Source organism: Bacillus sp. CFBP9009, assembly GCF_036541465.1.
In the GTDB taxonomy this organism is placed as follows: Bacteria; Bacillota; Bacilli; order Bacillales; family DSM-1321; genus Peribacillus.
In genome coordinates this window covers 1-55,496 of the sequence record NZ_JAZHFU010000020.1, presented here as the reverse complement: position 1 = coordinate 55,496, position 55,496 = coordinate 1, and the positions used below count along the sequence as shown (strand labels likewise).

Genomic DNA, 55,496 nt, shown 5'->3' with positions numbered 1-55,496 from the left:
TTTACATAGAAGTTCTTTGACTTTTCATAATCGGAACAAATTATTGCTACATGATGTATTTTATTTACCTTCATTTGCTTCCTCCCTAAAAGATGTTGGTTAGTTTTAAAATCTAATTTTACCAAATTTATACATTAATAAAAACTTAGATTTCAGTGCTTCCTTCTTGCTTATCACATGATTGTATTCTGTGGCGTATGCTATACGCAGGTCAAACTCTTCCGTTTGATGTTCGTCTTGTATTGGCTTAGATTGGCGCGCTTATTTAATAAACATTTCGCTGGTCAGTTCGAATGCTAGCGGTATGAAAGAAGCCGACTGCCATTTCATTTTACCACGGTCACGTATTGTAATTTTGAATCCTCTCCTTTGATACCATTATATAAGAACTAATGTTCCGTATGTAAACAAAAAATTAAACCATTCTGATAGACCTTCAACCGAACAAGTAATCCTTAGAAATTAATCTAAGGATTTTGGCTATTACAATTAAATTAAAAAGTTGCTTAATATCTTATATTCGTTAATATATTGATAATGAAAAGGCTATTTATCAGAAAATAATTCATTCACTCGTCATCAGATAGCAGTCTCTTACGGTATTTTAAATCATTAGGAATATTCTTATTTATAAAGCATTTATTTTCCAAGCAGTCTAAGTACAATGCCAATTTAACTAACGCATAATGCTTAAAATCACCCTCAGCACCTTTAAACGAAACATACTTTTCTAGAAATGGACGCGCCTCTTCTAATTGAATGTACGCCCATTGTTTATTGTTGTAGCCTGCATCATAACTTAAATAACTAATTTTCTCCAAATTATAACCGTATCTTCTTTGTTCATCACTTCTGCTATGAGGAGAATATAATTCAATATATAAAGATGTTTCAATATTTCTTTCAGAATATAACAAACCGTTATTTTCAAATCCCTCATTACTCATATATTGCATGCTATTATGTTCAAATTCGATTGCATATTTTAATGCGTTTAGATACAAATTCATTTTCATTTTATTTTTGGGGTTTGATAACCTAAGTTCAAATAATTTAATATAGAAGAAACTCGTCATATATAGAGAAGTTTTTGCTGTATTTAGGACCATCAGGATAATTATTCCCATCACTCTCAAGACGCTATCTAACTCGGTGGTTAGTACATATGCAAGCGGGTACTCTAGAGCGGGTTGTGCATCTGGGCGAATGGCGGACAAACGGTTAAAAAGGTTATAAGAGAACAGCATTCCCGATTAGGTCTGCGAACCTAAAAAAAGGTAATGTCTAATGCTGTTACATCTAATTCATGTATTTTTACTTAACTCCTTCTCTTTATAAAGAAAAAGAAAAAAGGGGAAACAAGTCAGCTGGATGACATGTTCTCCCCTTTTTTTGAATAATCACTTATTGTATTCCAGCATTTCATATGGAAGAATGTTGAGATGTAAGAAAAAATCCATGATTGGGCCTATTAACAAGGCATTTAGAAAGGTACCAATACTAATATACTTTGACATACTTGCGACTTTTAAATGGTGTTTTTCTTATTTTTATCAACTCATATTGACACTAAATAAAGATATTTGCTTTGCAATCTTACTTAAGGAATCATCCAGGATAACACCCCATTCTGCAAATATGTCATGATTCCAACAATAATCACCAGTATAATACTATGCTTTATTGTGAAGCGAAACAAATCAGATTCTTTCCCTGCTAGGCCTACTGCGGCGCAAGCTACTGCAATTGATTGAGGTGAAATCATCTTTCCGGTAACTCCGCCTGAAGAGTTCGCTGCCACTGCGAGCACCGGATCCATGCCTATTGAAGTAGCTGTAACTTTTTGCATGTTACCGAATAGTAAGTTGGCTGAAGTATCAGAACCAGTAATGAACACTCCTAGCCAGCCTAGTATAGGAGAGAAGAAAGGGAATAAAAATCCTGTTTTCGCCAATACCATACCCATAGATGTGCTCATTCCTGAAGAGTTTGTTACATAAGCGTATCCTACAACAGAAGCTATTGTGATAATGGGAAATTTAAGTTCGTTTAGTGTTTCACCGAATGTAACTATCCAACCCTTCCAAGAAATTTTTACAATATATTTCGTAATGATTGATGCAATCAGAACCGCTGTACCAGCAGCACCTAGCAATTCCAGCTTGTAAAAGGCAGGTATCGTTTCTCCCGCAGCGTTTATAATCTTATTATTTAATAAAGGAACGTTGGGTATAAACGATAATGCATGCCCTATAGAATTAATCGTTGATAAAACAACATTTGTTCCTTCATAGTGTCCTGTTAGAGCCTGCTTTATGGTTGGAATTCCCCAAAGGGAGATTACTCCCGTTAAAACTAGGAATGGTGACCACGCTTTAAAAATTTGTCCGCCTGTATAAGTTGGCTTGTGGCCAGAAGGTTCATTTACAGCAAGTGTTGCAGCCATTTCTTGTTCGGCTGAAAAACGGAAGATAGTTTTCGGTTTCCAAAATTTAAGGAAAACTGCTAAAGCAAGTAATGAAACAAGAGCCGATAAAATATCCGGAAGTTCTGGTCCAAGGAAGTTAGAGCTTAAGAATTGTGTTACTGCAAAAGTAATACCAGTTACTAAAATTGCAGGCATGACTTCGAAGGCTTTTTTAAAGCCTGCCATAATCACGATTAAATAAAATGGTATGACTACAGATAAAAACGGTAATTGGCGTCCAACCATTTTTGAAATCTCCATCGCAGAAATTCCGGTAGGTCCCTCAAGCGCGATAATGGGTGCTCCTATTGCACCGAATGCAACCGGTGCTGTATTGGCAATTAAACACAAGCCAGCTGCATATAAAGGATTGAATCCAAGACCAACAAGAAGTGCAGCAGAAATGGCAACAGGTGCACCAAAACCAGCGGCTCCTTCAAGAAATGCCCCAAATGAGAACGCTACCAATAGTGCCTGAAGACGGCGGTCTTCCGTAAGTGAAACAACTGAATTACGAATAATATCAAATTGTCCTGTTTTTACGGTTAATTTATAAAGGAAAACTGAACTGATAATGATCCAACCAATAGGCAAAACCCCGTATACTGCCCCGTGTGTAGCAGACATAATCGCCATTTGTGTTGGCATTCCAAATGCAATAACCGCCAATATCAAAGCAATCAATAGCGTCGTGAGCCCTGCCAGATACCCTTTCATTCTCTTCACTGCCAATGCCCAGAAGAAATAAAGTATTGGAATTACTGCCACGATAGCGGATAGAGCTAGGCTATCTCCTACCACTGTAAAGTTTTGTGTATATGTCATATTGTACCCTCCAATTTATAGTCCCTAAAAGTAACCGCTTACATATTTTTCATTAAAATATGCTACCATTTCTTCTGCTCTAATTTACAAGAAAGTGAAAAAAATTGAATTCACTGAAAATATTAAAAATTCCGTGTTGTAAAGTCCGGATGTTTGTGATTTTATCTTGGTTGCGTAATGATAAAATCATTATGGTGCTTGTCCGGTAAAGGGCCTATAAATTGCTTTAAACCTTTAGTTACTAAAGGACATTGCGACTAAGGTGAGATATACAAAAAGAATCACGCTAGCAAATCTACTGTCTTTTCTACATAACATTTCACTTAACACTTCTATCGGCATCATAACACTCTATAAGACAATTCCCCCTTTCTGTTTCGTATTAAGAAACAATGTTTCTGTAAGTTTGCGATAAAACACTATTGTTATGTAACTATATAAGTAGTTGTTCTATAACAAACACTAATCCTATTTCAATTATACAAATTATTGGTAAAATTTCAATATTTTTAGAATGTTTTAAAAATAAAGTTCACAAAAAAAATTTGCCCGATATATCTTTTTTTCAAAAGAATCGGACAAATTTTGATAGTGGTTTTCAAGTAGTTCTACTTTCAAATCCAAGCCTTGTCGAAATTTTCTTTCCAATTTGAATCATTTGTAACTGTAGTAGATCGATCCGCTGATCAGTCATACGCATTGTTGGACCAGATATGCTGACAGCAGCAATGACTTTCCCCGAATGATCGAAAATAGGAACGGCAATACAAGTAATTCCGTATTCATTTTCTTCTAGATCCAATGCATAGCCTTTAATTCTAACCTGAATGAGTTCTTGAAGGAAATCATCTTTATTCGTAATCGTTTTGTCAGTATGCATGGGCATTCCCTTTTGCTCAAGAATGTTAAGCACGACATTAGATGGCAAATAAGCGAGAATTGCTTTGCCGACTGAAGTGCAATGCATGGGTGCTCGTTTTCCAACTTTAGAGTGCATTCGCAGCGTTTCGTTTCCTTCTAGCTTTTCAATATACACCACTTCACCCTGGTCATAAACAACAAGATGGATAACCTCATTTGTGGTATTCTCCAGTTCTTGCAAGTATTGCCTTGCTTCCGATCTCAAATCAATTGACTCCAGCAATTTGGAACTAACCTCTAAAAATTTATATCCCAGCTTATAACGTTCCGTTTCACTATCTTGCTCAATATACCCATACTGCACTAATGTTGATAGTATCCGATAAACTGAGCTTTTATTTATATCTATTTGCTTGGAAATCTCTGTTACACCTAAGCCACCCTTTTTTAAACTCACAATAGTAATTATGTCTAACGCCCTGCTCACAGATTTCACCATATTCTCTCTGTCCAAAATTACTCACCTCTGTGCAACCATAATAGACTCATTATAGCACATAGTTTTCACCAGGCGTTTTAACCGTACCTAATACGCTCTTGCACCTTCTTTAGCAGTAACAAACGTATTTCGAAGATTCCCAATTTCCTTTATTTCACATTCTATAACGTCGCCAGCGCCGACCAACTCTGCTCCAACAGGACTACCTGTTAAAATTACATCTCCCGGTTTAAGTGTCATAACTTTTGTCAGATAGGAAACCATTCTGCGAATTGGAATAATCATCAGTTCAGTTGCACTGTTTTGTTTTTCAACATCGTTCAGTTTTGCTTTGACCTTTACATTAAAAGGATCAAGTACGGTTTCAATAACAGGACCTAATGGAGTGAACGTGTCAAATGATTTACCAATTGTCCAGTGGCCATCCTGGTGGAAAAACTGAGGTGCTGTTACGTCATTTCCAACTGTGTATCCAAAAACATAATCCAGTACGTCGGATTCAGGCACATTTTTTGCCTCTTTCCCAATGACAATCGCTAATTCGGATTCAAACTTTACTTCCTTGATACCCTCTGGAATGATAATTTCTTCTTCAGGTCCAATCACTGATGAAGTTGGCTTAAAGAAGAATACCGGAATTTCCGGGAGCTGTTCCGGAAGATCTTCCACATTTGAAACAAAGTTTGCACCGATTCCAATGATTTGATTTGGTTCTAAGGGTGCAATAGACTTAACTTCACCCTGAGAAAATGTTTGGCCTGTATACTCCCAAGCACCAAAAATATCGCCCTTAATTACCCTTATTATTTCTTCTTCTTTAACACCTGTATGAATGGAAGAATTAGCTATAAACCTAGTAAACTTCATTGTTTTATTGCTCCTCTCAGACTTCTATTTCGGTTTTTTTTCTCGCAACACCAGACTGTATTGCTGCCTCTGCTACAGCATTGGCGACAGATTCTACTACTCGGTTGTCAAAAGCATTTGGTATTACATAATCATGTGTCAGTTCTTGCGGCTGAATTAAGTTTGCAATTGCATAAACCGCTGCCACTTTCATTTCTTCATTAATTTCAGAAGCGAACACCTGAAGTGCCCCTTTAAAAATCCCTGGAAACGCTAGTACATTATTTACTTGGTTAGGTAAATCTGAACGCCCTGTACCAACAACAGCTGCACCGGCTGCCCTTGCTTTATCCGGCATTATTTCGGGTACCGGGTTTGCCATTGCAAAAATAATGCTGTCTTTGTTCATAGACTGTACCATGGCGGTATTAACTGCATCAGCAGCTGAGACGCCAACAAAAACGTCAGTACCTTTTATAACATCCTCCAATGCACCGACCAGCCTGTTTTTATTAGTGATTTGAGCTATTTCTTCCTTCATCGAATTCATTCCATTTTCGCGACCTTTATAGATGGCTCCTTTTGTATCGCACAAAATGATATCCTGAACACCCATGTTGAGCAGCAATTTTGAAATTGCGATTCCTGCAGCACCTGCACCATTTACAACCACCTTAATTTCTTCAATCCGTTTATTTACGACTTTTAATCCGTTAATTAACCCTGCTGCTGTAACAATCGCAGTTCCATGCTGATCATCGTGAAAAACAGGAATGTTCATTTCCTTTTTCAGTCTTTCCTCAATAATGAAACAATTCGGAGCTGAAATGTCTTCTAAATTTATTCCTCCAAAAGTAGGTTCCAAGGCTTTGATAATTGAAATAATTTCTTCTGCGTCGTTTGTATTTAGACAAATAGGAAATGCATCAATATCCGCAAATGCTTTAAATAATGCTGCCTTTCCTTCCATTACTGGCATCGATGCTGCTGCTCCGATATTGCCTAGCCCTAATACAGCCGATCCATCTGAAACAACTCCTACAAGGTTCCCTTTAAGTGTGTAATGATAAATCTTTTCGGGATTTTGGAAGATTTCTTTACAAGGCTCAGCTACTCCCGGTGAATATACTAAACTTAAATCATTTGCGTTTTCTACAGCTACTTTTACATTTACATTTATTTTCCCTTTAGACCTCATATGAAGGTCTAGCGCTTTTTCCCGAAGGTCTTTCATAGCTTCAACTCCCCCAATCTGTTTTCACTATTTAATAATGAAAGTTAGTTGTTGAAACTGCAGTACTTTCAGGAATTCTGTGATCTCTCCATTTCAACAGAAAATAAGTTCTTCAATTAAATTAGCCATATACTCTTTACATTGTAGATCGGGACATCCTAAAAAAATAGAATGTCCCCTAGGTGTTTATTGTTTTATAGCAAACTTTGCTTTTGCTTCAATGCGGCGACGATGCAAGATTGGCTCAGTGTAGCCACTTGGCTGATTATAACCTTCAAAAATCAGGTCACAGGCTGCTTGAAATGCCACCGAATCGTCAAAATTCGCAGACATTGAGCGATATGCAGCGTCTCCAGCATTTTGTTCGTCTACTACTTTAGCCATACGCTGAAGCGTCTCTAGCACTTGTTCCTTTGTTATGATACCGTGGTGTAGCCAGTTCGCCATGTGTTGGCTGGATATACGTAAGGTTGCACGATCTTCCATTAGTCCCACGTCGTTGATATCAGGTACTTTCGAGCAACCAACTCCCTGGTCCACCCAGCGAACAACATAACCTAGCATAGTTTGAGCATTGTTATCAATCTCTTCCTGTATTTCCTCCGGGCTCCAATCAGAATGTTTCGCAACTGGGAATTGTAAAATGTCATCCCTCAAGTCTCTGGATTCACTAATTTTTTCATTTTGGATCTTCGTTACATCAACTTGATGGTAGTGCAGTGCATGCAATGTAGCTGCAGTAGGTGATGGAACCCACGCCGTAGTTGCACCTGTTTTTACATGACCAATCTTTTGTTTTAACATTTCATCCATCAAGTCCGGCATAGCCCACATACCTTTTCCAATCTGGGCACGCCCCTGGAAGCCGCTTACAAGTCCTGTATTAACATTCGATTGTTCATAGGCTTGCAACCAAGTAGATGATTTCATTTCACTTTTTCGAATCATTGCTCCCGCTTCCATAGAGGTATGGATTTCATCACCAGTACGGTCTAAAAATCCGGTATTTATGAATACTACCCGTTCCTTAACTTCGCTTATGCAAGCTTTTAAGTTTAAAGATGTGCGGCGCTCCTCATCCATAACACCAATTTTTAGAGTATTCCGTTTTAGACCGAGCAATTCCTCCACTTGATCAAATAGATGGTTGGCAAAAGCGACCTCTTCTGATCCATGCATTTTAGGTTTAACGATGTAAATGGATCCTTCGGATGAGTTTTGGTAAGGGCCATTTCCTAAAAGAGTATGTTTTCCAAGAAGACTAGTGATGATTGCATCTAAAATTCCCTCTTGGATTTCCTCCCCATTTTGATCTAAGATTGCATTATTCGTCATTAAATGTCCTACATTACGAACAAACAAAAGTGAACGACCTGACAAAGACAATTCTTCTCCCGTCGGGGACAAATAAATGCGATTAGGATTAAGAGTTCTTGTCGTTGATTTATTGCCTTTTATGAAGGTAGCAGATAAATCTCCTTTCATTAATCCTAACCAGTTACGGTAAACCAGAACTTTATCCTCGGCATCTACCGCCGTTACTGAATCTTCACAGTCCATAATCGTCGTTACTGCTGCTTCTAAAAGAATATCTTTAACGCCAGCCTCGTCAGTTTTTCCGATTGGATGACTGAAATTGATTTGAATTTCAAAGTGAAGGCCATTATTTTTCAAAAGTACAGCACTTGGATCTTGTGGTTGTCCTTGATAGCCAGTTAATTTCGATTCGTCCTCAAGTCCTGTCGTTTCTCCATTCCGGAGTGCAACATTCAGCTTTCCAGACTCAATTGTGTATTTCACAGCATCTTTATGAGAAGCTTCCCTTAATGGAGCCGCTTGGTCAAGAAACTCCCTTCCAAACTCAATAACCTTAGCACCACGAACTGGATTGTAGCCACCTTCTCGATGTGCACCATCTTCTTCACTGATTGCATCTGTACCATAAAGTGCGTCATAAAGGCTTCCCCAGCGTGCGTTGGCGGCATTGATTGCATAACGAGCATTATTAACTGGAACAACCAGTTGCGGTCCAGCTTGGATAGCGACTTCGGCATCCACACCTTCAGTGGTGATCTTGAAATCTTCAACCTCTGGTTCAAGATATCCAATTTCTTTTAAAAATGATTTATACTCTTCAAAATCAAAATCATTATTATTTTTTCGATACCAAGCATTTATTTGATTTTGAATCTCTTCACGATGTGCCAATAATTCCTTATTTTTAGGGGTTAAATCATTGATCAAATTTTCTAAACCAGACCAAAACTGGTCACGATCCACTTCACTACCTGGTAGAGCTTCTGAATTAATAAATTCATATAATTCCGTTGCAACTTGAAGATTCCCTGATTTAATATATTTTGTCATTATGAGTTCCTCCTTGAAAATCAACATTTTATTTTAGATAATTCTCTGGAAAAAAGTAATTTGTTCTCTCTAGGATGTAATTTTCTTAATCACTCTGTTTTGTTTGCTATTACAAAACGTTGTTTCTTTATCTGTGTATAAAAATGATAGCACGATACCTGATGTAGATTCAATTATTTTCATAATATTTTTACAATTTATATTTATCTCTAAACTTTAGCAAAAGGACTACACCACGAAATGAATTGGCTTCATCCGTTGTATGGACTGCGCCTTACCAGACAAACATATTTAAGATATAGCAGCTGCTTCTTTTTCTTTTAAATCTCTTTTTATCTCAACACAGCGTCCCGGCATTGGGAATAATTTCCCTGCGTTTAAAAGGTTATGAGGATTGAATACTTCTCGAATATCTGTTTGTGCAATAATCTCTTCATCAGAAAAGACGAAACGCATTTCCTCTATTTTTTCAATCCCCACTCCGTGTTCACCTGTAATTGTCCCCCCAACATCAGCACATGCTTTTAAGCAGGCACTACCAGCTGCCAGGGCCTTTTCGCTTTCCCCTGGGATTCTGGCATCGAAAAGAACAAGTGGATGTAAATTCCCATCACCCGCATGGAAAATATTAGCGATTCGCAAACCAAATTCTTCGCTGATTCGACTGATTTTGTTTAATACCTCGGGCAATTTGCTTCGTGGAATGACACCGTCCTGTACTAAATAGTCCGGTGAAATGGCTCCCATGGCACCAAATCCTGTTTTACGATTGGCCCACCATCTACCTCTTTCGAGTTCATCCTGTGCTACCTTCACTTCAAGTACATTTCTGTACTTACACACTTCCAAAATGTGATTAATTTGCTCTTCAATACCTGCTGAGATTCCATCCACTTCAATGAGTAGGACAGCCTCAATATCACTTGGATGACCTACTGGAAAAGCAGCCGCCTCCACTCCCTCAATCGCTGTTTTATCCATCATTTCAAGGGCTGCCGGTACGATTCCTGCTGAAATTATATCAGACACGGCCTGACTTCCGTCCTCCACTTTATCAAAGTAAGCAAGAACAGTTTGTTTCGCTTCGGGGTTTTTCAATATACGAACAGTGATTTTCGTTACAATGCCTAATGTTCCTTCAGAACCTGTCAACAGACCGAGCAAATCATATCCAGGAGAATCAGGAATTCCATTTTCACCGATTTCTATAATTTCGCCGTTAGGCAGTACTACTTCCAGCCCTAGAATGTGATTCGTGGTTACCCCATATTTAAGACAGTGAGCCCCTCCAGCATTCTCTGCGACATTTCCGCCAATTGTACAACAATATTGGCTAGAAGGATCCGGAGCATAGTAATACCCTTTATCAGAGATAGAGTTCGTGAGTTTAAGGTTGATAAAACCAGGCTGTACAACAGCACGCCTATTTTCGAGATCAAGGCTTAATAGCTTCTTCATCCTGACCAGACTAATAATGACTTCTTCATTTAAAGGTATAGCACCGCCGCTTAATCCGGTTCCAGCGCCACGGGCTAGGAACGGCAGTTTATTTTCGGAACAGTATTTAACTAGTTTGGCTACTTCCTGAGTATCTTTTGGAAACACAACCGCTTTAGGTAAGTGTCTATGAAGCGTAAATCCATCGCTATCATAGGCAAGCAGATCCTCTTTGTGAAATAGAATTGAATTGGCATCGCCAACAATAGCCTCTAAATTCTTTATATGCCGATCATTCGATTTTATTTTTTTCCTTGCCATTTACTGTCCCCCCTTTAGATCATCCTCTTTTTGATAAGCCCAATCCAGAAGCTGAATTGTATGGACGACTTTTTGATTTCTACCATACTTCTGTACCCCCATTGCCATCTGAAGCATACATCCTGGGTTACCCATTGAAATCATCTCAACATCGCCTGGAACATTCTTCATTTTGCTTTCTAGCACGGCACCGGCCATTTCTGGATTAGTGATGTTATATATACCTGCACTTCCACAGCAGCGATCAGCGTTTGGCATATGTACCATTTCAACTCCTGGAATACTAACAAGGAGGTCTCTCGGTTCCTGGCGAATTCCTTGACCATGTGCTAAATGGCATGCGTCATGATATGTGATACGAGTGTTCAATTCAGCTTTTGGTATTTCATAGCCTGTTTCATGAATATATTTAGAGATGTCCTCGACCTTCGCGGAAAATTCTTCAGCTTTATCATGCCATTCAGGCTCTTCACGAAACAATTCAGCATATTCCTGAAGCATACAGCCGCATCCTGCTGCGTTAACGATGACTTTATCAGCATCCTTAAACGCTTCGATATTCTGTTTCGCCAGCTTTCTTCCAGTTTCACGGTCACCGGCATGAACATGTAAGGCTCCACAGCAAGTTTGGTTTTGCGGAATTGTCACATCATTTCCGTTTCGTGTTAAAACATTAATCGTGGACTGATTAATATCACTGAACATAACGTCCATCACGCAACCTGTCATAAACGCCACTTCTGCTTTCTTTTCTCCTATTGCCTTGATCACTTTTTCATTTTTGTATTTTTTGCGTACAGGCTCTTTAATTTCAGGCATAATTGCTTCCATCTCAATTAAATGCTGTGGCATGATATTCATTAACCCTGTTTTGCGAACCACTTTCTGCAATCCGCTCTTTTGATAGAACTTTAATAAACTCCCCACTGTATTCATTCGGTTTTGATGTGGGAACATTCCTTCAAGTACTATTCTACTTACTTTCCCTTTCACTCCTGTCAATGGAATCGCCTGTCGAATTTGTCCGCGAGCCTCTTCAATTAATCCTCCGACATCTACATTCGCCGGACAAGCAGTGGTACATGCACGACAGTCAAGACAAGCAAAAACAGGATCCATGAATTGCTCGTTCACCTCAAGCTTTCCTTCTGCTACTGATTTGATAAGATGAACACGCCCACGGGGAGAATGCTGTTCCTGGCCTGTCAGCTCATATGTTGGGCACGATTCCAAACACATACCACAATGTACGCAATCTGCCCATTTGTTTTCATCAGGCTTATCGCTCCATAGATAGTTGCTTAAGCTATTAGATGTACAAGATGGATCTTGCTTTATATCCACTTCTCTCAGACTCACTATTAAATCCCCCCCACGAATCTTTTATTATTAAGTACTCTATTCGGATCGATCTTTGTTTTAATTCCTTCTAACAAGAAGAAATGTGATGGTTTTTCACCCCATACATCAATTTGCTGACGGAGCGTTAAAGGCAGATGCTTCACAATCACATAACCACCCAATGCTTCGACGGATTTTCTGAGCTTTAATATTACCTGTGTTAGGTCTTCGTCGTCAGTTCCCTTTAGGTTAACCTGGCATATTCCATGACCTAGTCCACCATGTGCTTCTACTGTAAGAGTACTAGAGTGATGTAAAATGTGGCTTTCTTTAATGACCTTCAAAACATCTAGGTTAACAACGCCTATTTTCAATGCCGCTTCTATCTGATTTCCACTAGCAAGTGTTGCCCCATTTGGAGAAACCGAATAAAATTTGTCCCAAAAAGCTTGTGCCTCATTTTGTGAAAGCACTGTCATTTTTGCGTTGGAAGGTTGGATGTTCTTTACAAAATCCTCCTGGTAATGAACAGAGCTCTCCACATCTTCAAATGAAATTGCTAAGGTATAAACGTTTTGACCCGTTAACCTTTCCGATAAAGCTGGATTTAGCAGTTCCAAAGCGATTGGTTCCATCACTGAATCCAACAACTTAACAACTAGTGACCGAACTTCTTCGAGATTTCCATCGGGAAACACTAACAGTCCAAGGCTTTCGTACTTTGGCATTGGTCTAAGCTTCAAAGTCACTTCAGATAAAATACCAAGTGTACCCATCGATCCTATAAAAAGTTTGTTCATATCGTACCCAGCCACATTCTTTACTACATTTCCCCCAGCTCTTATGATACTGCCATCCGGGTAAACCAAGCGAAGTCCTATTACCACATCTCTGGAAGAACCATAACCCAATCTTTTAGGACCGCTTTCATTTGAAGCGATGATTCCACCAATTGTCGCATCTTCAGGCCATACAGGGTCCAGCGAAACCTTCTGATTATGTTGTGCCAAATATTCTTGCAATTCTTTAAATGAAGTACCTGCTTTAACCGTTAATGTCATATCTCCTACAGTATGTTTGACAATTCCTTTATATTTCGATAATGAGAGTAAGATATCAGCTGTTTCAATCAATCCTCCAAAACCTCTCTTGGTTCCGCCTCCTACCACCGTTATTTTTTTCCCTTTTTCGTTTGCATACTTTAAAATACTTGCTATTTCTCCCTCTGTTTTCGGGTAAACCGATACCTGACCACCATTCCCAAGTGGATGGCTTTGGTTTTCCCCCTCAACTATTTGCACTTCAGGTAAAAATGACTTTAAATCTGATAGAAGATCTGCTACGATCAATACCCACGCCTCCTTTTTGTTTCGTAATAACAAACATCGTTTCTATATTGTTGCAAAAAAACATTTTAAACTTCATACCTTTTGTAAAATATTGTTTTGCAAAAGTTCTTCAACATACTGTAAGTGGTTAATCATCGACTGATTAGCTTTTATAGGGTGCCCCATCTTTATTGATTCATAGATTTTATCATGTTGTTCATCAATCGTTTTTACGATGCTCTCATTCTCTTGAATATACCTGTGAAAATCAATCATTGCCTTCTTCATAGTGGTTGAAATGGTTTGCACTAATTGAATCAAGCTTTTGTTTCCTGTCGCATTAGCAATCGCCATATGAAAGTGGTAGTCCGCTTCCCAGCCATTGATGCAAAGGTTTGAAAGGATTTCTTCCATACGTACCAAATCTTGTACCGACCGATTGGAAGCAGCCATTTCCGCAATACCGGTCTCCAATATTTTCCTGACTTGAAATAATTCACTTATGTCTTCACAGCTGGGGATTAACATATGGTTGGTAAACAATTTTGTGGAATCAAATTCGCAAATGTATGTACCTTCCCCTTGTTTTACGTAAACAGTACCTTTTCCTTTAAGTGTAGTGATTGCATCTCGGACAGCGGAACGTCCAACACCGAATAAATCACATAATTCCCTAACGGAAGGTAGCTTTTCACCTGACTGGAATTTTCCAGACTCAATCATCTTCTCTATTTCTTCTTCGACTGTTTCCGACACTTTCTTGGTGAATATTTTCCCCACATTTACACACCACCCTCTACCCTTTCAGACATCACATATCTGACAAGTTATATTCTTACATTTATTAAAACACTTTCCAATATATATTTCAACAAAAAATTTAGAATTTAACAAATAATCAAAAAATTATTTATTATAGATTATTGTAGACATACACCTTTTTTTAAGTTTATTTCTAATTCCAGAGATTTATTTGGAGAAGGTTTTTGAAAAAGAACGCCATGCGATTAATTTGTGGAAATCAGATGTATTTGGAGAGTATATATAGAAGAAACTCGTCATATATAGAGAAGTTTTTGCTGAATTTTGGGATCAATTGAATGGCGCTCTCTTAAAAGATCCATTTCGAAAATGGTTTAAGGATTGAAGATATGAAAAATTGTCCAGATAAAAAAAAGATATTTTTCCTCATATCTGTATGTACAAAACAAAATAGGATTTCTATTATGTCATTTTTTAATATATACTCACTAAGGAATTTGAGCCATGGTAATTTTATCAATGAAAAACTTCTTGAACATCTAATAACCAGTTAATAAAATGAATGTAATGTTAAATTCAAAAAAAATAATAAATTCTGCCATAAATATGGTCCAATATAAAAAGGATTGCCAGTGGCAACCCTTTTTTCTCAATATTAGTATTCTCACCCATATTTGCTTGAAAATAAGGAGGGAATGTTTCAGTCCTTTTGACTTATTTAAACAGAAGCTTCTTTTTTAACATTTAGCAATTTAAAGAATTCTTTCATAAAACCTGGGAGATCTGGCCAAGCATGCCCTGACACGATATTGCCATCAACATGAAGCATTTCTTCCACGTATGTAGCTCCTGCAGCTTCTATTTCGGGTCTACATGCCGTATAAGCTGTCATCTCCCTGCCCTTTATATATTCTCTTATCGTTGTTAATACCAGTTGTCCGTGACAGATAACTCCAAGTGGTTTATTTTCTTTTAAAAAATGGGCAGTTATATCTTGTACTTTTTTATTCATACGAATATATTCAGGAGCACGGCCCCCAGGAATAATAAGTGCGTCATAATCAGTAGGTTCAATCTCATCAACCGAGGCATGAGATTCAATTTTATATCCCCATTTTTCTGTAAACGTTTCCATTTCAGGCAAAAAATCATGAACAACTGTCTGGAGACTTTTTTTCACAGGTGAGGCAATTGTGCAATTAATATTTTCTTCGATACATCTATAATATGGATAAAATACTTCCAATGCCTCTACAGCGTCACCAGTTATAATAAGAACGTTTTTACTCATTTTTCATCACATTCCTTTTCTGAAATTTTTTTAAAATTCATAAGCATCCTTAAAATTATATTTTCGTCAATGTACTTTCATCAGCGGAAGGCAAATTATATCGAGCCTCTAATAAACCGCGACAATAATGAGCATTAAACTCCATATTCATTCGTGACCCTTTAGCACTTCGCAGATAATCAGCAAACCCTTCTTCAGTTATCTCTTTATCTTCAGGAGTGGTTATGGCTAATTGATTTAAGTAATTCGACGTTTTTTTCTTTTCCAGGTATTTTTCCCTAAGTAACTTCCCTTCTACAGATAAAGGCAGTTCATATAGCTCTTGGATAGATAAATTGAGGATTTCTTTCTTTGACATCCCATTTTGAAGTAAATATCTTATAAGTTTCTCTTGCCTTGCATAGAAAGCTTTTATCTGGAAAGTCTTACGTAATTCATCAAGATCTCCATCAGATAAACTACTAAAGGATTCGCTAAAGGATTTACCTGAAGTTGCACCTTGGTTGATTTCATCCGAAGCACAGTGATCTAATAAAGTTACTTTAACTTCATTTACCCAGTCTAATTCAGCCACATACTTCAGTATATCTTCGGCCATGATATATGCGAAGTTAGGTGAACACCAGTAAGTTGGTAATCGAAAAACTACTTCGACATCGTTTTCTTTTATTACCGTGTGATCGATAAATCCTAATTCAGTTAAAGGCTGGTCTAATTCTGGATCATAAACTTTATCAAGCATGCTATAAACCTGTTTTTCTTTGTTCATAAAGTTCGATGCACCTCTCTTTTTCAATGATTGATACAAAACTTTAACACGACTCAACTGGTCTATTGATTGAGATTAAACCATTATATGTGAAGCTAGTTCGCACTTTTGTAACTTCGCTTTTTGAGCCTCGATATCAATATTATAGAGTCTGGCTGCATTACCGCCTAAAATTTTCTTTTTTACATTCAAATCAAAAGTTACGCCTGTTTCCTGTTGGATATCTTCAGGAAGCTCAAAATCAACGAATTTTTCGATAAGCCATTTTGGTTCCCATATTCCATAATCACTCCCGAAAAGGATGCGATCCTCATCCAGCCAGTACAATAACTCACTTATGATTTCTGCAAAATAACGAGGACGTTGATGGATAAGTGATATGGCTACAGCTAATCCCCCGTATACATTTTTCTCTTGTGTTGCAATCCAACAAAAATCTTCCAGTCTAGGCAACCCAACATGCTCTACGATAAAATTCAGTTCTGGAAAAGTACTTGCAGCATCATCAACGTCAGCTACATCAAAAGCGTCGCGATTAAGCGGTGTGACCGTTGGACCTTTATGGATATGAATATTTTTTATTCCCAGATCAAGGCATTTTTGCAGATAACGCTGAGACCACGGATCAGACAGCTTATACCCTTTAGAATCGCCATACCAATCAGCTGTATAAAGTTTTATACCTTGCCAACCGTATTTCAATTTCATCGCTACTAGATTTTCTAACCCGCGCTCACCATGTCGAGGATCAAGCGTCCCATTACATATAAAACGATTTGGATATTTTTTTGAAAGGGCATCATTCACATCAAAATCTCCAAACCCGTTTTTGTAAAACTCCTTAAGATATACCGGTTGAAAAATAGCCATATCAGCATATCCTTTTACAATGACATCCTGTACCAACGTTTCAGAGCCATATTTCTCGAATTTTTCCCTTGGCCAAAAATATTCTTCAGGACTCAAGTTCTTATGATAATCATAGAAACAACTAATAAACTGTTCACCATGTATGTTTAGCTGGTTTTCCTTGCTTCCATCCCAAATTGCCACATGAGAATCAATAACAAAAATTTCTTCCCCGCTTTTCGTTTTATACAACATTATCACCCCTTCAAGTTTTGCCTTTCTCTTTACTTCATTGCAAATACTGTGCCAAAACTTCCTTCTTTACTATCAAAAATTATTAAATGTTTCTTTAATACAAGCAAGAGTACCTCTATTCCGATATTTATCAGGTTCTAAATAATTGGAAATTTGGAATGATAACTATAGATTTAAATAAAAATATTGAAAGTTCTGTATTTTTATTCTAATGATATATGGTGCATAAAGCGACACTGTATCTAAAAGTGACAATCGTAATTAAGCAAAGTGCGACACACCTAACTTATAAGTTTGATTAAGAATAGTAGATTATATTTGAGAGTGGGAAAGCATAGTGGAGACTAACAAGATTGATAATTTAGATAATTGGTATATAATATGTGTAACTATATTACCAACGTGATGGAGAACTTTTTATTATCAATCACTTAAAAATATTGTAAGCGTTTACTGAAAGGTCAGGGTGATTTCAGAAACATGGCACGTACTTACATTAAAAGGAAGGTACCGGTATGAAGAACCCATATATTTCGTTGGATATTTCCTCTTCACCGAAGACCGAAAAAGATAGAATCGAAAGAGCCTGGGAGAATTTTATATCAGGCCAAAATTTAGTATCTGAAGTGAGATCCTTAACTTATCAATCTTGGGAGCGCTCTATTCGTCATGGAGTACACCCCACCAAAGGGAGAGCCCCACTGGTTCTGTCACAAGATGAAATACAAGAATATCAAACAACCCACACGTTCTTTTCTATTTCAGAATCCCTTCTACCAAAACTTAAAGAATCAGCAATAGATTCAGGTCACTTAATTGTGATTTGTAATCATAAAGGAGAATTATTATATCTAGATGGAGATGCCTCTCTCAAAAGGAAAGCCGAAAATATGAATTTTACAGCAGGGACTTCATGGTCAGAGAGCTATGTAGGGACAAATGCTATGGGCACTTCTTTGGCTACAGGAGTCCCCATGCAAGTCTTCGCGGGAGAACATTTTTGCCAACCTGTTCACAATTGGGTATGCTCAGCCTCGCCGATTAAAGATCCTGCAACACAAAAGGTTCTTGGAGCGGTCAACTTAACGGGTATTTGGGACGTGGTACATCCCCTCTCTCTATCCGCTGTTGTTTCTATCACTCAAACAATCGAAGAAAAGCTCCAAAGCCAGCTCAAATTTGAGCACTTTTTGCTACTTGAACATTATATTGAAACAACTCGTAAAACCCCCAGTAAAATAGTGGCTGTGCTCGATCGTGGACATCAAGTCATCAAAGCCTCCACCCAATGGTATGACAAAGGTTGGATTGATTACAATAACCGACTAATAATTTCGTTATCAGATTGCAGTGGCACAGAAGGCATGAAAGACGGCTGGATTTTTGAGTCAGTCCCTTTCTATCATCAAGGATTCCCTATTGGTTTTATGATACATGCGATTTCAAAAGTCAAACCTTTGAATAAAACGAGATTTAGTACAAAGTACTCCTTCATAAATATGATTGGGAAATCTCCAGAATTCCAATCTGTTATCGATGAGGCGCATACAATGGCCAATCTGGATTTACCCGTTTTAATTGAGGGAGAGAGCGGTACTGGCAAAGAGTTATTCGCCCAATCCATACACGCTTATAGCCATCGATCTGAAGCTGCTTTTGTAGCTGTTAATTGCGGGGCAATTCCAAAAGAACTCGCAGCAAGCGAATTATTCGGTTATGAGGAAGGCACTTTTACAGGAAGTATAAAAGGTGGCCGTGCCGGAAAATTCCAACAGGCTGAAGGAGGAACAATTTTTTTAGATGAAGTTGGCGAGATGCCACTAGATATCCAGACCATGTTTTTGCGCGTGCTTGAAGAAGGAGAAATTGTGCGAATGGGTGGAAGAGAACCGATAAAATTAAATGTACGGGTAATTGCGGCAACAAATTGTAATTTAAAAAAAGCCTGCGAGGAAGGCACTTTTCGTAAAGACCTTTACTACAGGCTTAATATCCTTTCCTTGCAAGTCCCCCCACTGCGCGAAAGAACAGGGGATGTCCCCTTACTATTAAATCATTTTTTGACAAAAACCTGTGAAGAAATTAGGAGACCACCACTTAAAATAGGCGACCAAGACTTGTTTGTCTTAGAGCAGTATGAATGGCCTGGGAATGTACGTGAATTAAGGAATTTTGCCTACAAAGTGGCCATAAAGGCAACTGGCAATATAATCACAAACAGTGATTTCCCAAAAGAAATCGGACTATCTAAAAGGATAATAAATTATTCAGCGACAGATCATTCACATCAAAAATTGAATAATAAAGAACAGCCATTAATACTTACTAATCCATCCTCATCCCACGAAGAATCAGTGAATTATCCAACCTCTTTAAAGCAGCAAGAATTGCATATGATTCTTATGGTACTTAATGAGGCAAATGGCAATGTTACAGCGGCTGCTAAAAAACTTGGCATTCATAGAAGCACAGTTTATAGAAAGCTCGGGCGGAATACTAAAAATGAAGGTTTATCTAATAACAATGGATAATGAAAAACCTGGATGTCCTTTCTTGATTTCATTGTGTTTATTGGGAAAATTATAAGTTCTGCCGTTTTTAATTCCTTATTTCACAAAGGATCTGATAATAAAAAAAAAATCAGTATAGTTAACACTATTTCTTAAAGGGAAAAAAGTATATATATTTTCTGAAGTAAATGATGAACTGTAGACCACTTCAAAGAGCACCATGATACTGAACTGCACCCCAATTGTTAGACAACATCGAACAATTGGAGGTGCAGTTTTTTTGACTAAATATACGATAGATTAAAAATCAAATGCAGTTTTAGAGTACTTAGAAGGGGAAAAATCGTATAAATCCGTTGCTCAAGAAAGAAATGTAGGTTTTATCCCCTCTGAAAAGATGGGTCGCTATCTAAAAAATGGGATGGAAGGACTTGTTTCATCCTATACAAATTACACTCTGCCCTTTAAACTAGAGGTACTAAAATATATGAACGAATATGGTACATCGATCAACGAGACCGGTGTACACTATAACCTACATTCCGATTCTACACTTTTGAACTGGGCAAATCAGTTTAAGGAAGGAGGTATAGACGCCCTTAAACCAAAGAAAAAGGGGCGTCTATCCATGAAAAAAGATACTAAGAAAAAATCACCAGCTAATGGTTCTCAAGAAGCACTTATTGCTGAATTAGAATACTTATGTGCGGAGAATGCCTATCTAAAAAAGTTGAATGCCTTAGTTCAAGAAAAGGAAGCCTGAAAAAGCGCGAAAGTAGTCCATGAACTAAGGAAACAATTTGATTTAAGTCTGCTTCTATCCATTTCTAAAATGGCACGGAGTACGTACTATTATTGGGTAAACGCCATCGGGCGTGAGGATAAATACACAGAAATTAAATCCCTTATCAAAGAGATTTTCCATACGCATAAAGGGCATAATGGGTATCGGCTTATTACCCTAGAATTACGTAACCGAGGTGCTCACATCAATCATAAAATAGTTCTCCGATTGATTAATAAACTAGGATTGAAGTCATTGGTTCGAATGAAGAAATACCGTTCGTACAAAGGGAAAATCGGCAAGGTTGCGCCCAACATTCTAGCACGTGATTTCAAGGCGGCAAAGTCCAATGAAAAATGGGTGACAGACGTCACGGAATTCCATCTAGCTGGGGAAAAACTATACTTATCGACTATTCTTGACCTGTTTAATGGAGAAATCATCGCCTATAATATCGAATCTCGGCCTGTTTATCCTCGTTTCCAAAATGCTGGATAAAGCCTTTGATCGCTTGGAATCGAAAGATTCACCCATTCTCCATATTAAAACCTATTGCCTCCCAGCTTTTCACTTTCTGCTGCTGCTTCTTTTAATGCTTCTTCACCACGGCCACAAATTACAACATTGGTTGGTGCCTTCCTTGGCAAACGCGACGGCCTTTGCTTTTCGAATACCTTTACTGCCGCCTGTCACGAGTGCCGTTTTATCTTTTAATCCCAGGTTCACTTTAGATCCAATCCTTTCTATGGGCGTCTATTGTTGATTACATATTAACAATAACTTCTAGTCATAAATAAATAAACTATGGCTGATTTTCTGCTCTAATACTCAATAAAGGAGGGAAACCACTAAGATGGTTTCCCTTTAAAATGTACCGTCTTGTTTAGTATAAGGTATATTCTTATACTTGCTGAGCAAGGACATTTATCATCACGATTCCCATTTTTTGTTGAACAATTCAAGGAAGCAGAGATGGAATGAGATAAGTGAACTCCTTATACAATAGGAAGCCAGCCAGGGATGCCAGTATAGTACTCCCACATTTTACTAGAAATAGCCAGTTCTTTTTGATCTTTTTTAGAAAATGTTGTACGGATTTTGTCTTCTTCACCGGCTTGTACTTTTGTACCCACTGAGGTTCCATTATCAATTCCCTCCCTAAAGCGATTAAAGGTACACCTATTCCAAATGCTTTCATCACTTCATCGGGTGTCCGCAGCATCCCAACACCCATCACAGGAACACGATCGCCGACACGCTCATGGATCATAACAACTCGGGATGTCTGATTGTTATCATCATGGATTGATCCGTTCCAAAAGCCGCCGACAGAAATATGGAGATAATCCAGGTCCTGGTCTGCTAACTTGTCCACTAATTGCAACGTTTCTTCTATGGTGATGCCAGTTTTGACCTATTTTAGCTGAGTAATTTCTGCCAATATTTCATAGGAATGGAGGCGGGCCTTATGATCGTAAACCTGGGCGATTGCCATAATTTCATCGGCTTGACTTTCATCCAGAACCTTTTCCAGCTTTTCTTTTACGATTTGAGGACTGCCGACAATCGAAGTTCCTAATTGATTCTCAAGGGCAGCTATTTCATAGTCGCTCGCTATATCATTAATATTATCCACTGGCGGCTGCAATGGGACTTCCTTCCCGCGCATCAAATTCAAGAACTGCTGCTGCAATGTTGTAGCGAGCCGCTCAGCTTCTTGATCTGTATCGGCCGCAATGATGTTTAGCCCTACCATTGCATGCGGCTTGTCCAGTACTTTAGAAGGCTTAAACGAACGGCGGTACAGCTGGATAGCCGGCAGTGTGTTATGCGGCGAGAAATGGCTCGCAAATGCAAACGGCAGTCCAAGCTCTCCTGCCAGCTGGGCACTGTATCCGCTCGAACCTAACAGCCAAATAGGTATGTTTAATCCCTCACCCGGAATTGCTTTAACATGACTATATCCTTGTGCCAGGGAAGGGTCAAAGTAATTCCGGAGCTCAGCCAGCTGCTCAGGGAAATCTTCTCCTGAACTTCTCAAGTCACGTCTTAATGCACGTGCGGTAAGCTGATCAGTGCCTGGTGCACGGCCCAAGCCAAGATCAATACGTCCTGGATATAATGATTCCAGAGTACCAAATTGCTCAGCAATAACAAGAGGTGCATGATTCGGCAGCATAATGCCGCCTGAACCTACCCGGATTTTTGATGTACCTGCTGCAACATGGGAAATGACTACCGATGTTGCAGAGCTGGCGATAAATGGCATATTATGATGCTCAGCGAGCCAATATCGGTTATACCCCAGCTTTTCAGCGAGCCGGGCCAGCTCCAAAGTATTGCGAAAAGAATCAGCCGGCGTCCTTCCATCTGCAATTGGAGAGAGATCCAGGACCGAGAATGGAATATCCGTAATTTGTTTTGTATCATTTTCAGGCATATGCTCATCTTCTTTCTTTAAAAATTTCGTTTCAAACCTATAAAAGAATTTACAGGTTGTTTTCTTTGTCTTCTTTTACTGCTTCAATCTAAATCACATTAATTTAACTGATTTAATATCTGCAGAAAATACATCCTTTATTAGACTAGACAATGTTTAATTTACTGCAGCCTGAGCCAAAATTTCATAAGAGCGCAGCCGTGCCTTATGATCAAAAATCTCTGTATGAGCCATAATTTCATCAGCGTCAGTCTTTTCTATTAACTCATGGAGCTGCTGCTTCACACCTGCAGGGTCCCCGATGATGGAAGTGAAAAGCTGTTCTTCAACCGCCCTGCGTTCATTATCGTTCCAAAGCTTGACCATATTATCAACAGGTGGCAAAATGGGCGAAGGCTGTCCGCGGGTTAACAAAAGAAATTTTTGATACATCGAAGTGGCAATCCTTTGTGCCTCCTGTTTCTCATCAGCAGCCACCACTTGAACGGCTAACAGTACATAAGGCTCCTCCAAAAATTGAGACGGACGAAAATAATCCCGGTACAGTTTTATGGCCTCCATCATGTTACCTGGAGCAAAATGTCCCGCGAAAGAGAATGGTAACCCAAGCATTCCAGACAATTGTGCACTATAAAACCCTGAACCTAACAGCCCAAATTGGCACATTTTTTTTTCGCCGGGAATGGCGTGAATGCTAAATGAACCATTCTTAGTGGCTGTTCCTGTACCATAAAGATATGCGATAAGCTCCTCAAGCCGGGCATCAAATTCAGGTTCACCAGCAACCCTATGCCGCAATACATTTGCTGAATATTGGTCGGTGCCAGGTGCCCGCCCCAATCCAAGGTCGATTCGGCCAGGGAAGAAGGTTTCTAATGTTCCCAATTGCTCAGCCACGGAAAGAGGAGAATAATGGGAATGCAGCATTGCACCTGATCCAATACGCATTTTTTCCGTGACAGAGGCTACTCGTCCAATTACGATCGGGGATGCTGAACTCGCCATTCCTGCCCAATTATGATGTTCAGCATGCCAAACCGTTTATATCCCCACTGCTCTGTTTTCTTTGCTAGATCAAGCGTGTTTTGAAGGGAAAGTCGGCTGATCCTCCCTCGACAATTGGGGAGGGATCTAGCACTGAAAGTTCTATTTTCTTTGTCATAATTCTTCCTCCTTTTATACAATTAAATTTTTTAAAGCTGGCCTGTACCTCTATGGGTTGGAAAGTAGGGTAAAACAAATTCTCCAAGTTCCTGGATTACTTCCTCTGGAGGGCGCTTGGAAAAATACAGAACAAACGCCAAATGGTTGACACCAATCGCTTGAAATTGATGAAGTAGATCAACTAAACGGTTTCTTCCTACGGAATAGCCTAAGGGTATGGGGACAGGCATTTCATCGGGATTTTCCAATAAATTGATGAACAAGCTTTGAGAGAAGGGTTTAAAATCTCCTGGAGCATGAACTTCAGTTAAAGCACGATAATCCTGGATAAGCTGCGCCTGTTGAATAATGCTTCTTGGGTATTGAAGCCACCCATCCCCATTCCTTGCTATCCAATTGATAGACTGATTGCTAAATCCAGTCACCATGGTCGGAATCGAAGATACAGGCTTTGGGATTAACCTCATATCTGTACCATCGATAAATCCGGCGTGGCTGTGGATTGTCGGCTGATCCTCTTTTAACAGCCGGTCGAGAATTTCGAAATTTTCTTTAAATAACGGACCGCTTTCTTGCTTAGATATCCCTAAAGCTGTAAAGTCTTTTTCCCTGTCCCCTGATGCCACTCCCATAATCAATCGACCTGGAAACAATTGATCGATTGATGCAGCTTCCTTGGCTACCCTGACGGGGTGGCGCAAAGGTAGAACTACACTTCCTGTCACTAACGCAATGTGCTTCGTATAGGCAGCAAGATACGTCAAATAAATCCATAAATCGAACTTTTGGCCGTTATCATCAATATTCAAATCCTGCATCGTAATATCACGTAGCCATAATGAAGCAAAGCCATATTCCTCAATTTTACGGGCAAGCTCCAGCTGATTCTCCATAATCGGATTTTTAGACATCCTGGCAGTCGGGAGGATAAATCCGAGTGTCATTTTGTCTTTCTGGTACATGCTGTTATAGGCACGATGATTTTGAAAACTCACTCTTGGTCCTCCTTAAAAGGTTATATTTTTAAGCCTATATACTTTTCAAACTGTTTAATGGTTTCCTCATTCCGTCGATAATAAGTCCATTGTCCGATTCGTTTCATTTCCACCAGACCGCTTTGCAATAGGATAGATAAATACTGGGAGGTAGTGGACTGTGATAGTCCTACTTTGCTGCGAATATCACTAACACAAACCCCGCCATCAAAGCCTTTTTCTTTGATGACATGGGCCTGCGGGGAAAAGTTATTATCAGGTTCTTTCAACATTTGCAGAATATTTACTCTTATTTGATTTGACAGAGCCTTGAAAATTTCAACTGCCTGTTCGTCATTTATCATATTTGATTCCCGATTCAAAGGTGCCCGCCCCTTTCTGAACTTATTAAAATCTATTTTGCTTGGAATGCGTATAAACTAATCGAACAAAAGGAAATTGATAATTTGCGATATCTCTATATTATTTTCCTTTATACCCAAAATCAAATTTTATGCTTTAGACAGGGCTAGGAAACGGCTTTAAAGGAACTACACAAATTAGCTTAGAGAACAGGTGGCAAAGAGAGAAGGATTATTTTGGTTATTTAACAGGTTTACACCTAATTGTTGAATGGAAAGATTCCCATTTTTTAAAGTTACTAGAAGAAATCGAAAAGTTTGGAGTTAAATTTATCCAGTAGAAGATAATACTATAGAAAAATGGAAACATCCTAATCGAATTATTTTAGGGTTTGGGCATCAAAAAATGAAGAAATAATAGAAGGCGTAAAAAGCATACTTAATGACAAGTTGGAAAACAGGTAATATTCCACATGTCATAAAGTATGATTTTTTATTTTGAAACATTTCATATTGTTGATATACTTTTTGAAATAGATTAATAGTTTTTGGAGGGTGTGGCTATTTTTGAAATTGGGGTACGTTCGTGTTTCAGCTAAGGATCAAAATCCAGAACGACACTTAAGAAATTTCGTGAACTTAGAATTGAAGAACGTTATATCTTCATTGATAAACAAAGTGGAAAAGAATTCAATCGTCCGAGTATCAGGCGATGCTCCTAATCATTCGCGAAGGGGATTTGATCTTGATGCACTAGATCGATTAGGTCGGGATTATGATGGTATTATTTTAGAGTGGAAGTATATTACACGAAAGTTAAACGCAGATATTGTGGTATTAGAGAATGAGACGCTTTTTGATAGCCGGAAATTCCGGGGAATGGGTGATCTTGGGAAGTTAATGGAGGACCAATTTTTAAGTCTACTTTCTTATGTCGCTGAGCAAGAACGTAAAAAAAATAGACAACGGCAGGCTGAAGGAATTGAAGTAGCAAAGAATAAGGGAGTGAAATTCGGGCGACGTAAGTACGAGATCAATGCTGATTTCATTCGGGTGTATGATGAGTGGAAATCTGGATTAATTACTGCGACAGAAGGAATGAAGCGTCTTGATTTAAACCCAAATACCTTTTATCGACGTGTAAAGAAGTATGAAAATCAAAGAAAGGGGCAAATACCTTGCGAGGAAAAGAACTTCTTACAACAGACCAACGATTAGAATGGATGGTAACTCCCAATGGTGAAAGAGAACTTGCTACTTACTACACCTTCTCGCAACATGATTTGGAAATCATTCATTGTCATCGACGGGACTACAACCGATTAGTCTTTGCCGTCCAATTAGCACTACTCCGTTATGCGAGAATAATTCGAAAAGGATATTAAATTTCCCCGATAAAAAAACTGTATGGAATAAATTCTACACAGTTTTTTTGAAATTCCTATTAGATTGTCAGCAACTCCAACAATATTCCCTCTTTAAAATGAATTTTCAAATAATATCCAATGGCATTTTCCTAGTAGGTTTAGGAAATACTTGATCAATTCTACTGAGATCTTCTTCAGTAAACTCAATTGTTGCTGCTTCAGCATTTGCTAAAACATGTTCATCTTGAACCGCTTTTGGAATAGAGATGACGTTATTCGAACGGATGGTCCAAGCAAGAGCGATTTGTAATGGTTGGACATTGTATTTGTCAGCAATATCATGAATAGCTGGATCGTTTAAAAGCTGTCTTATTAAAGAGCCTCCTTGAGCAAGGGGACTGTAGGCCATGATTGGCATGTTATGTTCACGCTGCCATGGTAAGAGATCGAAGTCGATTCCTCTTGAACCTAAATGGTATAGCACTTGGTTCGTTACACAATTTTTCCCATTTGTGGTATTCCATAGCTCTTCCATATTAACCGTGTCAAAATTAGAGACGCCCCATCTTAAAATTTTCCCTTCTTCACGTAGTTTTTCCATTCCTTCAATTGTTTCCTCTAAAGGAACACGTCCTCTCCAGTGGAGGAGATATAAGTCCAAGTGGTCTGTTCCGAGTCGTTTTAAGCTGTTTTCACATGCTTTTGAAATCATATCTAAACCTGCATGATGGGGATACACTTTTGAGACTAAAAAGACTTCATTTCTGCGTCCTTTAATGGCTTCGCCAACTAAGCGTTCAGAATCGCCATTTCCGTACATTTCAGCAGTGTCAATAAGTGTCATGCCTAATTCTACGCCGAGCTGCAAGGCTTTTATTTCTTTGTCTCTCACTTGGGGATTTTCCCCCATGTACCATGTTCCTTGTCCTAAACTAGGTAAAGAAGTGCCGTCAGATAGGGATACCACGTGTTTGGCTAATGCATTTTTAATTTCCGCTCTTTTCTTTTCATCCATTAGGCTCGACCCTTTCTTTTATGTATTTGGGTATCATAGAAGTAGAATGTTAACGTCTCTTCGTATACTACGCATATATTTAGAATTTCCGTAACCAACAAAGCCATTCTTTATTGCATGATATGGCCATTTCTGCTTCCGTCTGTGCAAAAAAAACAAAGAAAGTGAGGATGGTCTGTAAGTGTCTGACACTTTGAGTCAACCTCACCACTTCTATTCTAAATCAATTTATCAATCGACTTTGATATCAATGGATTAGATCAGATGAGCTCCTCCATCGATAAGAACCGATGTGCCAGTTGTAAACCCATTTTTCGCTAGGTAAACATAGGTTTCAGCTATATCTTTAGGTTGAGCAACACGTCCAACAGGTAATTGCTTAGCGATCCCATGGTACATAATTTGTCTTTCATCTTCTGGCATTCCGCCGTAAAGAGGAGTGTCAACGATACCAGGTGATACCACGTTTACTCTGATAGGTGCCAGGTCTACTGAAAGTCCTCGTACTAATCCATCGAGTGCTGAATTAATGGAAGCTAGAGTCGTTGCACCTTGAGGAGGACGCACACCATATACACCAGAAGTTAATGTAATAGAACTTTCATTATTCAAGTATGGAAGAGCAGCACGAACCGAAATATACTGCCCCCAGAACTTACTATCAAAAGCCTCTCTTACTGTTGCAACAGGCAGTTCGCTAAAGTGACCCATTGCGCCTTCACCTGCAGTAACCACTAGGTGATCAAATTTTCCAACCTTCTTGAAAAAGCCAGCAACCTTTTCCTCGCTGCGAAAGTCGATTTCATAGCCCTCTACGTTACCACCAAGCTTCACTTTTGCGTCAGATAATTTTGAAGCGGAACGGCTAGCAATAATGACTTGAGCGGAATCATCGATAAACGCCTTAGCAGCGGCTAAACCAATACCAGATGTACCTCCTAAAACAACCACTCTTTTTCCTTTTAATGACAACGAAATTCCTCCTTTATTCATACGTTTGTTTAACCAACTTGCGGATTCTGATTAAAGAATCCGCAAGTTAGATATATTTAAGTTTATACATCACCATTGTTATTTAGCTAAAAGTTTCAGTGATTCACGATTGAATGCTGGAATATCTTTTGGTTCTCGACTTGTTACAATATTTTTGCTGATGACAACTTCTTCGTCTTTATAATTTGCACCAGCATTTTTCAAATCGTTGCGAATGGATTTATAGCCAGTGATGTCGACACCTTTTAAAAGGTCTGTATCGATTAACACTTGTGGTCCATGACAAATGGCAAAAACAGGTTTTTCGTCTTGGATAAATGCTTTTGCAAATTCCCCAAAACGATTGTCTTCACGCAATAAATCGGGAGAGAATCCACCAGGGATAAGCAACGCATCAAAGTCTGCAGGATGAACTTCATCAATGGATTTATCAATTTTTACGGTTGTGCCTTTTTTACCAGTTACTTCGTTACCTGATTGTTTGTCAATCGTTATAACTTCATGACCAGCTTCTTTAAAGGCTTGTACTGGTTCAGTGTACTCCACATCTTCAAATAGGTTTGTTATAAGCGTAGCGATTTTTTTGCTCATGTTCATTAACCTCCTTAAAATCATAGAACAGAAGTAAAAATATTCATTTCCGTACCATGTTCTGATTATCTTCATTAGAACTTGATTTTATCTCCGTTGTAAGCAGCAATATAGATTTTTTTCATATGCTCCACCGATACTTCTCGTGGATTGGATGGAGTACAAGGATCCTCAAAAGCTCCTGCTGCCATCTGGTTCAGGTGTTTTTCAAATTCTGCTTCTCCCACACCAAATTCCTTTACTGTTAATGGCATTTTTTCATCATCTCACCTGAAAATATGTATTATTCTTGATTCCTTACTATAAAACAGTTCAGCTAAAATCCTTTACAACACAGGAATATTATTTACCTTTTTCCAGAATGTACTCCTTTATTTCCTTTATGAACTGGATCATTGCAAATAAAAAGACCACAAGTCTTGACTTATTAAAAGTCTACTTGTGGTTTTTAATCCCCTCTTTTTAGAATGATTGCTATTTAATAGGTGCACTTTTATTGGCAGGAGTATCCATCACATTCTCCATATAGTTTTTACCCCATTCATACATGGAATCGAGTATTGGCATTAAGCTTTTTCCTTGTTCGGTCAATGAATATTCTACTTTTGGCGGAACAACAGGATAGACTTTTCGTTCAACAATGAGGTCTTCTTCTAGCTCGCGTAATTGGTTAACAAGCATTCGTTGGGTAATGCCCGGCATAAGAGCCTTCAGCTCACCAAATCGCTTCGTTCCCTCTTTTCCTAAATGCCACAAAATCAGCATTTTCCATTTACCGCCAATAACATAAAGCGTTAATTCTTTTTCACAGTTAAACATTTTTTCCTGCATACGTGACATTTGTTTCACCTCCACTTCTATATAGAATAACACATAGTATACTTTTTAACACTATGTAACAATAAAGTGCGTACTTTCACACTTTTAATATACACATTATACTAACACTGTACCATTGTTAACAAGAGCATTGGTTACGGTTGCCAGGAGAAATGAAAGTGAACAATGGGCATTATTACACTGTGCAACAAGCTTAAAAAATTATGAGGAGTGAAACATAGATGGAATTACAATTAGCATTAGATTTAGTCAACATTCCAGAAGCAATCGAATTGGTAAAAGAAGTAGAGGAGCATATTGATATCGTAGAAATCGGAACACCGGTTGTGATCAACGAAGGTCTCCATGCTGTAAAGGCAGTAAAAGAAGCATTCCCTAACTTAAAAGTATTAGCAGACCTGAAAATTATGGATGCTGCTGGATATGAAGTGATGAAAGCTTCCGAAGCAGGTGCTGATATCATCACGATTCTTGGAACGGCTGAAGATATGTCGATTAAAGGTGCTGTAGAAGAAGCGAAAAAACAGGGTAAAAAAATCCTTGTCGATATGATTGCGGTAAAAGACCTTGCTGGACGTGCTAAAGAAGTGGATACTATGGGCGTGGATTATATTTGTGTTCACACGGGCTACGATCTTCAAGCAGTCGGAAAAAATTCTTTTGAAGATCTACAAACCATCAAAAGTGTGGTTAAAAATGCTAAAACGGCCATCGCAGGCGGCATTAAATTAGAAACACTTCCAGAAGTCATAAAAGTAAATCCGGACCTTGTCATTGTAGGCGGCGGGATTACTGGACAAGCTGATAAAAAAGCTGCTGCTGCCAAAATGCAACAAATGATTAAAGAACAAACGGTTACAGCAGGTTAATTCTAAGATGCAGACGACTCAATATGTAGCAGAAATCTTAAAAGAGCTTAATCATTCAGCTGACTTAATCGCAGATGAAGAAGCTGAAAAACTCGTCAACGGGATACTTGAATCGAAAAAGGTTTTTGTCGCCGGTGCAGGCAGATCAGGATTCATGGCCAAATCCTTCGCCATGCGGATGATGCATATGGGAATTGATTCTTATGTAATCGGTGAAACTGTAACTCCCAACTTTGAAAAAGAGGATATCTTAATCATCGGATCCGGATCCGGGGAAACGAAAAGCTTAGTCTCCATGGCTGAAAAAGCAAAAAGCATTGGTGGTAAAATTGCAACTGTCACGATATTCCCTGATTCCACTATTGGACAGTTTGCAGATATCACCATTAAATTGCCTGGATCCCCGAAAGACCAATCAGAGGGCGATTATAAAACCATCCAACCAATGGGCTCACTATTTGAGCAGACCCTTTTACTTTTTTATGATGCCGTCATCTTGAGATTCATGGAGAAAAAGGGATTAGATACCAATAAGATGTATGGCAGACATGCCAATCTTGAATAAAACATAGTCCTAAGAATGTAATAACCAAAAGACCGCAGACATACTAAAGAAACTTTGCGGTCTTTTGGTTAGTCTTTAAAACATTATTTTGTTATTATTAACAATTATTCTAAAATTTTTTAAAAAGGAATGATAGCATGATTTCATTAAAAGGAAAAACTGCTTTAATTACTGGGGCAGGCAGAGGAATCGGGCGTGCTACTGCGATTGCTTTAGCAAAAGAAGGAGTTCATTTAGGATTGATTGGATTAACGATGTCAAATCTTGAAAAGGTAACCGCGGAACTAGAGCAATATGATGTGAACGTTTCAGCAGCAACTGCAGATGTAGCCGATCTTGAAGCAGTTCATCATGCTGTTGAACACATCAAATCAGACCTAGGTTCTATTGATATTTTAATAAACAATGCAGGTATAGCTAAATTTGGCGGTTTTCTTGATTTAACTCCTGAAGAATGGGAAAAGATCATCCGAGTAAACTTGATGGGTGTATATAATGTAACAAGAGCCGTTTTACCTGATATGATTGAAAGAAAATCAGGAGATATTGTGAATATCTCCTCAACTGCGGGCCAAAAAGGAGCACCTGTTACAAGTGCTTATAGCGCTTCTAAATTTGCTGTTTTAGGACTAACGGAATCACTCATGCTAGAGGTAAGAAAGCATAATATCCGTGTAACGGCATTAACACCAAGTACAGTTGCAACTGATTTGGCCATTGAAACCAATCTTATCAGTGGAAATCCTGAAAATGTTATGCAATCAGAGGATTTAGCAGAGCTGCTTGTAGCCGGGTTAAAGCTTCATCCAAGAGTCCTAGTAAAGACTTCAGGATTATGGTCAACTAATCCTTAATTTGAGAAGCGATCGACTCTTCTTGTCTATATTGGATAAGAAGCAGGAACCTAGTTGTAAAGTGTACCCTTTGTAAAGGACATTTTAAAAAAAGGTATTAGGCAGCCTGAAGAAGTTGATCTCTGTATTGTGGAGTGCCCCCTGTCAAATAGACAGAAATAAAAAAGACTAATTAAGCAACCTGAGTTCTATATTGATATGGACTCAGGTTGTTTAATTTTTTCTGGAAGCGATGATGATGGTTATAGAATCGAATATACATACTTACAGCACCTCGAACCTCTTCAGAGGTACCGAAGGAGTTCATATAGAAACACTCCGATTTAAAGTGGCTGAAGAAATTCTCAGTACAAGCGTTATCCCAGCAGTTTCCCTTTCTTGACATACTGGATTGCATTTTATATTTTTTCAAATAGGTTATTGTATTGGTGGGAAGTGTATTGGTACCCCGGGTCGCAATGCAGAAGAATTCCTTTAACATTCTGTTTTTTCTTTGCTTTTTTTATTGTTATCTATTACAAGTTTTGTTTTAAGTCGTTTCTCCGGCTGACTTGATAAGAAATGATTTCATTGTTATAGAGGTCTTTTATGGCGGATAGGAAAAGTTTCTGTCTATTAAAAATCAAATATGTAATGTCAGTTACCCATTTCTCATTAGATCTGGATGCATGAAAATCCCTATTAAGAAGGTTTTTAGAAATGACATATGCTTCTTTATGATTAGTAATATTTTTCAAATCTCCTTCAATTGTGGTAGCAACTTCCAATCTGGCATTTGTAAAGTGTCTAAGTAAACGGATGCCACCGAAAGCTATAATTACGATGGAAATGTTCCTTAACGTATGTTTTCCGCATTTTGTTGGTAGGACCCCTTCTTCAGGTTTTTCAACTTCGGCAAAACCTAAAATATTATTTAAAAATTTTCTTGCAGTGTCCTCACTACCTTTAGGAGCAGCGAGCTGAATATGGTCAACTCTTTAACAAGTTGGTTAATCCAATCTAGAAACGAATGAAATCCTGCTTTCGTATTTTCAAAGAAACACGTTTTACCCAGTTCCAATCCTCTAAAATCCTGTGCTCTCGCGACATGATTGTGCTTGGCTAGGATTTACTCCGACAATTAGGGTTTCAGAAGTCATTTGAGTGGTTTTATGATTTTGGTTATTATTCATTGTAGACCTCCAAATAGATGTGTTTTGTCCTTTTTTAGCTGGCCAGCTTAGGAAACATTCATCTTATCAAGAGGTCTTTTTTCGTTCAAACCTCATTTTCAGTTATTACAGGAATGCTGACCCTTTAGTTGCATAAAGAAAAAGCTGCCTTAAAGACATTACACAATTTTTGATGAAAGATTAAAGGACACCTAATCTTTTCAGTCTTTTTTTTATAAAAAATGACCATACTGAGGATAAAAACATTAGAGGATGTTATAAAATGATTACACAGGAACAAGTGATGCAAGTTTTAAGTGGTGTGCAGGATCCAGAACTTCACAGAAGCCTTGTTGAGTTAAAAATGGTTAGAAACGTAAAAATAGAAGAATCAGATGTTAGTCTTGAGGTTGTATTAACCATTCAGGGCTGTCCCTTAAAAGCGAAGATTAAAGAAGATGTTCAAAATGCTCTTCGAGGCATTGGTGCTGAAAATGTGTATGTAAGCTTTGGGGCCATGAGTCCTGAAGAAAGAGCTTCATTAACTCAAGTATTGAAGAAGAATTCAACAACGGAAAGCGGGATGCCGTCGATGCTGCGCCATGATTCCGAGGTACGCTTTATCGCGATAACCAGCGGCAAAGGCGGCGTTGGGAAATCGACCGTTACCATCAACCTGGCTGCTGCCCTCGCCCGAATGGGGAAAAAGGTAGGAATTTTGGACGCGGATATTTATGGATTCAGCATCCCGTCCATGATGCAGATTAATGAAAAGCCGACTATGATCGGCAAAACTGCAATACCAGTTCTCAGTCATGATGTGAAGGTAATGAGCATGGGTTTTTTTGCAGAGGATAATAACCCGGTTATGTGGCGGGGGCCGATGCTGAATAAATGGATTCAAAACTTCCTTGCCAATACCCATTGGGGCGAACTGGATTATCTGCTTCTCGACCTGCCTCCAGGTACAGGAGATGTGGCAATTGATGTGGCTGCCATGATTCCGCAGGCAAAGGAAGTGATTGTGACTACTCCTCATAATGTAGCGTCGCATGTTGCCTCAAGAGCTGGGGTCATGGCGCGTCATACGAAACATGACATATTAGGCGTAATTGAAAATATGGCCTACTATGAAGAAAGCGATGGCACACGGAATTACCTTTTTGGAAGAGGCGGCGGAGAACGCCTGGCTGAACGGCTTCAAACAGATGTAATCGCACGAGTCCCCTTTGCGAGTCCTGTACAAGCAGCAGGTACTTCTGTATATGACGAAGACTCACTGGTAGGAGAGCTATTCCGATCCCTGGCAGAAGATGTGTTATATAAGGATGCTCAATAAAATGGAAGGCGATATAGATTTTTATATCGCTTTTTTTATGAAGGTTCTGGTTTCTTAGGGTATGGAACGTAAAGTTAAACCCGGTAAGACTAAAGTATAACTCTAAATGAATTTTTTAGTGGCCATACGGCAATTTTAGTGACTAAAACTTCTTTATATCGCAATCTGAGCTGGTTTATGCTGACTGAGTCACAGCTTCAAGTACTCTCGCTCATATGTGGACTGCTATTTTGATTAACTCACAGCTTTATACAGCCAAACTGGCAGCTGCTCTTACCGCCTTGCCATAAAAAAAGGGAATTCCACAATCGGATTCCCTTTTCTCACGTCTTCTTTTAGTTGTCAAAATAGTTGAAAGCTCTGTCGTTCTGACAGTTTTCACAGACATGAAGAATTCTGGTTCTTTCTGATTCAGTTTCTTCTGTTTCCATTTCCTGCTCACTGCCGCATAATTCACAAATCTGCATAATCTTCCTCCTCTTAGTGAGGTGAATTTTGATTTTCCGTTTTTATATCGTAGCCTGAGTCTCTGATGGCCTGTTGAAAATCCTGGAATGAAGCGGCATTTTTGTCATAGCCAATTCTTGCTTCTCCACTTTCTTTATTTACATCAGCCCGGAGGATGCCCCATACACCGTTTAATGACCGAATGATTTCGTCGGAATCTTTTTCCGATAGCGGTCCATGAATCTTAATAACACCTTGTTCTTCCATCACCCTTGTCCTCCTTCTGGATGAAGTTCCTGTGAAGGATGCTGTGTAAATGATTCACCCATACCATGCAGGAATTCAACCATGGTTGTCATCGCCGCTTTGATTTCTGGATCTCTCAAGCTTTTACCTAATTTCCATAAGCTGTGTTTTTCATGGTTTTTGATGCTTTCGCCCATATGGTCAAGGCCTTTTGTAACACCGCCCAGCATAGATTGTAGCTGGTCAGGCTTTAAGGTGCCCATGAAATTGAAAAGGTAAATGGCATTTTTGATGGTGTTATGCATACCAGGCTGGTTAACTTGCTGCATGGCTATAACGCCGACGTCTGTACGATTTTCCAAAATGGCATGAAGCGCATCGAGAATCCCAATTTCCTGTAGATTCTTTAATATGGCGAGTGCAGAAAGAATCCCTTCTTTGTTATCAGCAAGAGCTTTTAATATTTCCCCGATTGACTGAGCTTGTTCTTCCATCGCATTTGGAACCTGTCTATTAATTTGCCTGATTGCTTTCGCCATATGCTTCCCCCCCATTTCCAAATAACTCTTCTATCGCTTGAAAATCGTCACGCTGCCACTTTTCCTCAACCCGAACGCTGATCTGCGGATTCCTGTTACCAAACCGGTGGTTATGCTTAGGCAATGGCGGTTCACCTGTTGCTTCTAAAATCTCCATTTTAACACCGATTTCCTTATATGCAGGAGTATGTGTAACTAGATCATGATAGCTACTTGTCAGGTAATTGACAGCTTCATCGTCCTCAAAGCTGTTCATCGTGAGATAAATTTCCTTGCCTTTAACCCGGTCCGTAACAAGCGTCCTTACTTTAACCTGTCCATATGGTGAACTTAATCTAACTAATGTACCGTCACTGAGATTTCGTTCCTCCGCCAATTCGTGCGATACCTCCAGCCATGTGCCAGGTACCTTATGGATAAGTCCTTCTGTCTGGTACGTCATATTTCCTTCATGGAAGTGCTCAAGCAAACGTCCATTGTTTAAATGGAGATCATATTCTTCTCCTGCCATATATGGAGGAGTCCAGTCAACAGCGAACAGCCTTGCCTTTCCATCCGCAAAGGCAAATTTGTCTTCATATAATAGAGGTGTATCCGTTCCATCTTTGTGAACCGGCCAAACTTGGCTGTTAAAGCCTTCAAGACGGTCATAGCTCACACCTGAAAATAGGACAGCAAGACTGGCTGCTTCATCCATAATTTCACTTGGGTGCGAATAATTCCAGTTGGCACCCATCCGGTTCGCTACTTCCTGAAAGATCTGCCAGTCCGGTTTCGAATCGCCCAGCGGATCAAACACCTTATAGAACCTTTGAATGCGCCTTTCCGTATTTACAAATGTCCCATCTTTTTCAAGTGAAGGTGATGCCGGTAAAACAACATCGGCAAATTGTGCCGTTTTTGAGAAGAAAATATCCTGTACGACAAAGAAGTCTAATTTTTCAAATGCACTCTGAACATGGTTCGAGTTTGCATCCACAAGCCCCATTTCTTCTCCAAATAGATAAAGGGATTTTAATTTTCCTTTGTGGATTGCCTCTACCATGTGGTGGTTGTCCATTCCAGGATCTTTTGGAATTTCAACGCCCCATGCTTTTTCATACTTTTCTCTAACCTCGGCATTTCCGACTGGCTCATAACCAGGAAACCACGATGGCATTGTACCAAAATCACAGGCTCCCTGTACGTTATTGTGGCCTCTTAAGGGATAGGCACCTGTACCTGGACGGCCATAATTTCCCGTAATCAGCAATAAATTTGAAATGGCAGTGCTTGCATCTGTTGCGCCGGAATGCTGGGTAATCCCCATAGCCCAAAGGATACAGACTGAATTAGCTTCATGAATCATTGTAGCTGCTTTGATTAATTCCTCCTGCGAAAGTCCGGTCATCTCTTCTGCGTAGCTTATGGTGAATTTATCCAGTGTTTTAATATATCCTTCTACGCCTGATACACGATTCGCCAGAAATTCTTTATCATGCCAACCTTGATCGATAATGTACTTCGTTATGGCAGAAATCCAGATTAAATCAGAACTTGGCTTAGGATGCAAGAGGAAATCCGCACGTTGTGCTAGCTCATGCTCTCTTATATCAGCTACTAATAATTTTTGTCCAAATAGCTTATGAGCCCGTTTTACACGTGTAGCGAGGACAGGATGAGATTCTGCTGGATTTGCACCAATTACAATAACCAAGTCTGTAGTTTCAATATCCTGGATAGTTCCAGAATCGCCCCCCAATCCCACTGTCCTTAAGAGTCCTGCAGTAGCTGGAGATTGGCAGTATCTAGAGCAGTTGTCGATATTGTTTGTTCCGATAACCGCACGTGCAAATTTTTGCGCCACGAAGTTTTCTTCATTGGAGCACTTGGAAGAAGCGATTACTCCAATGGATTCCGGGCCATACTCTTCCTTTATGTCCGTAAGCTTACTTGAAATCAGATCTAACGCTTCATCCCAGGTCGCTTCTTCAAACTCTCCGTTTTTACGAATCAAAGGCTTTGTTAAGCGCTGGTCACTGTTAACAAAATCCCAGCCCCATTTTCCTTTTACACAGGTTGAAATGCCGTTGACGGGAGCTTCATGGGTAGGCTGAATTTTTAAAATCTGCCTGTCCTTTGTCCATACTTCAAAGCTGCAGCCTACACCGCAGTATGTACAAACCGTCTTAGTCCTCTTAATCCGTGCTTTCCTCATGGCAGCTTCCACTTCTGATATCGCAAAAATTTCTTTATATCCAGGCTCCACTTCTTTAATTAAATCAACCATAGGCTCTAAAATTGGAGCCGGCAGCTTTGTTAAGAATCCTGCTTCTCCGAGCATGGATGTCTCCATTAAAGCATTACATGGACACACGTTCACACAGTGTCCACAGGATACACAAGAAGACTCATCAATTGGAACATCATTATCCCAGATAACCCTTGGTCTTTCTCTTCCCCAGTCAATAGTTAAGGTTTCATTGACCTGTAAATCCTGACAGGCCTCAACACACCGGCCGCACAAAATACACTGATCCGGTTCATACCTATAGAAAGGATGGGAATTATCCGGAGGGTAGGGTTTTTCTCTAAATTCATATTTCTGATGCTCAATCTCTAAGTATTCGGCAGTATTATGGACGGTACAATTGCCGTTATTATTATCACAAACAGTACAATACAGTTCATGATTTTCTAGGATTCGTGACATCGCTTCATACTGGGCATCCTTAACAGGCTTTGACATTGTATCAACCGTCAAACCTGGAACAGCCTTTGTCGAGCAAGCACGGACCAATTCCCCACCCACCTGCACAAAACATGTATCACAGGTTTGGATCGTCCCCAGATCGGGATGATAACAAATGCTTGGAATGTACAATTCGTGACTTTGGGCGACTTGCAATATCGTTTGACCTGGCTGTGCTGTTAATTCCTTTTCGTTTATTCGGATGGAAAAAGAATGGTCAGACATGTGATTCCCTCCTAATCTTGCTGCCGTTAAGCTGAATTATTTTATAAATTAAGCCATACACCAGCAAATGCTGTTTCATCCTAGTATTCCCAAAAAGGATATGAATAAAATAAAATATATTTTTACAGCCCTTAAAAATTATTCTAAAACCTCAGTGTATTAAACCTTTCTTTTTTGGCAAGTTTATAGGAGATGATTTGTTGATAGCGAATCGAGTCTACATATATAAAGAAATTTAACTGAAGGCAGGCGAACCGAAGCTATGGAAAAAGAAATTCTTTTGCAGCTAGTTCAATCAATGATCATGTCCTCATCAAAGAAACCAAAATACATGAGCATCTCTACGGTGAAAGTTGCAGACCTCCTAGAAACCTCCATCTCCCATATCGAAAAAGGATTGCAGGAACTTGTACAAGAAGGACGCCTCCGACAATCAAAACTGGAACAGCCGCCGCATAACACCATTTACATGCTGCCATAATAGGGGACCGGCCCCACTTCACTAATTATTTCCCAGAGTAAAAATATTTTTCGCCCTTTCTAGACGTTTAAAAGAGCCCATCTTGGTGGGGTCTTTCTGATGTATCTTTAACAATTACCGGCTTACCTTGAGCTAGTCCGTTATCTTTCCAGTAGTCTTCCAGAAAAGCACCTTCCTCGCAATACCACGCCAGACGGTAGACGAAGCCGATATTGTTCGCTTTGCTAGCGGTGATTCTCTATCCCTCATAATCCACTTTGACAATTCCGTTGTTAACGCAAAAAAAAGCACCCTCCCCTCAACGTTTGTCTTGCATTAATTTCATAACCTAAAACAATCTACAAATTAAAGTTAATGAGGATTTTGAAAGGGTTAAGAATTAGCAAAGAGTTTGAAGAGTTTGAAGAGTTTGTAAAAAAATTATAATGATACTCTTAATTATTTGATGAAAGATGAATATACATTAATAACCCTTTTGGAAGTAGAAAAAAATATTTATCTGAACCCCAAAAAGCTTTAGACGAGATTCGTAAAAAGGTTTAAGAAATAAGTGGAATGTAAAAAGATTGTCGTATGACAGTTATTTGGAAAATTTTATTCAGAACAATGATTGGATCAATATCTTCAGATACTATTTTTAAAATTTTTCGAGTCCACACGAACCAACTATTCATTAAAGGATTTTTAGTCAAAAAAGTATGAAAGACATTGGAGTGAATTACATAATGAAAAAACAGGTGTACCGGAAATACATATAGTGAATAAGCCATTCTATGGTGCCACTTTTTATAATCTGGTTTTTTTTCTAATACTTAGGGCTGGGAGTGATTAAGTGAACCATCATATAAAAGATTCATTGGACAGACCACTAAGGGATTTAAGGATTTCCGTCATAGATCGGTGTAACTTTCGCTGTCAGTATTGCATGCCTGCTGAAATTTTTCATGATAATTTTCAATTTTTGCCTAAAAGTGAGCTCTTGTCATTTAAGGAAATCGTAAGGCTTTCTAAAATATTTGCAAGCTTGGGAGTTATAAAACTAAGATTGACAGGCGGTGAACCTTTACTGCGGAAAGACCTTACAACTCTTATTTCAAAGCTCGTCAAAATTGAAGGTATAGAAGATATCGGTTTGACTACAAATGGTGTTTTTCTGAAAAAACAAGCCGGGAATTTGAAATCAGCGGGATTAAAGAGGGTGAATATCAGTTTAGATAGCCTGGATGATGAACTTTTTAAGCAGATGAACGGCAGGGGTATCGGGATAAAGCCTGTCATAGAAGGTATAGCTGCTGCCAAAGAAGCAGGCCTTGGAGTTAAAGTGAACATGGTAGTGAAAAAAGAAAACAATGAATCTCAAATTCTGCCGATGGCACGGTTTTGTAAAGAAGAGGGCATTCAATTACGTTATATAGAATTCATGGACGTCGGACATACAAATGGTTGGCAGATGAAGAATGTATTTACAAAAAAAGAGTTACTCGAAATCCTCCAAGCAAAATTCGATCTTGAACCAGTTGAAGAAGATTATTTTGGAGAAGTAGCAAAACGCTTCCGGTATAAGGGAACTACAACCGAAGTGGGTTTTATAACATCCGTCTCTGAGTCTTTTTGTTCCAGTTGCACCCGTGCTCGTCTTTCTGCTAACGGAAGTTTATATACATGCCTGTTCAATGGAAAGGGGCATGACTTAAAGTCATTGCTCCGTTCCGACATGTCAGATGAAGAATTGACAGGCTTCATCATTTCACTTTGGAACCGGAGGGACGACCGCTATTCAGATGCGCGATCAACAGGAACAGTGAAAAAACAGGAAAAAGTCGAAATGTCATTCATAGGCGGGTGACAAACAGTAAGTTCTCCTGAATCATAAAGGGGTGGTAACGTTTCCATCCCTAATTCAACAATTCGAATATGGAGGGCTTATTTGTTTTCTTACAAAAAAGAGCTGCTAATCAGCTCCTGGTATTGAAGTAAAGTATCGGTACTTTAAGTGTACTAATCCAGTTAAGCTGTAGATTAGAATAATTATCACAGCTTACGGAGTGACACGGAATGTCTTTACTGTATCGATTAAATAAAATAACTGGTATGTTGTTTTTCATGGAGATGGGAAACATCTTATTATAAGAATACATAGTCATGAGTTTAAAAGGGAGAACAAGTCATCCAGACAACTGTTCCCCCCTTTTTCGAATAAGACTTATTGTAATCTTAAGCCCAGCATGCATTTGTTGCATATCTTTATCTTTATATTTTTCCAATGTTATAAAACACCCTTAGCTAAAGACCAAATTAGTTTAAATGCTACATGAAACTCGAACCTTTTTATAAGGCCTTTATGTTCTCTTTGATGATTATTGCGATAGCTTTAAAATCATACTTATGGTTGACGACATCTACAACAAAATCCTGTTCTTCTTCTATTCCCATTATCCATTGATAATGATTGATCTTCAGAAACATAATAAGGGAAGTGAGTGCCGTCCTCTTGTTTGCGTTGTGGAACGCATGATTTTTGGAAATGGATTCGAATAATGCTGCGGCCTTTTCATGAATAGATGGGTAAGCATCATACTTGAAAACAGTTTGTCTGGGGCTGTTCACTGCAGAATCAAGGAGACTGGGATCTTTCACTCCGATTTTTTCAGTAGGAGAATAAACCTTTATTTGAATGGCATTGATAGCAATAATTTGATTAGTGGAAAGATAGATAATATCAAACGTCATATTACCTATCCACCAAACCCTTGAATGCTTCGTCATGTTCTTTAATAACGTCTGCTAACATTTCCATAAATTCTGCATCTACACCTTTAGGTAATTTCACATTTTTATTTTTCCTTAAAATGATTTCATCACCCTTATACTCAACCTCTAATTCGTCTCCAAAAGCTATATTTGCAGTTTTCAACATTTGAACTGGAAACGTAATCCCCAAGCTATTTCCGACTTTAGTTAATTTCCTAATGGGCCATTATTCATTCCTCCTTCAAAAGAAAGTTATAATTGTTATTACAATTATAATTTTTAGTCTTTATGGTTTATACTACTTTTATCTTAAATTTGTTATTTTTAGTCTGCGATCATCCAAGTTTTTACTCCTTTCTTATTTTTTCGTCTTATTCTTTAAAAACGTTCGTAAAAGTGGATATAAAACCACGAACGTCCGTAAATCATTTTCCATCTTTAACAAACGTTAAAATAAGAATATTATTAAAAAAAGAACCGTTCGTAAAAGTGTACTTTTACGAACGGGTTAATAATAGCTTTCTTGAACAACTTTTAACGGAATCCGAGTGTATGAATCTCCGGAGACGAATCATTTTATGGATTCGCCAACAATTTTTCTTCATTTGACCCAAGCTTGATCGTGTATTCAGTCGGAATCCATAAGCCTGTATTTTCATTTCTTCCTTGGAGAACATATTTCGGGTTGTTTTTGCCCATCCGTTCTGCAGCTGTTTTCGCAAGCTTGCCGATATCACCTGTTTTGAGGCGGTTGATAATTAAACCGAGTATCAAACTCTTAATTGTCAGCATTTCATAATCTGTGCTGCTGTCTCCCGCTACGAATATCGGACCGTATCCGCCCCGCGTTTTGGAGATGGCGTGTTCGATCACTTCTACCTTACCTTCTCGAGCAGTGATCGGCCAATTGTCTTCATATTCTGCTTGAGTAATTCCGTCCTTCTTTTTTAATCTCATCCCAAAGACATTTTCCTTTGGAAGGTTGTAGCCGTATTTTGGATTTGACGAAAATACCTCCACCACCTCTTCCATCGAAGCCGAAATAACATATACGTCAATCCCATTCTCCATAAAAGTATGCATTAAGTTTGCGATTTCCGAGGCCAGACGCAGTCCTGTTGTATAGGTAACTTGAACAGTACCGGCTTTTCCTGACATGGACACAGGACTTATAAACGTCACCGATGCCATTTCCGCCCCTAAATTATAATCATTTGAAGCCTCTGCAAGGTGCTGAACTTCTTCGGTCGACATGTTGGCAAATAAATAAAGCACCCATGGATATCCGATTTCAACACCGTATGTTTCCCCAATAGCTTCATACAGAAAGTACATTTTCGCTTTAAAATCCTTAAATTGATCAGTTGAAAGAAGCGTTTCTAGCCGCTCTTTTCCATTCATCCCGCCATAGTTGGAATAAAGAAATTCGTAATCGCGCTTCAGATCCTCGGCGATTTCCTTGAGCGTGACCGCATCTCCTTGAAGGTTTTTAAACTCATGCGAAAAAGGCCCATTCGGCACATTCTTTTTGATCACTTCATAAAACTCTTCCGGTTGCATGTTATATGCCAAGTGATCAATTTGATAAAGAAAGAGGGCCTCCTCCGTATCATTCATGATGCTCGTATGATCCCAATCAAAAACAACATAAGGTTTTCGATTTGGATCGTATCCTGTACTTCCAGCACCATGCTTATCAATTAGGTTTTGAACAGACTTATAGGTGTCAGGAGCCCATTTCCCTTTATCCAACACTTGAATACAATGGCCCTCCCTTTTTTGCGGAGTCGAAACTGCTTTTCCGCTTGCAGCCGCTCCTAAGGAAGCATACAAAAACAAGCAAATAACGATCATGCCAAATAAAGCTTTTAATTTGGTTCTATTATTCATAAGTTCCCCCCTGAAAATTGCAAAAGACGCCTGCCCAATAGCTCGTTATTAGCTATTGAAACAGGCGCCATTGCCGATTGATTCTTTTATGCGTAAATATTATCATGAATTTTCAAAATAATCAAATATTTATTAGTGGTTCTTTTCTTAACAATTGTAACTTTATAAAAAAGATTGATCATTTCTATAATCCTTATTGAATCCATGGATTTTATATAATTCTATGGGCTTTTCTTTTTACAAAAGTGTACTTTTACCAACAGGATTAAGTTAAGGTTGAAGCTACTTTTATAATTGAATATTATGGGAGTGATGTAAATAAATCGAGTAGGAAGGAGTGACTAACTTTATCATAGAATTCATCCAAATCTATGTCTATCAACCATCGGTACCCTTATTTAATGCACATGCTAGGCACACTGAAAAAGAACAGCTTCTCATATATAAGTAGAAGAAGTCTGTCCTAAATCAGTGGTAATTCTTTGATTTATTATTTAAATTAGTACGTTAAAAATCAATAAACCAAAGATCTTGTAAGCCTTCTCATTTTTTACAAAAAATCTCTTTACTTAATATTCCTAATATAATCATCCGTTTCATTATAAGAATTTATCTGATTCTTATTTCCTCGATTTTTCATATAGTAGAAGAGATAGCATAAAATAATAAAAGGTACTCCACAATACAGAGCAATTCTTTGGCTCGCATCAAAAGCAAGACCTATACAAGAAGCAAGACACAAAACACAAGCAGCAATGGGTACAAAAGGATAAAGTGGTGTACGGAATTTTAAATTTTTAATATTTCCACCCATTTTCAAAAAATGTTTACGGAACATATATTGTGATAAAACAATCCCTATCCAAACTACTACTACTGCAAATCCTGATATAGCCACAAGTACTACATAAACTGTATCAGGTGCAAATACACTAGATAATAGAGATAAACAAGCTACTGCCATACTTACAGCTAAAGCATTCAATGGTACTCCATTTGACGTTACCTTTCCAAAAAATGAACTTATCATTTTTTCATTTGAAAGTGACCATAACATACGAGTAGATGCATATAGACCAGAGTTTGCTACTGAGAGTAAAGCTGTAATAATAACAAAGTTCATAATATCAGCTGCATAAGGAATTCCGATGTTGTCAAAAACCATCACAAATGGACTTTCAATGACTCCTGCTTCTTTCCAAGAGATTAACCCAGATAACACAAAAATTGCACCAACAAAGAAAAACATTGTTCGCCAAATTACATTTCTAATAGATCTAGGAACGTCTTTTTCTGGATTTTCACTTTCTCCAGCAGCAATGCCAATAAGTTCTGTTCCTGAAAAGGCAAAATTAACGGAAATCATAGCCATAAAAACTGGAAGCAGGCCATTTGGGAAAAGACCTCCATCTACAGTGAAATTAGAAAGCATGGGGGCAGAGGCTCTATCATCCATTGGAATAAATCCAAGCATTGCAGATCCTCCAAGTACAATAAATAAGAGAATAGTAATTATTTTGATACCTGAAAACCAAAATTCGGTTTCTGCAAATATTTTTACTGAAAAGGAATTAAGTAAAAAAATTAGAATCGCAAAGACGGCGCTCCACATCCAAACAGAAGTGTGAGGAAACCACCTCTGCATTAATAGTCCAGAGGCAGTAAATTCGGAACCTACCGTTACCACCCAAGTAAGCCAGTACATTAAACCAATAGTAAATCCAGTAGCAGGACCGATATATTTGGTAGCGTAAGTTTGAAATGAACCTGTTACTGGCATAGCAACAGTTAGTTCGCCCAGGCATAACATGACAAGGTACATGATTAATCCGCCTACTAAGTAAGCGAGAATCGTACCTCCTGGTCCAGCTTGGCTAATTGTATATCCACTGCTCAGAAAAAGACCCGTTCCAATTACACCACCTAGCGAAATCATGAACAAATGCCTACTTTTCATTGAACGTTTCAACTGGTTTTCATTGGTATCATTTGTGTTTGGCATCTAGTCTCCTCCTCGTTATTTACTCTCTACAAGTACTTATTTTAATAGACAACAATATACAAATTTTATATTCTTACAGAAAAATCAGAATCTTTAACTTAAAGACTGACCTGCACAGGTCAGCCCTTATGTTCTCATATTGTTTTATTAACTTTAAAACAAACAACTTTTGGTTCAGTCATTTCTTGAAGCGCAAACTTAATTCCTTCTCGACCTAAACCAGAACCTTTTACACCTCCGAAAGGCATCGCATCAATGCGATAATCTGAGCTATCATTTACCATAACTCCACCTACATCAAGTTTACGTATGGCTCTCAATGCCTTATCTAAATCACGAGTGAATATACCTGCTTGCAATCCGAAATCTACACTATTAGATTGGGAAATAGCTGTATCAAGATCAGGAACATTATAAATGGTAACAACTGGGCCAAAAACCTCTTCAGTTGCCAATTTACAATCTTCTGGTACATTAACTAAAACAGTAGGTTGATAAAAAGATCCTTCACGTTTTCCACCACAAAGCAACTTTGCACCTTTTTCAACAGCCTCATTTACCCAACTTTCAACACGTTTTGCTTCTATTTCGGAGATCATTGGTCCCATATCTGTTTCTTCTAATAATTTATCACCTACTCGATATTGTTGAGTACGATCAATAAATTTACCAATAAAGTCATGATATATACCTTCTTGAACATATATTCTCTGTACCCCTAAGCAATTTTGTCCTGCTGCCCAAAAGGCTCCAGAAACAGTTGATTTCACTGCTTCTTCTAAATCAGCATCTTTCAATACAATAACTGGTGAGTTTGATCCAAGCTCCATACATATCTTTTTCAAGCCTGCTTTTTGAATAATTGCTTTGCCAGTGGCAAGTCCTCCTGTAAAAGAAATCATTCGTATAGCTGAATGAGTAATTAGACTATCTCCCATGTCACTTGGATAACCGGTAATGACGGATAAAACTTTCGGTGGCAAACCGGCTTTTTCAAAAGCTTCTGCCAATAAGAGAGCACTTAATGGTGTTACAGTTGCTGGTTTTACAATAATAGCGTTCCCAGCAGCAATAGCAGGCCCCACTTTATGTGCAACAAGATTTAATGGATCGTTAAAAGGTGTTATAGCTACAATAATTCCAATAGGAAAACGATAATAGTAACCTATGCGATCTTCGCTTCCTGGCATTTGATCAAACGAAATGGTTTCTCCATTAATTCTCCTTGCTTCTTCAGCACTTATACGAAGTGTTTCAATACAACGTAGTACTTCTTTTCTTGCTTCTTTAATTGTTTTACTTCCCTCACGAGCAATGGTAGTTGCATATCTTTCCTTATTTTCAAAGATCCAGTCCGCAGCACGATGAAGAATAGCAATTCTTTCATGTGTTGACATATCTGCTGCTATTTTTACTCCTTTTTTTGCTTCTTCAATAGAATAAATGACGTCTCTTTCATTAGCAGCAGGAACTGTTGTGATTAAACTATGATCCTGTGGATCCAAGACTTCAATGCTTTTATCACGAGATACCCATTCCCCAGCAAGAAACATCTTATTTTTATTTATTAAATTGTCAGTAAACATCATACAAAATCACCTCATGATAAGTAATTTTCAACTTATAACTTTAAGAATGAAACGAATTATAATTATAATTGATCACGGTTAATGTTGATTAAATCAATAAGAATCGAGAATCCTGTTTCTTTACGTCCAGCTCCCGCTCCAATTAAGGTAATTGGGCCAGCTAAATCACAATCATAAGTAATAGCATTTTGTGCACCTAAAACTCCAGCTAGAGGATCTGTAAGAGGTATAGCTTCAGGTCCTACCTTTGCAATGACTTTATCGCCATCCTTAATACATTTAGCAATTAACTTCCATCTCTTACCTTCTGATTTTGCCCACTCAATGTCCTTTTCCATAAGATGACTAATCCCTTCACATTCTACTTCTTCTCGTTTCATTGGAATACCCATTACAATGTTAGCAAGAATGGTAGCTTTATATTGAGCATCATATCCCTCAACGTCGCTAGTCGGATCTGCCTCTGCATAACCAAGAGCTTGTGCCTCTGACAATGCATCTTGATAACTCAATCCTTCTTCCATTTTAGTTAGGATATAATTAGTTGTTCCATTTAAAATCCCTCGTATTTCAAAAATGCTGTTCCCTGCCAATGAACTCAGAGGCATTCTTAATGCTGGGGTTCCACTCATAACTGTTCCTTCAAAGCCCCAACGAACATCATTTTTTTTTGCTAATTCAGCTAACTCTTGATAAGCTAGAGAAACCGGACCTTTATTACTCATTACTACGTTCTTTTTGCTTTCAAATGCTGCTTTACAATGATCAATGGCAGGTTGTCCTGTTTTTACATCAGTAAAGGTAATTTCAACAACAGTGTCTGCATTACTCTCACGTATTGTTTGAAAACTATCCCACCCTCTTACCAAGCTAGGGGTCTCAGGGTAACTAACTAATTTTCCTGTTTCCTTTACAGCTTGTAACGCTAAAGAAAGATCCAACCCCTTAGGATCATAAAGGGAACCTTTCATAACATCAGAAATAGCAACGATTTTTGCATCAAAGTTAAACCCACTACGTAGTGACTCACTTTTATCTTGTAAAATTTCAGCTAACCCTTGACCAACTACACCAAATCCAAGTAATGCTATCTTATGTGTCATATTTCAATACCTCTTCCATTAGTAATATTTTATGCTTTCAACTACAGCTAACAGGGTAATTGGATTCTAAGTAAGAAAAAGCTTGCTCTAAATCTGCTATAAGATCTTCTGTATCTTCGATACCTACAGAGATACGAACTAAACCTTCTGGTATACCAAGGGCTTTACGCTCTTCAATAGTACATTCAACATGGCTAGTCGTTCTTGCAGGCCCATATATAGTTTCAACGGCTCCAAGGTTTCCAGCTTTGTTTGCATATTTTAATTTTGATAATAAAATTTTGATTGCTTTCATTTCATCTTTTAATACAAAACTTAATATCCCACCGAACCCTCTCATTTGTTTCTTTGCGATATCATGATGTGAATGCGCTTCCAAACCCGGGTAATAAACTGCGTCAACAAGCTTTTTCTTTTGAAGATACTTTGCAATTTCCATTGCACTTTTTTCTTGTTGCCGTACACGAAGCTTTAACGTTTTCATCCCTCTTAAAATAAGGTAGGCTGACCATGGGTCCATAGTTGCTCCATTAATTTCACGATAATGATAGACTTTTTTCATTAATTTTTCAGAGCCACATACTATGCCACCTAATGCATCTGCATGTCCACTTAAGAATTTAGTTGCACTATGGACTACAATATCAACTCCTAATTGAAGAGGATTTTGATTAATTGGAGTAGCAAACGTATTATCTATGATAACTAATGCACCCACTGATTTTCCGACTCTTGCTATCCTCTCAATATCAGTAACTTTCATAGTAGGGTTAGTAGGAGACTCTAAATATAGCACTCTACACCCTTTGACCACTTCAGCTTCAATTTCTTTATGGTTTCCGGTATTACACAATGTCACATCGACATCAAGATTGGACAAGAATTCAGTAAAAATTTTATTGGTTCCTCCATAAGTATCTTTGACTGATACAACCCGATCTCCTGGCCTTAGAAATGTATATAATGTACTACTAATAGCAGCCATTCCTGATGAAAAACCTACAGCTTTCTCTGCCCCCTCGAGTATCCTTACTTTTTCTTCCAGAGCTTGAACAGTTGGATTTGCCATTCGATTATAGGTATAACCAGGTTTATTTCCAAGGGCAACTTCTTGCCATTCGTCTACGTCATCGTAATTGTAGGCTACACTAAGAACTACAGGAACTTGGGTTGCATTATAAGCAAGAGATTCTTTTTCTCCTGCCCATACCGCTTTTGTTCCATCTTGCACATCTTTAAAGTTATTCTCACTCATATTTTTCTCACCTCTAATTTTATAACTTTGTAAAAATGGTCTTGTTGAAACTTGAATTTTATTTTGTATATAATATATTGTATATTTTATACTCCAAAAAAAATCCCCCTTCCACATTACAGTTTTTACCTAATGTTTTCTTGGGTTTATTTCTTAACATTAAGGTATCAAATACAAATAGTTTAAAAAACTTAAAACAAATGCAGAAAATATACTTTATATTGTATATTGTATATAGTACAGAATAGTCAGAAAATATTTTACATACCGAATTATACAATTAACTTATCTACTTTTCAATGCTTTATTATTTTATTCTTAAAAATTCTTTAAACTGCCTTATTTCTAATGCTATAAGTTTTATCAACTTGAATCACTTAAAACAACAATTCATAAATAAAAATGGAAGCAGGAGTCGGTTTATATCTTAAATATAATAATAAATAATAGAGATATTGAAGTCTGTAAAAGATGGTGCTAATATTAAAGACAAGAATTTCTAATTATATATTGTATACTATATAATATTAATTTTTGGCTTAGGAGGAAACGCTATCAAAAATAGATATCAATCATTAAAAGATCTCGTATATGATTATATAACTGAAAGAATTCAGAACGGAACCCTACTTCCTAAGCATAAGATAAATGAATCGGTATTATGCGAAAAATTAGGAGTAAGTAGAACTCCTGTAAGAGAAGCTTTGATACAACTAGCTTCAGACAATTTGCTCGAGTATCTTCCTAGAAAAGGATTTATTGTAAAAGAACTTGATACCAAAAAAAAGCTAGATGTATTTCGAATTGTTAGTGTATTAGATTCTTTAGCAGCCTCATTATCTTTAGAGCATATCACAGAAAGTGATATTGAACGTATGGAAGATTTGGTTAAGAAAATTGAATTTTCAATTTCAACAAAAAACTATTTAGATTATCAAAAATACCAAAATCAATTCCATAAAGTATATATTGATAAATGCAATAATCCTACATTAATAGATCTTCTTGATTCTTTACAAAATAGTTTTGTTAGACAAATTTATTTAAGTAATAATGAAGAAAAGCTTTTTGCCGTATTAGAGCAAATGAATGAAGATCATAAAGGAATTACCAATTATTTTAAAAAAAGAGATAAAGAGAATTTAGAGCAACTTATTAAGAATAAACATTGGGAAATAACTCATTTAGATATGATATAGTTCATAGTTAACATAAGCTATCTTATAGGAAATACAAAACCCATGGTCTGTCTAGATCCATGGGCTTTACCTTTTGTTATATCCTCGAAAAGTGTTCGTAAAGTGTACTTTTACGAACGGGTTTTGGATAGATGGGTGGCAATCTTCTTGATGTTCTGGCAGGCTGCTGTGAGTAACACTTGTCCCCTCACTTTTATATTCCCGCGCAACTATTTTGGTGGGTGGGAGTCGATAATCCCGTTATCTTCCACTGTCTTCATAAGTGTTTAACTCGGCGGTGTAAAAAACATAATAAGCTGTGGACCTGGATATTTTGAACAATACATCCTACTAAAATGAATAATGAGTGATTATCTATTTTGGGATATCATATAAAATTTATATTCTACCGAGGTCGATTTTAAAATAAATAAAACGTTTATAGGAATTCTTCCGACAGCTCAGATTTCTCCAATATTTTGAACTAGTACGGGATAGTTATCAGTAAACACATTTTATTAATACAAGGAATAAACCATGGTTCCAAATAATAATACGGATAATAATCCAATACAATCTGATCTGATCTAATCTATATTGAATTTAAAAAAACAGACTAAACTAGTTTGGTTATTTACAGGATCAAACTAGTATTTAAGGGCATAGTTTAAAGGTAGAACAGAGGTCTAAGTCTCTTATGCCTGGTATTACCCAAAGAATGCTAGTTAACCAATTACGAGAATTGGAGGATGACCTCATTGTTCATCGGGAAGTCTATCCCGTTGTTCCACCCAAAGTAGAGTATTCACTGACAGAACAGGGAAAAAGTCTGATGCCCATACTAGAGTCTATGTATGAGTGGGGTAAAAAACTATATGAAAAATACAGCTTTGAAAAACGATGGAGAAATCAAGGAGTCTATCGAGTAGAAAAATCATTTTTGCAAAAACAGAAGAGATTGGTTAGTTCCGAGTAATGTCGAAAGAAGAGATTGTTCCAGACAGCACTCTGGTAGAAAAACAACATACACGAACGAATCAATACAAAAAACCTTCGTACAGAGACTTTAATAAAGGTTTCTGCACATGGTTTTTTACATAATTATTAATGACTTCAGTTGGTAGTCGAAATCTTATTTGATCGAGAGTAAAATCTCGATCTTCTTTATTGTTGAATAAATCATAACCAAGAATGCGGTGGAGGGGAATCCAACATTCAGAAGGGAGATTAGGAGCCCTTTTATTAGGCATAAGCTATTCAGTCGCCTTTTGTCCAACCATGTTTGTGTATTTTTTGTTCAAATTTATTGTTAAAATTAACTGATCAAGCTCCAAATACTGTGCGAAGGATTATCTTAGCAACAAAACGACTAAGGAAAAAATAAATTAGTTGAAATGAAAGAAGTGAAGGTTTTGATTAAATATAAATGCCTCCATCATGTAAGTCTTACTGTGACAGATTTGGAAAGAGCAAAAAAATTCTATAGTAAAACTTTATGTTTAAAAGAAATACAGCGTCCTGATTTTGATTTTCCAGGTGCCTGGTATGAAATAGAGGGACATCAACTTCACTTGATAGTCGCCCCCTCTTCACAGACGATTCGTAAGGATAAAAGCTTATCCAGCAGAGAAGGTCACTTTGCCCTTAGAGTTGAGAACTACTATGACACTCTTAAATGGTTAAAACAGAATGAAGTTGAAATTCTTGAAAAACCATATGGGAAAAGTGGATTCGCACAAATTTTCTGTGCCGACCCAGATGGTAATTTGATTGAACTAAATGTTAATCAAAAAGATCTATAGGTAGGCAAAGATAAAGGCTGCTATTACTGGCTCTTTTCTTATTGGGGTCCTACCCACATGCCCATCAAGTTAAGAGTAAAGAATACCCCCAGAACAAAGTTTTTGAGCAAATTGCTCAGTTTCCTCGTTTTGGGGGTGGTTGTTTTTACTTATTTTGTTCGTCTTTTTATTACCTTTTTCGTCGGCTCTTTCTTTGTTAATTACTGGTCCCAAAATTTTAATGCGATCTTCAAGTGAAATTTTGGACTCTGTTAGGTAACTAATAGCTAAAATAAGAGATTGCTCGTTTCCGGAAAGTGGGAGTACCCCTCTTTTTGTAAGATCTTCTAAATATTTAGCACGAGCTGAAGAAGAGCGTAAGACATAACGAAGTATTGTAGCTAGTTCAATTGACGCCTCTTCTAGTGTTAAGGATTCAAAGTCCGTAGGAAGTTCAATTTTTGCTAACCGATCATCCATGTCTTTACCCATAGTTTCAAGATAGTTCCTTAATGGCATTGGTACATTATTTAAATCCCAGTCAGGAAGTGTAATAACTAGACGATAGTAGTTCAGTATAGGAGTAACAAGTGCCCAACCAAAAACATCTTTTAGTTCTGGATCTTTGTGCATTTCATCTGCAATAGCTGGACTAAATCGGTAATAATGTTGTTAGAAAGTGCCAAAAAACTGACCACCACAGCGTGTACGAAGTAATTGATTTTCTCGAATTTCTCTAAGAAAACGGATCTCCGGAGAATTAGAACCGCCTTTTACTGCAGTAGTAATAAAGCAACCTAATAATGATCTAGAGGATCCACTAGTAAGCTTTGAACCCTTATAATTGGAACATAGTGGTAATCCTTTGGAATTACGGTATTGTTCGGTTAGTGATAAGGAAACAACCTTTCCCATCCCCTTTATATCTGCAGTTCCTTCTTTTTTAATTATTCCCGATCCCACAATCAAAGTACGTTCTTCAAGTGAGATTTTGAACTCTGTTAAGTTTCTGTTAGCTAAAATAAGACTTTGTCCGTCTCCGGAAAGTGGGAGCACCCCTCTTTTTGTAAGATCTTATAAATACTTAGCACGAGCTGAAGGAGAGCGTAAGACATAACGAAGTATTGTAGCTAGTACAATTGACGCCTCTTCTAGTGTTAAGGATTCAAAGTCCGTAGGAAGTTCAATTTTTGCTAACCGATCATCCATGTCTTTACCCATAGTTTCAAGATAGTTCCTTAATGGCATTGGTACATTATTTAAATCCCAGTCAGGACGTGTAATAACTAGACGATAGTAGTTCAGTATAGGAGTAACAAGTGCCCAACCAAAAACATCTTTTAGTTCTGGATCTTTGTGCATTTCATCTGCAATAGTTCAAAGTAAAAAAAAGAAAACTAAATATTATACTAACAAAAGCTGATTATTCCTTAACTTGGAAAAATCAAAAAGGATCTTAAACATATAAAACCAATACATTATAAACACAATGCTTCAACATTTCTTTTCTATAATTATAGTTGTATACATATTTTAGATTGGAGATGGAGAACATGAACAAAAAATTATTAGCAGGTGCCGGGGTAGCGTTTACTTTGTTATTCAGTCCACTAAGTCAAGCTTTTGCAGCAGAAACAATAGGAGACTTAAGAAAGGTTGATAATGTTGCCCATCGTGGTGCATCGGCATATGCACCTGAAAATACGATTGCTGCTTTTGATAAAGCAGTAGAAATGAAGGCAGATTATATTGAAATTGATGTTCAAAGAAGCAAGGATGGAGAATTAGTACTTATCCATGATACGACAGTTGATCGTACAACTGATGGAACTGGAAAAGTTGGTGATTTCATGTTTGAAGAACTAAGAAGCCTTGATGCAGGCAGCTGGAAAGGTGAGCAATTTGCTGGTGAGCAAATCCCAACATTTGATGAGATTCTTGATCGTTACCACGGGAAAATTGGAATATTAATAGAATTAAAGGCTTCAGAGCTTTATCCTGGGATTGA

General features: G+C 38.0%; 49 protein-coding genes and 7 pseudogenes. 15 read left to right on the top strand and 41 right to left on the bottom strand.

The window, feature by feature from the left end:
• The 14 genes and pseudogenes from V3595_RS25615 to V3595_RS25550 all read right to left on the bottom strand — a co-directional run.
• Window positions 1-74: pseudogene (locus V3595_RS25615) on the bottom strand (VOC family protein); the annotation flags it as partial.
• A 495-nt stretch (window positions 75-569) separates the two neighbouring features.
• Window positions 570-1,217 (bottom strand): hypothetical protein, encoded by a 648-nt coding sequence (locus tag V3595_RS25610; RefSeq protein ID WP_485910486.1) that lies wholly within the window; start codon window positions 1,215-1,217, stop codon window positions 570-572.
• Between the two features lie 383 nt (window positions 1,218-1,600).
• Window positions 1,601-3,292: an L-lactate permease gene (locus tag V3595_RS25605; protein ID WP_485910484.1), complete on the bottom strand. Its 1,692-nt coding sequence runs from the start codon at window positions 3,290-3,292 to the stop codon at window positions 1,601-1,603.
• Between the two features lie 598 nt (window positions 3,293-3,890).
• Window positions 3,891-4,667 (bottom strand): IclR family transcriptional regulator, encoded by a 777-nt coding sequence (locus V3595_RS25600; protein ID WP_485910482.1) that lies wholly within the window; start codon window positions 4,665-4,667, stop codon window positions 3,891-3,893.
• A gap of 72 nt (window positions 4,668-4,739) precedes the next feature.
• A complete protein-coding gene (locus V3595_RS25595; RefSeq protein ID WP_485910480.1) occupies window positions 4,740-5,519 on the bottom strand; it encodes a fumarylacetoacetate hydrolase family protein in 780 nt (259 codons plus the stop codon).
• Between the two features lie 16 nt (window positions 5,520-5,535).
• Window positions 5,536-6,732 (bottom strand): NAD(P)-dependent malic enzyme, encoded by a 1,197-nt coding sequence (locus V3595_RS25590; RefSeq protein WP_485910478.1) that lies wholly within the window; start codon window positions 6,730-6,732, stop codon window positions 5,536-5,538.
• Between the two features lie 186 nt (window positions 6,733-6,918).
• Entirely contained in the window at window positions 6,919-9,099 is a 2,181-nt protein-coding gene (locus V3595_RS25585) for a malate synthase G (RefSeq protein WP_485910476.1), read from the bottom strand.
• A 291-nt stretch (window positions 9,100-9,390) separates the two neighbouring features.
• Window positions 9,391-10,857, bottom strand: a complete 1,467-nt coding sequence (locus V3595_RS25580) for an FAD-linked oxidase C-terminal domain-containing protein (protein ID WP_485910474.1) — start codon at window positions 10,855-10,857, stop codon at window positions 9,391-9,393.
• On the bottom strand, window positions 10,858-12,216 hold the full coding sequence (locus V3595_RS25575) for a (Fe-S)-binding protein (protein ID WP_485910472.1): 1,359 nt from the start codon (window positions 12,214-12,216) through the stop codon (window positions 10,858-10,860). It abuts the gene before it with no gap.
• A 2-nt stretch (window positions 12,217-12,218) separates the two neighbouring features.
• Window positions 12,219-13,547, bottom strand: coding sequence for an FAD-binding oxidoreductase (locus V3595_RS25570; protein ID WP_485910470.1), 1,329 nt, complete (start codon window positions 13,545-13,547; stop codon window positions 12,219-12,221).
• A 72-nt stretch (window positions 13,548-13,619) separates the two neighbouring features.
• Window positions 13,620-14,306 (bottom strand): FadR/GntR family transcriptional regulator, encoded by a 687-nt coding sequence (locus tag V3595_RS25565; RefSeq protein ID WP_485910469.1) that lies wholly within the window; start codon window positions 14,304-14,306, stop codon window positions 13,620-13,622.
• A 700-nt stretch (window positions 14,307-15,006) separates the two neighbouring features.
• On the bottom strand, window positions 15,007-15,579 hold the full coding sequence (locus tag V3595_RS25560) for a DJ-1/PfpI family protein (protein WP_056519773.1): 573 nt from the start codon (window positions 15,577-15,579) through the stop codon (window positions 15,007-15,009).
• A gap of 55 nt (window positions 15,580-15,634) precedes the next feature.
• Window positions 15,635-16,348, bottom strand: coding sequence for an iron-sulfur cluster assembly protein (locus tag V3595_RS25555; RefSeq protein WP_485910467.1), 714 nt, complete (start codon window positions 16,346-16,348; stop codon window positions 15,635-15,637).
• Window positions 16,349-16,423: 75 nt separating this feature from the next.
• The gene (locus V3595_RS25550; protein ID WP_485910465.1) at window positions 16,424-17,449 is read right to left on the bottom strand and encodes an amidohydrolase family protein; all 1,026 of its coding nucleotides are present in this window, start codon (window positions 17,447-17,449) and stop codon (window positions 16,424-16,426) included.
• 518 nt (window positions 17,450-17,967) lie between these two features.
• On the opposite strand from V3595_RS25550, the gene V3595_RS25545 reads away from it, so the two are divergent.
• The 3 genes and pseudogenes from V3595_RS25545 to V3595_RS25535 form a co-directional block, all read left to right on the top strand.
• Window positions 17,968-19,983 carry a sigma-54-dependent Fis family transcriptional regulator gene (locus V3595_RS25545; RefSeq protein WP_485910463.1) on the top strand — a complete coding sequence of 672 codons (2,016 nt, stop codon included), beginning with the start codon at window positions 17,968-17,970 and terminating at the stop codon, window positions 19,981-19,983.
• Between the two features lie 400 nt (window positions 19,984-20,383).
• Window positions 20,384-20,725: a helix-turn-helix domain-containing protein gene (locus tag V3595_RS25540; protein ID WP_485910461.1), complete on the top strand. Its 342-nt coding sequence runs from the start codon at window positions 20,384-20,386 to the stop codon at window positions 20,723-20,725.
• An 18-nt stretch (window positions 20,726-20,743) separates the two neighbouring features.
• A pseudogene (locus tag V3595_RS25535) lies at window positions 20,744-21,244 on the top strand (IS3 family transposase); the annotation flags it as partial.
• Window positions 21,245-21,704: 460 nt separating this feature from the next.
• On the opposite strand, the gene V3595_RS25530 reads toward V3595_RS25535, so the two are convergent.
• The 5 genes and pseudogenes from V3595_RS25530 to V3595_RS25510 all read right to left on the bottom strand — a co-directional run bounded on the left by V3595_RS25530 (window position 21,705) and on the right by V3595_RS25510 (window position 25,689).
• Window positions 21,705-22,121: a hypothetical protein gene (locus V3595_RS25530; RefSeq protein ID WP_485910459.1), complete on the bottom strand. Its 417-nt coding sequence runs from the start codon at window positions 22,119-22,121 to the stop codon at window positions 21,705-21,707.
• A 39-nt stretch (window positions 22,122-22,160) separates the two neighbouring features.
• Entirely contained in the window at window positions 22,161-23,186 is a 1,026-nt protein-coding gene (locus V3595_RS25525) for an LLM class flavin-dependent oxidoreductase (protein ID WP_040375767.1), read from the bottom strand.
• 156 nt (window positions 23,187-23,342) lie between these two features.
• Window positions 23,343-24,348: pseudogene (locus tag V3595_RS25520) on the bottom strand (LLM class flavin-dependent oxidoreductase).
• Window positions 24,349-24,379: 31 nt separating this feature from the next.
• Window positions 24,380-25,345, bottom strand: coding sequence for a TIGR03571 family LLM class oxidoreductase (locus tag V3595_RS25515; RefSeq protein ID WP_485910457.1), 966 nt, complete (start codon window positions 25,343-25,345; stop codon window positions 24,380-24,382).
• 20 nt (window positions 25,346-25,365) lie between these two features.
• Window positions 25,366-25,689, bottom strand: a complete 324-nt coding sequence (locus V3595_RS25510; protein ID WP_048678279.1) for an ArsR/SmtB family transcription factor — start codon at window positions 25,687-25,689, stop codon at window positions 25,366-25,368.
• A gap of 564 nt (window positions 25,690-26,253) precedes the next feature.
• On the opposite strand from V3595_RS25510, the gene V3595_RS25505 reads away from it, so the two are divergent.
• Both V3595_RS25505 and V3595_RS25500 read left to right on the top strand, forming a co-directional pair.
• Entirely contained in the window at window positions 26,254-26,904 is a 651-nt protein-coding gene (locus V3595_RS25505) for a recombinase family protein (RefSeq protein ID WP_485910454.1), read from the top strand.
• Window positions 26,905-26,909: 5 nt separating this feature from the next.
• Window positions 26,910-27,044 (top strand): annotated as a pseudogene (locus V3595_RS25500) (DUF4158 domain-containing protein); the annotation flags it as partial.
• Between the two features lie 133 nt (window positions 27,045-27,177).
• Here V3595_RS25500 and V3595_RS25495 read toward each other — a convergent pair.
• The 5 genes from V3595_RS25495 to V3595_RS25475 form a co-directional block, all read right to left on the bottom strand.
• Window positions 27,178-28,068 (bottom strand): aldo/keto reductase, encoded by an 891-nt coding sequence (locus tag V3595_RS25495; protein ID WP_377373675.1) that lies wholly within the window; start codon window positions 28,066-28,068, stop codon window positions 27,178-27,180.
• A 255-nt stretch (window positions 28,069-28,323) separates the two neighbouring features.
• Entirely contained in the window at window positions 28,324-29,040 is a 717-nt protein-coding gene (locus V3595_RS25490; protein WP_485910452.1) for an SDR family oxidoreductase, read from the bottom strand.
• Between the two features lie 99 nt (window positions 29,041-29,139).
• Complete coding sequence (locus V3595_RS25485) at window positions 29,140-29,652, bottom strand: type 1 glutamine amidotransferase domain-containing protein (RefSeq protein ID WP_485910450.1); 513 nt, start codon at window positions 29,650-29,652, stop codon at window positions 29,140-29,142.
• A gap of 74 nt (window positions 29,653-29,726) precedes the next feature.
• Entirely contained in the window at window positions 29,727-29,906 is a 180-nt protein-coding gene (locus V3595_RS25480) for a hypothetical protein (protein ID WP_485910448.1), read from the bottom strand.
• A gap of 220 nt (window positions 29,907-30,126) precedes the next feature.
• Entirely contained in the window at window positions 30,127-30,492 is a 366-nt protein-coding gene (locus tag V3595_RS25475; protein ID WP_063593816.1) for a winged helix-turn-helix transcriptional regulator, read from the bottom strand.
• Window positions 30,493-30,713: 221 nt separating this feature from the next.
• Here V3595_RS25475 and hxlA point away from each other — a divergent pair, with 221 nt between their 5' ends.
• The 3 genes from hxlA to V3595_RS25460 all read left to right on the top strand — a co-directional run bounded on the left by hxlA (window position 30,714) and on the right by V3595_RS25460 (window position 32,780).
• Complete coding sequence (gene hxlA, locus V3595_RS25470) at window positions 30,714-31,361, top strand: 3-hexulose-6-phosphate synthase (RefSeq protein ID WP_048686234.1); 648 nt, start codon at window positions 30,714-30,716, stop codon at window positions 31,359-31,361.
• A 7-nt stretch (window positions 31,362-31,368) separates the two neighbouring features.
• A complete protein-coding gene (gene hxlB, locus V3595_RS25465; protein WP_485910445.1) occupies window positions 31,369-31,926 on the top strand; it encodes a 6-phospho-3-hexuloisomerase in 558 nt (185 codons plus the stop codon).
• Window positions 31,927-32,063: 137 nt separating this feature from the next.
• Window positions 32,064-32,780, top strand: a complete 717-nt coding sequence (locus V3595_RS25460; RefSeq protein WP_056519724.1) for a 3-ketoacyl-ACP reductase — start codon at window positions 32,064-32,066, stop codon at window positions 32,778-32,780.
• A 172-nt stretch (window positions 32,781-32,952) separates the two neighbouring features.
• On the opposite strand, the gene V3595_RS25455 is transcribed toward V3595_RS25460, so the two are convergent.
• From V3595_RS25455 to V3595_RS25445, 3 genes and pseudogenes are all read right to left on the bottom strand, one after another.
• Window positions 32,953-33,177 carry an IS3 family transposase gene (locus tag V3595_RS25455; protein ID WP_485910498.1) on the bottom strand — a complete coding sequence of 75 codons (225 nt, stop codon included), beginning with the start codon at window positions 33,175-33,177 and terminating at the stop codon, window positions 32,953-32,955.
• Between the two features lie 475 nt (window positions 33,178-33,652).
• Window positions 33,653-33,745 (bottom strand): annotated as a pseudogene (locus tag V3595_RS25450) (VOC family protein); the annotation flags it as partial.
• Window positions 33,746-33,753: 8 nt separating this feature from the next.
• A pseudogene (locus V3595_RS25445) lies at window positions 33,754-33,952 on the bottom strand (IS110 family transposase); the annotation flags it as partial.
• Between the two features lie 262 nt (window positions 33,953-34,214).
• On the opposite strand from V3595_RS25445, the gene V3595_RS25440 reads away from it, so the two are divergent.
• The gene (locus V3595_RS25440; protein ID WP_485910443.1) at window positions 34,215-35,270 is read left to right on the top strand and encodes a P-loop NTPase; all 1,056 of its coding nucleotides are present in this window, start codon (window positions 34,215-34,217) and stop codon (window positions 35,268-35,270) included.
• 247 nt (window positions 35,271-35,517) lie between these two features.
• On the opposite strand, the gene V3595_RS25435 is transcribed toward V3595_RS25440, so the two are convergent.
• From V3595_RS25435 to fdhF, 4 genes are read right to left on the bottom strand one after another with little or no spacing between them, the layout of a single operon-like run.
• Window positions 35,518-35,712 (bottom strand): hypothetical protein, encoded by a 195-nt coding sequence (locus V3595_RS25435; RefSeq protein WP_289324955.1) that lies wholly within the window; start codon window positions 35,710-35,712, stop codon window positions 35,518-35,520.
• Window positions 35,713-35,750: 38 nt separating this feature from the next.
• Window positions 35,751-35,984 carry a heavy-metal-associated domain-containing protein gene (locus V3595_RS25430; RefSeq protein WP_057219145.1) on the bottom strand — a complete coding sequence of 78 codons (234 nt, stop codon included), beginning with the start codon at window positions 35,982-35,984 and terminating at the stop codon, window positions 35,751-35,753.
• Entirely contained in the window at window positions 35,984-36,502 is a 519-nt protein-coding gene (locus V3595_RS25425; RefSeq protein WP_485910441.1) for a helical membrane plugin domain-containing protein, read from the bottom strand. Before V3595_RS25425 ends, V3595_RS25430 begins: the two co-directional genes overlap by 1 nt.
• The gene (gene fdhF, locus V3595_RS25420; protein WP_485910439.1) at window positions 36,477-39,458 is read right to left on the bottom strand and encodes a formate dehydrogenase subunit alpha; all 2,982 of its coding nucleotides are present in this window, start codon (window positions 39,456-39,458) and stop codon (window positions 36,477-36,479) included. The genes V3595_RS25425 and fdhF overlap by 26 nt, the downstream gene beginning before the upstream one ends.
• A gap of 262 nt (window positions 39,459-39,720) precedes the next feature.
• Here fdhF and V3595_RS25415 point away from each other — a divergent pair, with 262 nt between their 5' ends.
• Both V3595_RS25415 and moaA read left to right on the top strand, forming a co-directional pair.
• Window positions 39,721-39,939 carry a hypothetical protein gene (locus tag V3595_RS25415; RefSeq protein WP_048683094.1) on the top strand — a complete coding sequence of 73 codons (219 nt, stop codon included), beginning with the start codon at window positions 39,721-39,723 and terminating at the stop codon, window positions 39,937-39,939.
• A gap of 832 nt (window positions 39,940-40,771) precedes the next feature.
• The gene (gene moaA / locus V3595_RS25410; protein WP_485910437.1) at window positions 40,772-41,785 is read left to right on the top strand and encodes a GTP 3',8-cyclase MoaA; all 1,014 of its coding nucleotides are present in this window, start codon (window positions 40,772-40,774) and stop codon (window positions 41,783-41,785) included.
• Window positions 41,786-42,267: 482 nt separating this feature from the next.
• Here the strand turns inward: moaA and V3595_RS25405 are convergent, their stop codons facing one another.
• The 7 genes from V3595_RS25405 to V3595_RS25375 all read right to left on the bottom strand — a co-directional run bounded on the left by V3595_RS25405 (window position 42,268) and on the right by V3595_RS25375 (window position 50,529).
• On the bottom strand, window positions 42,268-42,669 hold the full coding sequence (locus V3595_RS25405) for a type II toxin-antitoxin system death-on-curing family toxin (protein ID WP_485910435.1): 402 nt from the start codon (window positions 42,667-42,669) through the stop codon (window positions 42,268-42,270).
• Between the two features lies 1 nt (window position 42,670).
• Entirely contained in the window at window positions 42,671-42,910 is a 240-nt protein-coding gene (locus tag V3595_RS25400) for an AbrB/MazE/SpoVT family DNA-binding domain-containing protein (protein ID WP_485910496.1), read from the bottom strand.
• A gap of 356 nt (window positions 42,911-43,266) precedes the next feature.
• The gene (locus tag V3595_RS25395) at window positions 43,267-44,580 is read right to left on the bottom strand and encodes an HAD family hydrolase (protein WP_485910433.1); all 1,314 of its coding nucleotides are present in this window, start codon (window positions 44,578-44,580) and stop codon (window positions 43,267-43,269) included.
• A gap of 565 nt (window positions 44,581-45,145) precedes the next feature.
• Window positions 45,146-46,582, bottom strand: a complete 1,437-nt coding sequence (locus tag V3595_RS25390) for an amino acid permease (RefSeq protein WP_485910431.1) — start codon at window positions 46,580-46,582, stop codon at window positions 45,146-45,148.
• Window positions 46,583-46,716: 134 nt separating this feature from the next.
• Entirely contained in the window at window positions 46,717-48,168 is a 1,452-nt protein-coding gene (locus V3595_RS25385) for an aldehyde dehydrogenase family protein (protein ID WP_485910429.1), read from the bottom strand.
• Between the two features lie 65 nt (window positions 48,169-48,233).
• The gene (locus V3595_RS25380) at window positions 48,234-49,274 is read right to left on the bottom strand and encodes a homoserine dehydrogenase (RefSeq protein ID WP_485910427.1); all 1,041 of its coding nucleotides are present in this window, start codon (window positions 49,272-49,274) and stop codon (window positions 48,234-48,236) included.
• A gap of 37 nt (window positions 49,275-49,311) precedes the next feature.
• The gene (locus V3595_RS25375; RefSeq protein ID WP_485910494.1) at window positions 49,312-50,529 is read right to left on the bottom strand and encodes a cystathionine gamma-synthase family protein; all 1,218 of its coding nucleotides are present in this window, start codon (window positions 50,527-50,529) and stop codon (window positions 49,312-49,314) included.
• 509 nt (window positions 50,530-51,038) lie between these two features.
• Here V3595_RS25375 and V3595_RS25370 point away from each other — a divergent pair.
• From V3595_RS25370 to V3595_RS25360, 3 genes and pseudogenes are all read left to right on the top strand, one after another.
• Window positions 51,039-51,728, top strand: a complete 690-nt coding sequence (locus V3595_RS25370; RefSeq protein WP_485910492.1) for a GntR family transcriptional regulator — start codon at window positions 51,039-51,041, stop codon at window positions 51,726-51,728.
• A 667-nt stretch (window positions 51,729-52,395) separates the two neighbouring features.
• Window positions 52,396-52,683, top strand: a pseudogene (locus V3595_RS25365) (winged helix-turn-helix transcriptional regulator); the annotation flags it as partial.
• Window positions 52,684-53,119: 436 nt separating this feature from the next.
• Window positions 53,120-53,509, top strand: coding sequence for a VOC family protein (locus V3595_RS25360; RefSeq protein ID WP_485910490.1), 390 nt, complete (start codon window positions 53,120-53,122; stop codon window positions 53,507-53,509).
• A 69-nt stretch (window positions 53,510-53,578) separates the two neighbouring features.
• On the opposite strand, the gene V3595_RS25355 is transcribed toward V3595_RS25360, so the two are convergent.
• Genes V3595_RS25355 through V3595_RS25345 form a run of 3 tightly spaced genes read right to left on the bottom strand, consistent with a single transcriptional unit; the run spans window position 53,579 to window position 54,850 of the window.
• Complete coding sequence (locus V3595_RS25355) at window positions 53,579-54,121, bottom strand: hypothetical protein (protein ID WP_485910425.1); 543 nt, start codon at window positions 54,119-54,121, stop codon at window positions 53,579-53,581.
• Window positions 54,122-54,160: 39 nt separating this feature from the next.
• On the bottom strand, window positions 54,161-54,544 hold the full coding sequence (locus tag V3595_RS25350; RefSeq protein ID WP_485910423.1) for a hypothetical protein: 384 nt from the start codon (window positions 54,542-54,544) through the stop codon (window positions 54,161-54,163).
• An 18-nt stretch (window positions 54,545-54,562) separates the two neighbouring features.
• The gene (locus tag V3595_RS25345; RefSeq protein ID WP_485910421.1) at window positions 54,563-54,850 is read right to left on the bottom strand and encodes a hypothetical protein; all 288 of its coding nucleotides are present in this window, start codon (window positions 54,848-54,850) and stop codon (window positions 54,563-54,565) included.
• 191 nt (window positions 54,851-55,041) lie between these two features.
• Between V3595_RS25345 and V3595_RS25340 the strand changes: the two genes are divergently transcribed.
• Window positions 55,042-55,496 (top strand): glycerophosphodiester phosphodiesterase (locus V3595_RS25340; RefSeq protein WP_485910419.1); only part of this gene is annotated, 455 nt, incomplete at its 3' end.

Bases quoted from the DNA above. Each gene is read 5' to 3' on its own strand.
- V3595_RS25555 (WP_485910467.1), bottom strand. From the start codon at position 16,348: ATGAACAAAGAAAAACAGGTTTATAGCATGCTTGATAAAGTTTATGAT.
- V3595_RS25590 (WP_485910478.1), bottom strand. From the start codon at position 6,732: ATGAAAGACCTTCGGGAAAAAGCGCTAGACCTTCATATGAGGTCTAAA.
- V3595_RS25430 (WP_057219145.1), bottom strand. From the start codon at position 35,984: ATGGAAGAACAAGGTGTTATTAAGATTCATGGACCGCTATCGGAAAAA.
- V3595_RS25425 (WP_485910441.1), bottom strand. From the start codon at position 36,502: ATGGCGAAAGCAATCAGGCAAATTAATAGACAGGTTCCAAATGCGATG.
- V3595_RS25390 (WP_485910431.1), bottom strand. From the start codon at position 46,582: ATGCCAAACACAAATGATACCAATGAAAACCAGTTGAAACGTTCAATG.
- V3595_RS25395 (WP_485910433.1), bottom strand. From the start codon at position 44,580: ATGAATAATAGAACCAAATTAAAAGCTTTATTTGGCATGATCGTTATT.
- V3595_RS25525 (WP_040375767.1), bottom strand. From the start codon at position 23,186: ATGCCTGAAAATGATACAAAACAAATTACGGATATTCCATTCTCGGTC.
- V3595_RS25345 (WP_485910421.1), bottom strand. From the start codon at position 54,850: ATGCACAAAGATCCAGAACTAAAAGATGTTTTTGGTTGGGCACTTGTT.
- V3595_RS25405 (WP_485910435.1), bottom strand. From the start codon at position 42,669: ATGACGTTTGATATTATCTATCTTTCCACTAATCAAATTATTGCTATC.
- V3595_RS25485 (WP_485910450.1), bottom strand. From the start codon at position 29,652: ATGAGCAAAAAAATCGCTACGCTTATAACAAACCTATTTGAAGATGTG.
- V3595_RS25460 (WP_056519724.1), top strand. From the start codon at position 32,064: ATGATTTCATTAAAAGGAAAAACTGCTTTAATTACTGGGGCAGGCAGA.
- V3595_RS25585 (WP_485910476.1), bottom strand. From the start codon at position 9,099: ATGACAAAATATATTAAATCAGGGAATCTTCAAGTTGCAACGGAATTA.
- hxlB (WP_485910445.1), top strand. From the start codon at position 31,369: ATGCAGACGACTCAATATGTAGCAGAAATCTTAAAAGAGCTTAATCAT.
- V3595_RS25355 (WP_485910425.1), bottom strand. From the start codon at position 54,121: ATGCACAAAGATCCAGAACTAAAAGATGTTTTTGGTTGGGCACTTGTT.
- V3595_RS25385 (WP_485910429.1), bottom strand. From the start codon at position 48,168: ATGTTTACTGACAATTTAATAAATAAAAATAAGATGTTTCTTGCTGGG.
- V3595_RS25605 (WP_485910484.1), bottom strand. From the start codon at position 3,292: ATGACATATACACAAAACTTTACAGTGGTAGGAGATAGCCTAGCTCTA.
- V3595_RS25455 (WP_485910498.1), bottom strand. From the start codon at position 33,177: ATGCAATCCAGTATGTCAAGAAAGGGAAACTGCTGGGATAACGCTTGT.
- V3595_RS25440 (WP_485910443.1), top strand. From the start codon at position 34,215: ATGATTACACAGGAACAAGTGATGCAAGTTTTAAGTGGTGTGCAGGAT.
- V3595_RS25415 (WP_048683094.1), top strand. From the start codon at position 39,721: ATGGAAAAAGAAATTCTTTTGCAGCTAGTTCAATCAATGATCATGTCC.
- fdhF (WP_485910439.1), bottom strand. From the start codon at position 39,458: ATGTCTGACCATTCTTTTTCCATCCGAATAAACGAAAAGGAATTAACA.
- V3595_RS25540 (WP_485910461.1), top strand. From the start codon at position 20,384: ATGGAAGGACTTGTTTCATCCTATACAAATTACACTCTGCCCTTTAAA.
- hxlA (WP_048686234.1), top strand. From the start codon at position 30,714: ATGGAATTACAATTAGCATTAGATTTAGTCAACATTCCAGAAGCAATC.
- V3595_RS25545 (WP_485910463.1), top strand. From the start codon at position 17,968: ATGAAGAACCCATATATTTCGTTGGATATTTCCTCTTCACCGAAGACC.
- V3595_RS25560 (WP_056519773.1), bottom strand. From the start codon at position 15,579: ATGAGTAAAAACGTTCTTATTATAACTGGTGACGCTGTAGAGGCATTG.
- V3595_RS25595 (WP_485910480.1), bottom strand. From the start codon at position 5,519: ATGAAGTTTACTAGGTTTATAGCTAATTCTTCCATTCATACAGGTGTT.
- V3595_RS25375 (WP_485910494.1), bottom strand. From the start codon at position 50,529: ATGAGTGAGAATAACTTTAAAGATGTGCAAGATGGAACAAAAGCGGTA.
- V3595_RS25380 (WP_485910427.1), bottom strand. From the start codon at position 49,274: ATGACACATAAGATAGCATTACTTGGATTTGGTGTAGTTGGTCAAGGG.
- V3595_RS25580 (WP_485910474.1), bottom strand. From the start codon at position 10,857: ATGGCAAGGAAAAAAATAAAATCGAATGATCGGCATATAAAGAATTTA.
- V3595_RS25480 (WP_485910448.1), bottom strand. From the start codon at position 29,906: ATGCCATTAACAGTAAAGGAATTTGGTGTGGGAGAAGCAGAATTTGAA.
- V3595_RS25495 (WP_377373675.1), bottom strand. From the start codon at position 28,068: ATGGATGAAAAGAAAAGAGCGGAAATTAAAAATGCATTAGCCAAACAC.
- V3595_RS25510 (WP_048678279.1), bottom strand. From the start codon at position 25,689: ATGATAAATGACGAACAGGCAGTTGAAATTTTCAAGGCTCTGTCAAAT.
- V3595_RS25475 (WP_063593816.1), bottom strand. From the start codon at position 30,492: ATGTCACGTATGCAGGAAAAAATGTTTAACTGTGAAAAAGAATTAACG.